Source organism: Nonomuraea sp. NBC_00507 (assembly GCF_036013525.1).
Lineage (GTDB): Bacteria > Actinomycetota > Actinomycetes > Streptosporangiales > Streptosporangiaceae > Nonomuraea.
In genome coordinates, this window is sequence record NZ_CP107853.1 from 12585191 (window position 1) to 12641591 (window position 56401).

Here is a 56401-nt window from a genome sequence, read left to right on the forward strand (position 1 = left end):
CGAGGTGTCCGAAGTGTTCGACACGTTCGTCTACTGGTCCGGCCTGCGTACCGGTGACCTCGGGTACGGGGCGGCGGCCGGGTTGTTCAAGGGCCTGGTCGGGCTGCTGCTGATCGTGGCGGCCAACCGGGTCGCGCACGCGATGGGCGAGCGAGGAGTGTATTCGCGATCATGACAGCTCTGACGTCCAGGAAACCGTCGAAGCTGGCCCCCTGGGAGGAGCGGCGCTCGCCGGTCGGCCAGGCGGGCAAGGGCACGCTGGTGACCGTGATCGTCCTGGCCGTGCTCGGCCCCCTCTACACGATCGTCCTGACCAGCCTCAGCTCGGCCGCCACCGTCAACCGCGCCGGCGGGCTGGTGCTGGTGCCGGAGGAGATCACGTTCGAGGCGTATCGGCAGATCTTCTCCGACACCGTGGTCAGCAGGGCCGTGCTGGTCAGCACCGGGGTGACCCTCGTGGGGACGCTGATCAGCACCGCGGTGAGCATCCTGGGGGCGTACTCGCTGTCGCGTCCCGGCTCGTTCCTGCACCGGCCGCTGCTGTTCAGCGTCCTGCTGATGTTCGTGTTCTTCCCCGGCATCATCCCCGTCTACCTGATGGTCAGCGGCCTCGGGCTGAAGGACAGTTACTGGTCACTGATCCTGCCGACCGCCATCTCCGCGTTCAACGTAGTGGTGCTGCGCTCGTTCTTCATGAACATCCCCGGGGAGGTCCTGGACAGCGCCCGGATCGACGGGGCCGGGGAGTTCCGCATCCTGTGGCGCATCGTGTTGCCCATGTCGAAGGCGGTCACGGCCGTCGTGGCGATGTTCTACGCGGTGGGCTACTGGAACGCTTGGTTCAACGCGATGCTGTACATCGACGACACGCGTAAGTGGCCCCTGGCGCTGATCCTGCGGCAGTACGTGGTGGACTCGAACCCGCTGCCGGCGGCCACGGCGGGGGTGACGGGCGACGCACCCCCGACCTTGGCGATCAAGATGGCGATCGTCGTGATCGCCGTCATACCCGCCTTGATCATCTACCCCTTCGTCCAACGCCACTTCACCAAGGGCGTGATCGTGGGGGCGATCAAGGGCTAACTGCAAGGCCTTCCACCGGGGGGCGCTTCGCGCATGGGATTCCAGACAGCGCCTCCCAGGGGGCTCCGCCCCCTTCGACCCCCGAAAAGCACCCACCCCTTGCCCTATTACCAAGTGGGCTGGCGGGAGCCCACCCTGAGCGGTCCTCGCTGACGCTCGGGCGTATTCATCGGGGCTCGGGGCTTCGCCCCCATCCCCGCGGCGAGAGGGCTTCCCAGCCCTCTCGCGCTCTCCCGGCCTTGACGGCAAAGCCGGGAACCGACCGAACCTTTACCGCAAGAAACCCACGTTTGCACCCTTGCCAACCACCGCAACCGTAACGGCAGTTCGGCAGGGTCCTCAGCAGCCCCCTGAGCCCATGACGTGCCTCGGTGATTGCGAACTTTCGGGCCTGTTCGTAAGCGGCGTTGCTGCGCCAAGGGCTGGGCCGACGATAGTACGCCGCGCCGATCTCCTCTATGGCAACGTCACGGCTCGGCGTGCGAAGCCGGCCGCCCCATGAGTCACGACCGTTGCCGATATGGGCGCTGAATGTCAAAGCTGTCTCGATGTCGGCAGGATCAATGCGGGCTACCTGTACCTGGCGCTCGCGCAAGGCTCTAATAACCATGTTGGCTGTCTCGTCAATCAATGACGTGACAACCAACACGGTTTGTGGCGTTGGCGGCATGTCAGTCGTTGGAATCGTCCGCGACCTGCTGGCCGCTACCGGAGCCGTCCGAGCCGCTGTTTTCATCCGACATGGTTACCGTTCCGCGCTGCATGTCCACGATCGCGCCGCTGGCGTCATAGAACTGCGTGAGCTGCGTCTCGGGGTCGAACTCGATGGTCGCGTACGCTGTCGGGGGCGCTGGGGATGGCTGGGTCATTCGACCCAAACCCCATGGCCGCACGGGCTGATCTTGCGTCAAGGTCATTTGAAGCCTCCACGTAGGGAACTCGTCTCAACCTGACGCTAGATTCACCCGACGGTGAAGGCCATATGTGACCGTTGTTTGTGGCGAAACAAACAGGAACGCAGAAGCAGTAAAGCCCCCGATGTAATGCAACATCGAGGGCTTTGCGACATTCTAGAAGTCGAATTCGCCCTTTTTTGCGCCGTCTACGAAGGCTGCCCACACGGAGCCTCTGACGACGAACGGGGCCTGGTCAGGTGCCTCCGTGTCGCGGATGCCCACACGTCCGTCAGACAGGGAGGCAACCTCCAGGCAGTTGCCGTTGTTCGCGCCCGACGCCTTGGCCTTGCGCCACTCGGCGCGGGCCAGTTCGTCGGACAGGCCCTCACTCATCCTCATACCTCGCTTGCATCTCGCGAATCACGTCCTTGGTCACATGTAGGGGGTGCGCCCATGCGCGGATCGTGTCGTATCTCAGGCTAATGCCCTGAATCTCGTCCAAACGATCGGTTACTCGGCCGTTGCTAGCGGACTCCAGGTAAGCCCAGTCGCGCGCTGCGGGAAGCTGAGCGATGGCGAACCCGCCCAGCAGACCAGTGGTTGCGCCTGCCTCAAGCGGCACCACCTGAAGAGTGATCTTGGGGTGATCCATCAAGGTTACGAGGCGTTCAAGCTGTTCGCGCATGATCTTCTTGCCGCCAATAGGACGATGCAAAACGCCCTCGTCCATCACGGCCGCGAAGATCGGAGACGACGGCCCGTTGAAGATGGTTTGCCTCTGAAGCCGCGCCTCAAGCGCCTGATCTACCTCCTCATCGGTCGCGCCTGGGACACCGCGCAACACGGCGCGAGCGTAGCCGGCAGTCTGGAGCAGACCCGGCACGATGAGCGGTTCCCAGCTACGGATCATGATCGCCGCCGCCTCAATCTTCGGCCACTGGCGGAACCACTTCGGTGCGATCTTCGGGTTGATCTCCTTCCAGAGAGCCACCAACTCGCCGTTGAGCCCTAGAACCTCCTCAGCGCTGGTGACGAACGCTTCTGGCACCGGCCGCTTCGCCCGCTCGAAGTAGCCAACCATCGTCCCCGAATACCCGACCCTGGCCCCGAAAGCGTCCAGCGACCAGCCCTGGGCGTTGCGCAGTCTGCGCAACTCGCGGCCAAAGGCGACCTCTGGGGATAGGGCGGGGGGCAGATCCGACTTGGCTGGCACTTCGGCTCTCCTTTTGGGCGGGTTAGCAGGAGTTGCGAGCAGTAGCAACAGACCTCACAACAGCATTGTTCGGATGAGTTGCTGCTCTCCTGCCCCCGAAGGTAGCCAGTTAAGAGCATTCTTGGAATACCTCTCGGGACACAAACGACGGCAGTCCAGTAGTACAGAACAGGGCAACTCTGACTTTGTTGCGACGCGAGCCGCTGTCCAGAGCGATCAGGGCTGGTGACATGCAAACTTATGAACTGCTGGAGCGGATGGCCGAAACGACAGGTGCCCATGAGCGCATCTCCGACAAGACGGCAGCCGAGCATGACAAGATCCTGGCCAGGCTTCGGGCTCTGCTGGTTAATCGCGGCATGCACGCTCGCGCAGTCGAATGGCTCAAGATCACGCTGCAATCCGGCGGCTATCACCGCCCCTCGGACTGGACGTTGGACCGGTACGCCCCAGAGCTTCTAGTGTTCGGCCCTCAAGACCGGCGAGTCGCCACGATCGGCATATCCGCACGGTCGAAGGCGTACATCGTTGACATCGCACAAGTCGGCGAGGACAACGAAGTGAAGCCAGACAAGCGTTACATAATCCCCTCAGGCCATCCGGCGAGAGCCGCCGCCTTGATTCCCGGCTTCCTTCCGGCTATGCCATGACCACCGTTGACGAGTTGAGCGCCGAGTACGGCCACACGTGGGTGATCGACACGTGGTGTGGTGGCTGCGCTGCCACGCGGCGCGCGAAGTACACCCAGGACCAGTACGACCAAGGCTTGTCCTACGGCCTCCTTGCGTGGACCCTTGACGAGCTGGCGGAAAGGATCGCCGCCGAGGAAGCGTTGCAAGCCTGGCTATCCGAAAGCCGGAAGCCGATCAACCCGGGCTAAACAGGCGTCACCGTTGAGGACGAGCCGGAACCACTCGTTTGGGGGGACTTTCGCGTGTGTTCCATCGCGTACTGGCCAGCCGGCGCTCCGTCAGTGTCAGGAGATCGAAGATGTCCCGTGCGAGGTAGCCCTTGGTGTTTCTCTCCACCTGCTTGGGGTGGAGAATGCCGGCTCCCGCGAGTTCCTCCAATGCCTGGCGCGCGGCTGGATGAGTGACGGAAAGCAGACATTGCACGGTTCGGGCGGTCACGAGCGGTGCGGCAGGGAGGACGTTGAGGAGGCGCGCTACGGCGGAATCCGCTCGCGGAATCGGCCGCAGTCCCTGCGCCTCCCGGTAGTCGCGATGCCGTTGCAGCCATTCATCGTGCAGCTCATGCAACTCGTCAGCGAACTTTTCAGCCTGCTCGGCAGCTGTTGCACTCGCCGAGAGAAAGACGCGCAGCCACTCGTTGACACCCTCGTGTGCCTCCGGCGATCCTCCTTCTCCGACGTGTCGATACGCCGTGAGCCCGGCCACATACTCATCCGAGCGCGTCAGCAGCACCAGGCTGATAGGGAGAATCGCGTTGGGTGTCAGCCCGCGCCGTCCTAGCACCGTGTGGATCAACGCTCGGCCGACTCTGCCGTTGCCATCCGTGAAAGGGTGAATGGTTTCGAACTGTGCATGCACCAGAGCGGCCTGGATGAGCGGTGCGTGCACGGCGCTGTTCGCGTACGACACGAGATCGTCCATCAGCGGGCGGACATGCTCGGGCGGGGGCGGCACGAACTCTGCGTCCAGCGGATGCCAGTCACCGCCTCCCACCCAGTTTTGCACCTCACGCAGCCCGTGGTGCTTCTCCTCGGGAAGCAGCACCCTGTGGAGGCCGACGACGTCCTCCGTGGACAGCACTTCAGCGGCGACGAGTTCTGTGACGGCTCGCCGAAGCGCCGTCACATTGTTGGCGACCAGCGCGGCCGTGGCCGTGAACCCTCTCGTCACCCCGACCTCATGGGCGGCCAGCTCTGCAAGCGCGACTTGCTGAGGGGACGCCTGCAGCCCCTCGATGCGCGATGAGGCGATCGCCTCGGACCTGAGCAGGAATCGAGCCAGTCCGTCGACACCGTCACCCGCCGGATGCCCCGCAAGCCGCCTGACAAGTCCTTCCACCCGGGACGCTTCTGCGGCGACGTCAGGCGCAACGACGTGACTACCGCCGACTAGAGGATCGGGCAGGTAGGTGTGGTATCTGCCGCCGCGCCTGTCCCTCTTGCTAGGAGCATCCCAGGCCGCAGGCCACGTCGCCTCAACGTATCCGGCCACCGGATTATCCTTTCACTCAGGCCCTCTCAATGAAAGGATAGTCCGTATCCTTTCACCGCCTGGGTCTTCGTGAAAGGAAAAAGGTCTGGTGGCGACCCGACCTGCCATCAGCAGTACTCCGTGTCCAAGGCGTCTGTGAAGATCCCGATGGGGTCCTTCCACGGGCCGCCGGCCCAGTCGGCGTTGACGTTGATCGCCACCAGATGCCTGCCGTCACGGCTGCCGTAGGCGTACGACCACGAGCCGAAGATGGCCCCGCCCATCCCCCAGACCGTCCTCCCGCACGACAGCTTCACCGAGGAGACTCCCAGGCCGTAGGCCGCATTGGGGACCCAGTCCTTGGTCGAGACCGTGGTGAACATCTCCCGCTGGACCTTGGGCGGGAGGAGACGGCCGCTCAGGAGGGCGCCGAAGAAGCGGTTGAGGTCTCCGACTGTGGAGATCATGCCGCCGGCGGCCCAGAACGGTGACGGGTTGAGCTCGGTCAGGTCGTAGATCTTGGCGTTGGGGTCGGGCAGGTGGAGCTTGGAGTAGTGCCGTGAGTGCGGTCCCCGGATCTTGGTGTCGGCGCCGCGCGGGAGGTAGGTGCCGGTCAGCCCGAGGGGACGGGTGATCCGCTTGGAGATCTCGTCCGTCAGAGTGCCGCCGGTCGCCCGCTCGATGATCATGCCGATCAGGGCGTAGTTGGTCTGTGAGTACTGCCAGTCCTGGCCAGGCTGGAAGGCGGGCGGGTGGGCCATCGCGACCTCGACCAGTTGCCGCGGAGTGGGTGCGGGGTGACGGTTGACCGCTTCCTGGTCCTGCAGGTAATCGAAGATGCCGCTGGTGTGGTTGAGCAGTTGCCGGATGCTGATCGCGGCTCCGTCGTGGCCGTTGCTGCGGACCAGGCCGGGCAGCCACTTGTCGACGGGGTCGGCGAGGTCCATCTTGCCTTCGGCCACGAGTTGGAGCATCACGGTGGCCACGAATGCCTTGGTGGCGCTGCCGATCCGGAACCGGTGCCCAGCCTGGCGCTTTCGCCCGGTCTCGGTGTCGGCCACGCCGGCGGTGTGGAACCAGCGACGCCCGCCCTGGCGTATCTCGGCGAGGATGCCTGGGATGCCTCCTGCCGTGACGGCCTGGTCCAGCACACGTCGGGTCTGTGGGTCGGTGGCGGTGGCGGCCGCGGGGCTCGCGGTAAGCGTTCCCGCGGCGATGAGCAGGCCGAGGGCTACACGGGTGGTGATGGCCCGCATGAGAACGAATCCTTTCGGGTGGCGTACGGAATTCATGGCGACGGCGCGCGCCCGAGCCGTAAGCAACCATAGTTGACTAATTTCGACTTAGTCAACTCAAGTTGCTACAGGACCTGAGTTCTGTGGGCCCCAGTTCCCCGACGGCTTGCGGACCCGGTCCCGGGCTTGACAGGCGGGATCGGCGGGATCGGCGGGATCGGCGGGCAGAGCGTGACGCTCACACGTGTCACGCAAGGGGTCGCCATGGCCGTACACGAGATCCGCATCAACCCCGCCCTCCCCCTCCGCGACGAGCCCGGCACTGGGCACAACCGCTGGCATCCGGACATCCCGCCGATCGTGCGGTGCGAGCCGGGCGATGAAGTGATCATGCAGACGCGGGACGCGTTCGACGGCCAGATGGGGCCGGACGCGACGCTGAAGACTGTCGAGGCGCCGGACCTCGACGTCGTCCACCCGCTCACTGGCCCCGTCCACGTCGAGGGCGCTCAGCCGGGCGACCTGCTGGAGATCGAGATCCTGGAGATCGTCCCCGATTCCTACGGCTACACCGTGCAGGTGCCGGGCTTCGGGTTCCTGCGGGACGTCTTCCCCGAGCCGTTCATGGTGCGATGGCAGCTCGCTGACGGGTGGGCGGTGTCCGACGACCTGCCCGGCGTGCGCATCCCGGCGGCGCCGTTCATGGGCACGATTGGCCTGTCGCCCGGTCATGCGTCACTGGCCCGGATCATGGCCCGCGAACAGGCGGCGCTGGAGCGGGGCGGGTTCGTGCTACCGCCGTCGCCCGGCGGTGCGGTGCCCGCGGAGGCCGGCGCCACGGGGCTGCGGACGATCCCGCCGCGGGAGCAGGCTGGGAACGTGGACATCAAGCAGCTCGGGGCGGGCACCCGGCTGTACGTGCCGGTGGACACGCCGGGGGCGATGTTCTCGGCGGGGGACGCGCACTTCGCGCAGGGCGACTGCGAGGCCTGTGGGACCGCCATCGAGATGAACGCCACGCTGCGGGTTCGGTTCGCGGTGCACGCCGGGGAGGCGGCCGAGAAGGGGATCAGAGGACCGCGGTTCGCCCGTACCGACTACTGGGTGGGTGCCGAGTACGCGGCGCCCCGCAGGTTCTATGCCACCACCGGAATGTCGGTGAGCCAGGACGGGCAGGTGGCGGCCGAGGACGCGACGCTGGCGGCACGCAACGCGCTGCTCGAGATGATCGACCATCTCGGCGAGCGGGGGTGGAGCGCGCAGCAGGCGTACGCGCTCTGCAGCGTCGCCGTCGACCTCAAGATCAGCCAACTGGTCGACGTGCCGAGTTTCTTGGTGTCGGCGTTCCTGCCCGAGGACATCTTCGCCGACTAGCTGGGCTCGTCGGCCAGGTATGGGGGCGCGGGGTCGTACTGGAGGTGGCGGCGCACCGCGCGGGCGTGTTCGCGCCCGTGCAGCCGTCCGATCAGCCACAACGCGCTGTCGATCCCGGCCGACACGCCCTGGCTGCTGACGAGGTTCCCGTCGATGACGTAGCGGGCGTCGCGGACGACCGTGACCTCCCCCCGCGCCTCCAGCGCGCCCTCGAAGGCCCAGTGCGTGGCCATGCGGCGCCCGCGCCCCGGCCCTGCGGCGTGCACGAGCAGCGCGCCGGTGCACACGCTGCTGACCCACGTGGCATGCGTGGCGGTCTTGGCGAGCCAGCCCTTCACCACCTCGTTGTGCACCTGGACCTCGCGTGCGCCCCGGCCGCCCGGCACCAGCAGCACGTCCAGCGGCGGGTGGTCGTCAAGGGTGTGATCGGGCAGGACCCGCATGCCCTTGGCGCAGCGCACCGGATCGGGCCGTTCGGCAACGAGGACCGCTGTGTCGGCGCCGCCCCGCACCTGCGACGAGCAGGTGAACACCTCCCAGGGACCCACGAAGTCCAGCTCCTCTGCCTCATCGAAGATCAACAGTCCATAGGTGGTCACGGGTAATTCTCACTTTCTGACGGTGGAACGGAAACGGTCGCGATAGTCGGATGGCGCGACCCCCAGGTGCCGGTGGAAGGTCTTGCGCAGCGTCTCGGCGGTGCCGAAACCGCACCGGCGGGCGACGGCCTCGACGGGGTCGTCGCCGGCGACCAGCGCGCGCTGCGCCGCCTCCATCCGTACGCGCTCGACGTAGGCGCCGGGCGGCACGCCCAGTTCGGCGGTGAAGCGGCGCTGCAGGTGACGCGGGCTCAGCCCGGCCTGCGCCGCCAGGTCGGCGATGCCGTGCCGGCCGCCTGGATCGGCGTGGACGGCGGCCACCGCCGCGCGGATGGGGTCGCTGGACGGCTGCGCCGACCACAACGCCACGCTGAACTGGGATTGGTCCCCGGGCCTGCGGAGGAACAACACCATGTAGCGGGCCACCCGCAGCGCGACGTCCTGGCCCAGGTCGTCCTCCACCAGGGCGAGTGCCAGATCCATGCCGGCGGTCACCCCGGCCGACGACCACACGTTCCCGTCCCTGATGAAGATCGGGTCGGTGTCGACCCGCACGCCGGGATGCTCCTCGGCGAGCTGGCGCGCGCGAGCCCAGTGGGTCGTGACCCGCCGCCCGCCGACCAGACCTGCGGCGGCCAGCAGGAACACGCCACTGCACACCGAGGTGACGCGGCGGGCCCCGGCGGCGGCCGCCCTGATCCAGGCGATCAGCATGGGATCGTGCCGGGCCTGATCGACTCCGGTCCCGCCGGCCACCACGAGGGTGTCGACGCCCGTGGGGTCGAGATCCGTGACGCCATGTTCTGCGTGCACCGGGAGGCCGCTCCAGGCCCGCACCGGGCCCGGGCGGGGGGCCACGATCTGGCAGAGGTAGCCGCCCGCGTGCTGGAACACCTCGAGCGGGCCCACTAGGTCGAGGGACTGGAACCCGTCGAAGATCACGAAGACGATGCGGCGCTGTTGCACACCTCCACCCTCCGGCCGCCCGAGCGATGGCGTCAACGACCACTAGCCCACGGATCGTGCCATCGGAAGCGTGGGAGTGCAGGCCGGCGTGGGTCACCCTCTGGGAGGACATGGCGGCGCCGCATCCCGTCCGACGGTGATGGTGAACGTCGTACCCATTGCCCGGGCCAGCCGATCCAGCATGGCAAGCGTCGGCACACCACCACCGCCCTCGATCCGGGACAGAGCGGGCCGGCTGATCTGCGCACGCTGCGCCACCTCAGCCTGAGTCAGGCCCAACTCGATCCGCCGCGCCCGCACCATGTCGCCCAGCCGCAGATCCAGCCCCGCCTGCGCATACTCGGGATGTTGGACCACGTCTTCGCACAGCCGAGCTGCCCTAATCGACTTCCACCTGTTGTGTGCCGACATCAGCCGTTCCTCTCGAACATGTGGGTCGCGCGGTGGAGGTGGGCCTCTTCACAGATGCGCTGCTGATCCGCCCCGCCAACAGGACGATCGAGCGTGACGCCGAGCCTGCCCGGACAACGCGCCTGCGCTACAAAAAGGGCCGGTGATGACGTTCGCGCCCGGTTGACTTGGAGCGCGCTCTAACCCCTAGCGTCTGGGCGGACGGTTCCGAGACCAGGAGGCAGCAGCATGACCGACGTCCCCATCCGGCACCTAGGCGAACTGGCGGTCTCCGCGCAGGGCCTGGGGTGTATGGGCATGAGCCACGCCTACGGCGCCGCCGACGACGCGCAGTCGATCGCCACGCTGCGCCACGCCCTCGACCTCGGCGTGAACTTTCTGGACACCTCCGACTTCTACGGCGCCGGGCACAACGAGCAACTGATCGGACGGGCCATCGCTGGGCGCCGCGACGAGGTGGTGCTGGCCACGAAGTTCGGGTTCGCCAACCGCCTGGGTGAGCCCACCCGGATCCGCGGCGACGCCGCCTACGTGCGGCAGGCGTGCGAGGCGTCGCTGCGCCGGCTCGGGGTCGACCACATCGACCTCTACTACCAGCACCGGGTCGATCCGCAGGTCCCGATCGAGGAGACCGTCGGCGCCATGGCCGAGCTGGTGCGGGCCGGGAAGGTGCGCCACCTCGGGCTGTCCGAGGCCGGGGCGCGAACCATCCGGCGGGCGCACGCGGTGCACCCGATCGCCGCGCTGCAGAGCGAGTGGTCGCTGTGGACCCGCGACCTGGAGGCGGAGATCGCCCCGGTCTGTCGCGATCTTGGCATCGGCCTGGTCCCATTCTCCCCGCTCGGGCGCGGCTTCCTGACCGGCCGGTACAGCTCGGTCGAGGGGCTGGCGGAGACCGACGTGCGGCGCAGCCAGCCGCGTTTCGCCGACGGCAACCTCGAACGGAACCTGGCGATCGTCGCGAAGTTGAACGAGCTGGCCGCGGCGAAGGGCGTCACCGCGGGCCAGCTCGCCCTGGCCTGGGTCCAGCACCGGGGCGAGGACGTGGTGCCGATCCCCGGCACCCGGCGGCAGCGGTACCTGGAGGAGAACCTCGCGGCCCTGGACGTTGAGCTGTCCACCGAAGACCTCGCCGCCATCGAGGCCGCCGCCCCGCCCGAGCAGGTCGCGGGCACCCGCTACGACGCGACCAGCCTCACCTTCGTCAACGGCTGAGCCGGCCGCGGCGCTCGGCGCCCTGAGAGGAGCCCATCATGGTGAGCGAGCATGTTCTGCCGCAGCGCGAGCCGATCATCGCGCCCGTCGCCGCGCCGATCACCGCGACCAAACCTCGTCCCGTGCCGGCCTGGAGCATGACGGTGATGCTGCTCGGCGTCATGCTCATCTCTTATCTGGACAAGGCGATCCTCGGGCTCGTCGCCCAGCCGGCCATGGCCGATCTCGGGCTCTCGGCAGCCGAGTTCGGCGCCATCAGCAGCGCCGCGGGCCTGCTCGCTCCGCTCTCAGCACTCCTGTACGCCCTGGTAGCCGACCGGCTGCCCGTCAAAGTCACCCTCTTCACGGTCGTCGTCATCTGGTCGCTGCTCCAGTTGCCGATCGTCTTCGCCGCCTCCGGCACGCTGCTCCTGGCGACGAGGTTCATGCTCGGCGCGGCCGAGGGCCCTGCGGCACCGGCGGCGTACGCCACCGCCTACACCTGGTGGCCTAACGAGCGGCGCGGCTTGCCCACGGCAGTGCTCACGACTGGAGCTTCCTTCGGCAAACTACTCTTCGCCCCGCCTCTGGCCTTCGTCATCGCCGCATTCAGCTGGGAGGCCGGATTCCTCGCCGTCGCCCTCCTGGGCTTCGCCTGGGGCGTGGGCTGGCTGTTGATCGGGCGAGAGGGGCCACATGGCCAGGCGGAGGCCGCCGAGACCGTCGCGGAAACCGGATCGCGTGCGCCGCTTCGCTCCATCCTGCTGACTGGCACGTTCGCCGGTTTCGTGGCCGCGTACACCTCGGTGGCGATGCTCGCGATCGTCGTCCTCACCTGGCTGCCGTCCTACTTCCAGGTCAGCCTGGGCTTCTCTGCGCTGGCCGCGGGCTCGCTGTTCGGCGTGCCGAGTATCACCGCCATGGTGTTCCTGTACGCGTACGGCGCATGGAGCGACCGGATGCTCAGGAGGGGGATGTCGGCCCGCCGCGCCCGCGGGCTGTGGGGCGGTGTGCTGCTCGCGCTGGGCGGCGCCTTTCTCGCCGCCCTGCCGCTCGTCTCCGGGCCGGTGGTGCCGTTCGCCCTGCTGATGCTGGGCTATGGACTGGCCATCAGCGTCAGCGCCGTGCTCAACCCGGCTCTCGTGCTGATAGCGCCACCGGGACAGCAAAGGAGCGTGCTGTCGGCCGGACTGGCCGTGGCCGGTCTCCTCGCTGCCACCGGGCCATTGATCACGGGTCACGTCCTCGACACGGCGCGAGCGGCGGGCACGCTTGCCGAGGGCTACGCCACCGTGTTCATGCTGGCCGGTGGTGTCGCCATCGTGGGAGGAGCGCTGTTCGCCTTGCTGGTCGACCCCGAACGCGACGCGGCGAAGGTTGAGGCGGCAGCCAGGCTTGCCCAGTCGACTCGGCAAAGCGCGTAGGCGGCAGAACGGCCGTGCCGGGCGATCGCCGAGGCTGCTGAGGCGCCCCCGCACGCGTGCGGGGGCGCCTCTCCCGGTCGTTACACCGGTGCGCAGGCGACGGTGGGCGAGGTGGCGGCGCCGCTGGCGGTGAAGCCGAACGACGTGGACGCGTTCGCCGCCAGGTTGCCGTTGTAGCTCGCGTTGGTCACGCTCACGTTGGCGCCCGTCTGGGTCGGGGTGCCGTTCCACAGTTGGGTGATCTTCTGGTCACCCGGCCAGGTCCAGGTGACCTTCCAGCCGGTGATCGCCGAGGAGCCGGTGTTCTGGACCGACACCTCCGCCTGGAAACCGCCCTGCCACTGGTTGCCGGGCTTGTAGGTGGCGGTGCAGCCTGTGCCCGTCGTCGGGGTCACGGTCGGAGTGACGGTGGGGGTGACCGTGGGCGACACCGTGACGGTGGGGGTGACGGTCGGGGTGACCGTGACCGGCGGGCCGGTGCGGTCGCCGTAGATGATGCCGCGGCCGTTGGTGCCCAGGTAGACGCGGCCGTACACGCGCGGGTCGCCGGTGAGCGCCTCGCCCATGTTGCCCCACTGGTGCTTGTCGTCGTTGATGCGCACCCAGCTCCCGCCGGCGTCGTCCGAGCGGTACAGGCCGGTGACGCCGTCGATCGTGGCCACCGTGAAGATCGCCATGTAGTTCCCGCCGGGCGCGGCCTTGCCGAAGCCGACGTTCACGGACTTGGTGATCCCGGACACCTTCGTGAAGGAGGCGCCGCTGTTGGTGGAGTGCCACAGGCCGCCGTCGCCGGCCAGCCAGAGGTCGCCCTCGATGCCGGGCACGGCCTTGAACTTGCCGCTGGTGGGCAGGCCGGTGGCGGCGGTGGCGGTGAAGGTGGCGCCGCCGTTGGTGCTGACGTACAGGCGTCCGCCGCTGAGGCCGTAGAACTTCATCGGGTTGACCCGGTCCGACTCCACGACGGCGTCGGTGGGCAGGCCCGACGCCTGCTGCCATGAGTTGCCGTAGCCGACCGAGTAGACGGGGGTCACCCCGCGAGGCGCCCACACGAAGCGGGAGCCGTCGGCGGCGGAGGCCACCGTGCCACCCTCGTTGACGCCACCCGGCTCCGAGCCCTGGAACCAGTTCGCGCCGCCGTCGGTGGAGAAGGCCACGTGGCTGTCGTTCGGGCGGTCGGCGTCGGTGAAGTTGCCGGCCCGCACCATGATGGACGGCGACTTCTCGGCGTAGTCGAGGCTGGTGGTGGAGGTGAAGTTCGGCTGGGTGAACAGCATCGGCGGTACGGCGTCCAGGTTCGTGTGGCGGAAGCCGCCGATGTCACCGAGGCCGCTGACCAGGGGTGCGCCGCTGGGCGGGCTGATCAGGTCGAGGACGGCCGTCTCCTCCAGGCCCTTCGCCATGGGCTTGATGGTGAACTGGCCGCCTGACACGTCCCATTGCGTGAGGTTCTCGGTGCCGTAGATCGTGGCGCCGGTGCCGTACATCATCCTGTTGGAGTCGAACGGGTCGATCTCCAGCGACTCGGTCATCCAGCCGAGCTTCGGCGTGACCTCGGGCGGCTGCGGGTTCGTGCCGAACGTCAGCCACGGGTTCTCCGTGATGTCCATCTTGTAGCGGAAGCTGCGGTTCGGGTACGAGGTCCAGTCCCACACGCGGGTCCACGTGGCGCCGGAGTCGGTGGAGCGGAAGAAGATCACGTCAGGCCACCACGAGATCTGCGTGGCCACCATGATCGTGCCCGGGTTCTGCCTGTCGATGGTCAGGCCGCTGTAGCCGAAGTAGTCGTCGCTGCTGGAGGACGGGACGGGGCTGATCTGGGTCCAGGTGCCGGTCGCGGTGGCGTAGCGCCAGACGTCGCCCTTGGCGCCGTCGTACGGGCCGCCGGTGTCGCTCGTGGCGATGTAGAGGTAGCCGTTCTCGGTGTCGAGCACCCCCTTGTGCGCCAGGTAGCCGGTGGGCTGCCCGGCCAGCCGCGACCAGGTGGCACCCCCGTCCGTGGTGCGGTAGACGGTGTTCTCCTTGTCGGCGACGCCGACATAGATGGTCTTGGTGGGTGAGCCCTGAGTGGACGAGCGCGGGTCGTAGGTCACCCAGACCACGCCCGGCTTGTGGCTCAGGTAGCCGTTGGGGTCGTTCGGGTCCTGGGCGTAGTTGCCGGGGTTGGGGAAGCTCGCCACCTTGGCCCAGGTCGCGCCGTAGTCGGTGCTGCGCCACAGGCCGTTGCCGTTGGGGGCGCCGAAGTAGAGCACCCGGTTGTCGTTCGGGTCGACGGACAGCGCCTCGCCCATGCCGCGGCCGGGCATGTTGCCGCCAAGCTTGAAGGGCAGCGCCGTGGCCTGCCAGGTGTCGCCCTTGTCGGTGGAGCGCAGGATCGCGCCGTTGTTCGGGTCCCAGCTGTTGGTGTACATGCCGACGGCGGCGTACACGCGGTTGGTCTGCACGGGGTCGGTGGCGAGGCTGATCACGCCGTTGTAGCCCCACTTGTCCCAGCCAACCCAGTCGAGCAAGGGGGTCCAGGACTTGGTGGACTGGTTCCAGCGGTAGGCCCCGCCGATGTCGGTGCGGGCGTAGATGAGGTTTCGCTCCGTCGGGTTGAAGATGATCCCCGGTACGAAGCCGCCACCGTCGATCCTGACGTTCTTGTACGCGTACGGATCCGAGGTGACGGCCGAGACCGGCGACATCCTCACGACAGCCGCCACCAGCAGGACGGCGGCGGTCGTCAGCATGACGAATAATCTTCTTCGCATGCGCGGCTCTCCCTTTCCAGGCACGCCGACAGGCGCCCCAAAGGCGTCAGATGACCGCCATGCACGATCAGATTGCAGGACCCTGACCGTCACCGCGCCTTCGCGCATGAGCTCATCAAAAAGGCTCACACATGGGTGAGGCGAAGGTCAATAGTTTGGATAGACAACGAATTAAGGGGTGAAGGCAAGTGTTTCCCGAGTTTCGGGTCGACGGAAAGGTCGCGCTGGTCACAGGTGCGGCACGGGGCCTCGGGCGGGCCATCTCGCTGGCGCTGGCCCATGCCGGGGCAGACGTCGCCATCGGTCTGCGGGACGCCGGCGACGACGGCGGGCTGGCCGGCGAGATCACCGGCATGGGGCGCGCAACGCTGCCTCTCCAGATGGACATGACCGCCCCGGAGCAGATCGCCCAGGCGGTGCAGGACGTCGTGGACCGGTTCGGCAGGGTCGACATCCTGGTCAACAACGCCGGCATCGCCCCGGGCAACCCGGCGGAGGACGTCACCGAGGAGGACTTCGACCGCACGCTCGCGGTCAACCTCAAGGGCACCTTCCTGGCCACCCAGGCGGCGGGCCGGGTCATGATCCGGCAGCGGCACGGCAGGATCGTCAACGTCGGCTCTCAGGCCGGAGAGGTCGCCCTGCCCGGCGAATCCATCTATTGCATGACGAAGGCGGCGATCGCCCACCTCACCCGCTGCCTCGCGGTCGAGTGGGGGCCGCACGGGATCACGGTCAACAACGTCGCGCCGACGTTCATCCGTACGCCGGGCACCGCCGAGGCGCTGTCCGACCCGGCGTTCGAGGCGGACGTGATCGAGCGGATCGCGGCGCTGCACCGCATCGGCGAACCCATGGACGTGGCCGGGGCCGTGCTCTACCTGGTCTCCCCCGCCGCGTCCCTCGTGACCGGGCACACGTTGGTCGTGGACGGAGGGTGGACGGTTCGGTGAGCGACTTCGAGGACACCTTCGAGGGCGACCGCCTCGACGAGACGAAGTGGATCCCCTACTACCTGCCGCAGTGGACCACCCGCGCCGCCGCGGCGGCCCGCTACCGGCTCGGGGACGGCCATCTGACCCTGCTGATCGAGGAGGACCAGCCGCCGTGGTCCCCCGAACGGGAGGGCGACCTACGGGTGTCCTCTCTCCAGACAGGTCTCTTCTCAGGTCCCGTCGGCAGCCGGGTCGGACAGCACGGCCGCGGCGCGGTGGTCCGCGAGGAACACCCCGAGGTCAGGCTCTACACCGCCCAGTACGGCCGGATCGAGATGCGCGCGAAGGCGATCGACGACCCGAACTGCATGGTGGCGCTGTGGTTGATCGGCTTCGAGGACGTGCCCGAGCGCTCCGCCGAGATCTGCGTCGCGGAGATCTTCGGCCGCGACGTCACGCCGAACGGGGCGCGGATCGGCATGGGCGTGCACCCCTTCGGCGATCCGGCGATCACCGACGACTTCACGGTCGAGACGCTGCCCATCGACGCCCGCGAGTTCCACGTGTACGCCGCCGACTGGACGCTCGGCCACGTCTCCTTCTCCGTGGACGGGCGACACATCAGGACGGTGAACCAGTCGCCGGCGTACCCGATGCAGCTCATGCTCAACATCTACGAGTTCCAGCCGGGCGGCTCCTACCCGAAGGAGTTCACGGTCGACCGGGTACGCGTCCGGGCGGCCCACAACGCGATCCCGATGTAGAGCACCTGCTCCGGGACGCGCTGCCACAGCGGGGTCACGTCCAGCCCGGCGAGCGCGGCGTACACGTTCGCCGGGAGCAGGACCACGAAGAGCAGCGCCAGGCAAATCCCGGCGGCCCTGCGGGTCCCTTCGAGCACGAGCCCCACGGCGCCGGCCAACTCCAGCACGCCCGTCAGGTACACCATCAAGGCGGGGAACGGCACGAACGGCGGCACCATGGCTGCCAGGTCGGCGTGGTTGGGCATGAAGGTCACGCCCGCCGGGACGAAATGCGCGCTGGCCGTCATGACGAGCATGACGGCCAGCCCGTGGGCGGCGCTGACCCGCCAGGTGGCGAAGCGGGCCACGCCCAGCGCGCCGAGAAGCCGGAACACCAGCGTGGCGACCAACAGAACGATCAGGATCATCGACATCTCCTTGGATAGTGGAACTATCTAGATATTAGATAACTCCACTATCCAAAGGCAAGAGGGTTTCGTGGCGGCCACGACCATGCTCATGGCCGCCACGAAACGTCATCGGGCGAGAGCGAAGTCCTTGATCCGCAGGTCGCCCTTGAACACCAGGTAGAGGCTCCCGGTGCCTGCCTTCCCGGTCGCGCTCGCCGTGCCGTACTGGTAGATCCCGCCGGTGGCGGGCGCCTGGAGGGTGCCCAGCAGCGTGCCCGTCGGCGAGCCGCTGCGCACCTCGACCGAGCCGCCGCTCACCGAGGCCACCGAGGCCGTGAGACGGGAGCCCCAGGAAGCGCCGGTGAAGGAGATCCAGTCACCCGCCGAGCCCTCGACGACCTCGCCGCTCACCTTGGTCTCGTCGGCGAAGAAGATCCCCGAGTAGTCGTCGAAGTCCATCGCCCTGGTCGTCTTGGCCAGGTCGCGGACCGGGACGCTCTCGCCGGACACGCGCAGGGTGGTCGTCTGGCGGATCCGGTCGGAGGCGGAGCCGACGAGGACGTCGTGAGTGGCGTTCTCGACGACCCACTTGTTCCGGGTGTGGTCCCAGACGGCCAGGTCCGGCTTCTTCAGGGTGAAGGAGACGGTACGGGTCTCGCCCGGGTTCAGCGTGATCCGCTCGAAGCCGCGCAGCTGCTTGACCGGCTGCTTGAAGCGGGACTCGCGCTGGTGGGTGTAGAGCTGGACGACCTCGTCGCCCTTGACCTTGCCGGTGTTGGTGACCTTCACGCTCACCTTGTCACCCCGGACCTCCAGGCCCTGGTAGCCGAACGTGGTGTAGCTCAGCCCGTGGCCGAAGGAATAGAGCGGCTTGCCCTTCCCGTACAGGTAGGTCATGCCGGTCTTGGTCAGGTCGTAGTCCAGCTTGTCCGGCAGGTTGTCCGACGCGGGCCAGGTCTGGGTGAGCCGGCCGGCCGGGTTGACGTCGCCGAACAGCACGTCGGCGACCGCGCGGCCGGTCTCGGCGCCCGCGTGCGTGGTCCACAGCAGGTTCGGCGCATCCACGATCACCGGGTAGCTGGTCTCCAGGACCACGACGGTCTTCGGGTTGGCCTTGCGCACGGCCTCGATGAGCCGCTTCTGCCCGTCGCCGAGCTGCAGGTTGTCGCGGTCGTGGTTCTCGCGCCCGGCCACGAACGGGTGGCTGCCCACCACCACGACCGCGACCTCGGCCTTGGCGGCCTGCGCGGCGGCCGCGGCGATGCCGTCGGCGACGACCTCCTTGCCGAACTTCGCCGCCTCGGCCTTCGGGGCCAGGGCGAGCGCGCCGTCGGCGGTCACCGTGACGTACGGGTCGGGCAGGCCGTACCAGCCCTCGGCGTTCTCGTAGCCGGCGTACCTGATCAGGTAGCTGCCGTCGGACTGGCGCTCCAGCGCGAACTGCTGCTGCACGAACCAGCCGTCAGGCTCGGCGTCGTCGGTGTCGAGCGAGCGCCAGTCGCCGCCGAGCAGCTTGCCGTTGCCCGCGTTGCGCAGCGTGGACACGCCGCTGGTCCAGTCGGTCAGGTCCCACTGGGAGGCGGCCGTAGGCGCGGTGTCGGTGAGCGCCGCGTTGTCGTCGGCGCCCGTGCCGGTGGCGGTGATGTACTTGCCGGTGGCCAGGTGCTTGAGCGCGATCCGCTCCAGGCCGTCACCGGTGCTGACGTCGCTCACCCGCTCCTTGATCCCGTCGAGCGGGGTCACCTGGTAGGGCATCTGACCGGAGTACCAGTCGCGGTAGAGCCTGGCCGACAGCGGGCCGACCACGGCCGCGGACTTGGGCTTGGCCAGCGGCAGCACGCCGGAGTTCTTGAGCAGCACCGCGGCCTTGGCCGCGGTCTCGCGGTTGAGCTTCTGGTGCTCCTGGCTGTTGATCACATCCTTGGTGATCTTCTTGTACGGCCCGCCGTCCGGGTCGAAGTGCCCCAGCCGGGTCCGGATCGACAGGGCGTGGCGCACCGCGTTGTCCACGTCGGCCTCGGTGATCCGGCCCTGGTCGAGGGCGGCCTTGAGGTTCGTGACCAGCGGCCCGCTGTTGCTGTCGTCGATGGTGAAGCTGTCCTGCCCGCTCTTCAGCACGCCTGCGAACGCCTCGGGCTTGTTGTCGAAGTACTTCTGCAGGTCGGTGAGCGCGTGCGGGCCCCACGCGTCGCTGACGTTGTAGAGCGTCTTGTCCGTCCACGACCTGACCACGGTGTTCAGGTCGGGGTTGACGTGCGCGGGCCGCCCGTTGACCAGGTTGTACGAGGCCATGACGCCGGTGGCGGCGTCCGCCGAGATCGGCGCCTTGAACCCCTGCTCGTAGTACTCGCGCTTGAGCTTCGGCGTCAGGTTGGAGGAGGTGAGGCTGCGGTTGGCCTCGTTGTTGTAGCCCATGTAGTGCTTCAGCACGGGCGCGGCCTTCAGATAGAAGGGATCGTCGCCCTGCAGGCCCTTGCCGTAGGCAGTCGCCATGGCTCCGGTGAGGAGCGGGTCCTCCGAATATCCTTCCTCGTTGCGGCCCGCCCGCGGGTCACGCAGCGGGTCCACCACAGGCGCCCATACCTGGAGACCCCACAGGATCGGGTCGACGTCGTTGAAGCCGCGCACCTCGTCGCCGACCGCGGAGCCGACCTGTTTCATCAGCTTCGGGTCCCAGGTGCTGGCCAGGCCCACGGCCTGCGGGAACACCGTGCCGTTGGCGAACTTCTGCCTCCAGCCGTCGTTGAGGTGGTTCGACCAGGCGACACCGTGCAGCGCCTCGGTGCCGTTCTTGTGGTAGGCGATGCCCAGCCGGGGGATCGCCGCCTGCGACTGGTGCAGCAGGCTCAGCTTCTCATCCAGCGTGAGCCGGCCGAGCAGGTCGTTCACCCGCTGCTCCAGCGGCAGGCTCGGGTTCTGGAAGGGGTAGTCCACCGCCTGGGCGGGCGGCACGGCGAGCAACGAGGCCGCCAGGGTGAGGGTCGCTAACAACGGGATTCTTGAACGCATAAAGGGTCTCCATCATTTGATGGCGCCGACCGTCACACCTCGGGTCAGCGTGCGCTGGAAGATCAGGAAGAAGGCGATCGCCGGCACGACGCCGAGCAGGGCCGAAGCGCTGGACATGGTGGCGTCCATGAACTTCTCGCCCTGCAGGACGGCGAGCGCGACGGGCACTGTCTGGGTGTCGTTCGAGATCAGGAAGATCAGCGGGAGGAAGAACTCGTTCCAGGTCCAGATGAAGAAGAAGATCAGCAGGACGTTGATGGTGGGCCTGCTGATCGGCACCACGATCCGCAGCAGCGACCGCAGCCGCCCCGCGCCGTCGATCGCCGCGGCCTCGAGGATCTCCTTCGGGAACTGCCCCAGGACCGCGCTCAGCAGGTACGTGCCGAACGCCGCCTGGATCACGGTCATGACGATGATCACGGCCAGTTGGGTGTCGTAGAGCCCGACCGCCTTGGACAGGTAGTAGAGCGGGTAGGCCAGCGCCTCCTGCGGCAGCGTGTTGGCCACCAGGAACAGCACGAGGATGGACAACCGGCCCTTCACCCTGCCGATGCCCAGCGCGTACGCGTTGAGCACCGACAGCACGACGGCCAGCACCGCCACGGAGGCGCTGATGATGAAGCTGTTCCAGAGCTTCGTGCCGAAGTCGACCCGGTTCCAGAAGTCGATGATGCCCTGGAGATAGAGCCCGTCAGGCAGGCTCAGCGGCCCTTGCGTGCTGTACTCGGCCGGCGACTTGACCGCGTTCATCGCCACGATCGCGAACGGGAACACCATCACGACCGCCAGCACGACCAGCGCGAACAGCACCGCCCACCGTCCTGGGCCCCTCATTGCTCCCGCTCCTGGACTCGCAGGAACAGGAACGTCACCACGATGATGATCAACGCCAGCACCGTGGCGATCGCGGAGCCGTACCCGACGTTGCTCTTCTGGAAGAAATTCAGGTACGAGAAGTACGAAGGGACCATGGTGGCGTTCCCCGGCCCGCCCCGCGTCAGCACGAAGATCGGCCCGAACACCTTCAGCGCGGCGATCGTGCACGTCAGCAGCACCACGAAGATCTCCGGCCGGATCTGCGGGATCGTGATGTGCCAGAACTTGCGCCACCACGAGGCCCCGTCGATCTCGGCCGCCTCGTAGTAGGCCGGGTCCACCCGCTGCAGCCCGGCCATGAAGATCACGACCGGGTAGCCGAGCTGGAACCAGACCATGACCGCCATGACCGTGGCGAGGGCCAGGTCAGGATCGCCGAGCCAGTCGAGCTCCAGCCCGAAGATCTGGTTGACCGCGCCGTACGACGGGTGCAGCATCCAGCCCCACACCACGCCGGCCACCGCCACCGGCAGGACCTGCGGCAGGTAGTACATCGCGCGCAGCGCCGAGGCCGTTCGGGTCCCGAAGCGTTTGCCGATGTAGTCGAACAACGCGGCCGCCAGCACGAGGCCGATCGCGGTCGGCACGATGGCCATGGCCACGATCAGCGCCACGTTGTGCTGGAACGACTGCCAGAACCGCTCGTCCTGCAGCAGCCTGGTGTAGTTGTCGAACCCGATCCACCTGGGCGTCCCCACCCCGGACCAGCGGGTGAAGCTCGCGCCCACGTTCATGAGGAACGGGACGACGATCACGCCCAGGAAGAGCAGCAGGCTGGGGGCGAGGTAGAGCCAGTACCCCCTCGTACGCACTCTCATCTAGTTACCAATGTCGGCGAGGTTGTCCTCGTACGGCTTGGCGATCTCGTCCAGCACCGCGGAGGGGGCCTTGCTGCCGTTGATGAGCTCCTGGACCCCGGCCACCAGCACGTCGTAGTAGCCGGGCGCCGGCCAGTCGGGGTAGAAGGCCAGGCCGTCGGCGGTCGTCAGCTTGTTGAAGGACTCGATGAGCTCCTTGCTCTTGGCGTCGGTGATCGCGGCCGGGTCGGCGGCCACGGGAACACCGCCGGAGTTGCCCAGCAGGTTCTGGATCTCCTTGCTCATCGTGATGTCGATGAAGTCGTAGGCCAGGTCCTTGTTCTTCGACTTCTCGGGGACGACCCACAGGTTCCCGCTCGAACCCGGCGACATGGTGGCGCCGGGGAACAGGAAGTGACCCCACTCGAAGTCCTTGATCGTGGAGGCCACGCGGCCGTACCACCAACTGCCGCTGATCATGATGGGGAACTTGCCGTTCATGAACGCCACGCCCATGTCCTCGGCCTTGAGCCCGGCCGAGTTCTTGGCGATGTAGCCCTTCTTCACCCAGTCGGTGAACGTGTCCGCGCCGTAGGTGAACTCGGGACCGTGGAAGTCGACCTTGCCCTTGTAGGACTGGAACGCATCGAGCCACGGCTTCTGCGCCTTGGTGAGCGCGAGCTGGTAGAGGATCTGCTGCGCCGGATATTCGGCGCCGGCGTTCGAGATGGGCGTCACGCCGGCCTTGACGAACGTGTCCAGCCCGGCGGTGAACTCCTCGAACGTGGTAGGGACCTTGACCTTGTGCTTGTCGAACAGGTCCTTGTTGTAATAGACCATCACGAACTCGCCGTAGTTCGGCACGCCGAACCAGTTGCCGGCGCCCATGACGCCGCGGTCGTCGTATTTGGCGGTGGTCTGCAGGCCGCCGGGCAGCAGCTTGTCCCAGCCGCGCTTGGTGGCCTCCTCGGTCAGGTTGGTGAGCAGGCCCTGCTTGGACAGCAGGCCGGCGGTGGCGTTGCCCTTGTTGTACTCCATGATGTCGGGCGCCTCATCGGAGTTGAGCACCATGCTCGCCGTCTTCTGGATCTGCTCGAAGCCCTTCTCCTCGAACTTGACGGTCACGTTCGGGTGCGACGCCTCGAACTTCTTGATGGCCTCCGCCCACGCCTTGGCCATGGCGCTGTCTTTCGACTCGTAGTGCCAGAGCTTCAGCACGCGGGGCTCGGTGCCCTGCGCCGTCGGGGGACTCTCGGTGCCGCCGGAGCCGCAGGCCGTCAGGACCAGGACCGCAGCGGCCAGCGCCGCCGCGCCTCTGAGTTTGCGCATGATCCCTCCAGGGGGTGTTACGAAAGGACGGCCCGCGCGGGAGCTCCGGCCACCGGGGCGATCTCCACCGCGGTGACACGCTTCGGGCCGGTGACGGCGACACGCAGTTCATCGCCGTCCCTGGTGGCGACGGCGACCGTCACGCCGTCTTCGTCGTGGATCTCGGTGGTGCTGTCGCCGCCCCCGAAGGCGACGAGGGTGATCTCTTGCGGCACGTCGATCGTGTCTCCTTGCTCGGAGACCGGTATCAACGCGCCATGGCGGACGTACAGGGGGATCTGGTCGAGCGGCTTGCTGACCTGGACGTAACGGGTGCCTTCCAGCACCTCGCCTGTCCAGTAGTCGACCCACAGGCCGTGCGGCAGGTACACCTGCCTGACGCCTTCGGGCGCGACCATAGGCGCGACCAGCAGGTCGCGACCGAACAGGTACTCCAGGTCGGCCTGCCAGGCCACGGGGTCGTCCGGGTAGTCCACGCAGAGCGCCCGCATCATGGGCGCGCCGGTGCGCGCGGCCTCGACGGCCGCCGAGTAGAGGTACGGCATCAGCCGGTAGCGCAGCTTCAGCGCCTGCACGGCCAGGTCCTCGACAGCCGGGAACTCCCACGGCTCGCGAGTGGTCGTGCCGTGCAGCCGCACCAGCGGCGACAGGGCGCCGAACTGGGTCCAGCGGACATACAGATCGTCCGACGGCCGGCCGGTGAACCCGCCCGCGTCGTGGCTCCAGAACGGCACCCCGGACAGGCCGTGCGCGAGCCCGCCTCTGATCGTGCTGCCCATGGCGGCGTAGCTGGTGTAGGTGTCGCCGTTCCACTGGGCGCTGTGCCGCTGCCCGCCCAGGTACGACGAGCGCGCCCACACCAGCCCGTGCCCGTTGACCTCACGTGTGACGTCGGCGACCACGTCGTTGAACAGCAGCGTGTAGACGTTGTGCAGGTCGGTCCCGCTCATCCCGTTGTAGGCGACGGCGTCCGCGGGCACGCCCTCGGCGAAGTCCGTCTTGAACGCGTCCACGCCCTGCCGCAGCAGATCTCTCAGCAGCCCCTTGAACCAGCCGGCCGCCGCCGGATTGGTGAAGTCGACGATCCCGCAGGCGGGAAACGACCCATGCCAGCAGTCAGCGACGTACGCCTCCCCATCGTCCTTCTTCAGGAAATATCCGGCGCGGGCCGCCTCCTCGAAGGCCGGGCTGAGATGGGAAATATAGGGATTCATCCACAGACAGACCTTGAACCCCATCCCATGAAGCTCGTCCAGCATCTGCTCCGGCTGCGGGAAGTTGACGGGATCCCACTGCAGGTCCGACCAGTGCCCGTCGGTCTGCCAGTAGGTGTCCAGGTGCAGCACGTCGCACGGGATGCCGCGCTCCCTGATCGTGCGCGCCCTGGCCAGCACCCGCTCCTGGCTGTCCACGCAGAACCCGGAGGAGATCCACGTCCCGAACGCCCACTTCGGAGGCAACGACGGGCGGCACGTCAGCCGGTCGTAACGGTCCAGAACGTCGGGCGGGGTCGGCCCCGCGATCACGTAGTAGTCCATGACGTCGTCGGGCACCAGGATCTGCACGACGCTGTGCGTGGACTGGCACACGTCGAACTCGGTAGGCGCGCCGCTGTCGACCAGCACGCCGTAGCCGCGGCTCGACACGTACAGGGGGACGTTCTTGTAGGCCCGCTGCGACTCGGCGCCGAAGGCGTCGAAGTTCCACATGAGCGGCCGCTGGCCGCGCTTGTCCAGCCGCGTGAACGACTCCCCGAACCCGGCGAACGCCTCGTCGGGCGCGGCGGCGAAGCTCTCGTGGAACGCCACGGACGCCCCGCCGGCGCTCGATCGGCCGAACGGGAGCGTACGCAGCCGTCCGCTGATGTCGGTGTGCCCGCGGTCCTGCTCCAGCAACGTGGCCCCGGAGGCGTCGGTGAAGCGCAGATGCCACGGCGCGAGGCTGATCTCGGCCTTCAGGGATCCCGCATCGATCACGATCGGCTCACCTGGAGTGATCCCGGCACGGGCCCCTGAGTACGTGCCGGGGGTCACCAGCGAGATGGCCCCTTCCGACCGCGGCCTGGCGGCCGCGTCCTCCGACAACCGCACCCGGATCACACCCTCGCCGGCCACACCAACCTGCACGACCAGCGTCTCCTCCGCCGTCGTGACCGCCTTCAGCATCACCTCGGCGCCATCGGCAGCGACCAGCTCGGCCGCGGCCACCGCCGACAGGCCACCCTCGCCGCGTGCGCGAACCGGCAGTTCGGGCGGGTCCGCGACGAAGTACTCGTGCGCGACCAATGGGGGGCGATAGGGCATGGAAGCTCCTTATGGACGGCTGCGCCAACTCAGTGAATTAGTTTGCTGTCCATACCAACAAACGTCAACGGCTATCGCCTGCCCGTTTGGGTTCTGCCCCAGCCCGACCAGCCCAGCCACGCCCCGGCGAACCCCGTGCCGCCCCTGCCTCAAAGGGCGGTTAGGGTGATCGCCATGCAGGACGACGTCTACCGCTACAACAAGGACCGCTGGGAAGCCCTTGTGGAGGCGGACGCCTTATTCACCCGTCCCATGCTCGACCTCGACACGGAGAAGGCCCGGGCTTATCTGGGCCTGGAGAGGCTGGGCCTTCCTGGCGACCTGGCCGGCCGGAAGGTGCTCTGCCTGGCAGGAGGGGGCGGGCAGCAGTCTGCGGCCTTCGCTCTGCTCGGAGCCGACGTGACGGTTCTCGACATCTCGTCCGGGCAGTTGGAGCGTGACCGCTCGGCCGCCGAGCACTACGGCGTCGGCATCCGCACCATCCAAGGAGACATGCGGGATCTGTCGGCCCTCGACGAGTCCTCGTTCGACCTGGTCTGGCATCCGTACTCGTTGACGTTCGTCCCGGACTCCCGGATCGTTTTCCGCGAGGTCGCGAGAGTCGTCGCACGAGGCGGCCACTACTACCTGATGTGCGCCAACCCGTTCTTCGCCGGACTCACACACGACTCGTGGAACGGCGAGGGCTACACGCTCAAGCTGCCCTACACGGACGAAGCCGAGGCCAGTTATCCCGACCAGGACTGGGTCTACGACCGGAAGGCGCCCGGCCGCGTGATCAGCGAACCGAGGGAGTACACGCAGACGCTGAGCCGGATTGTCAACAGCCTGACCGGGGAGGGCTTCGTGCTGACGCTTCTGTCTGAAGTCCGAGGCGACTACCCCGGTGCGGAACCGGGCAGTTGGTCACACTTCACGGGGGTGGCCCCGCCGTGGCTGGAATTCGTCTGGCAGTATCGCCCCGGCATTGTCGGAGGGTGAGGGAATCCGGCTAGATGCCGCTCGCCGTCTGAGGCTGCATGAGACGGCGGGCGGCCTCGGTGATCGAGCCGGACAGTGACGGGTAGACCGCGAACGTGTGCGCCAGCTGATCGACCGTCAGCCGCTGCTGGACGGCCACCGACACCGCCAGGATCAGCTCCGACGCCCGCGGAGCCACCACGACCCCGCCCAGCACGATCCCCGTGTGCGGCCGGCAGAACAGCTTGACGAAGCCGTCGTTGAAGCCCTGCATCTTGGCCCGCGCGTTCGTGGCGAGCGGCAGCTTGACGACGTTCGCCTCGATCTCGCCCGCCTCGATGGCCCGCTGCGCGACCCCCACCGCCGCGATCTCCGGGTCGGTGAAGATGTTGGAGGCGACCGTGGCCAGCCGCAGCGGCTGCACGGCCTCCCCGAGCGCGTGCCAGACGGCGATCCGCCCCTGCATGGCCGCCACGGAGGCCAGCATGAGCACACCGGTGCAGTCCCCAGCCGCGTAGACGCCCGGCGCGGACGTGCGCGAGACCTTGTCGACCTTGATGAACCCGCCCCGGTCCAGCTGGACCCCGGCCTCCTCCAGCCCGATCCCGGCCGTGTTGGGGACCATGCCGACCGTCATCAGCGCGTGGGATCCCTCGGCCGTGCGCCCGTCCTCCAGGGTCACCACCACTCCGTCGGCGGTGCGCTTGACGGAGGACGCGCGCGAGCGCCCCATGACGTTCATGCCACGCCGCCGGTAGACCTCTTCGAGCACCTCGGCGCCGTCGGCGTCCTCGTTGGGCATCATCCGGTCCCGGCTGGAGACCAGCGTGACCTCGGCGCCGAGGGAACGATAGGCGCCGGCGAACTCCGCTCCGGTCACACCCGACCCCACCACGATCAGGTGCTCGGGCAGCTCCTCCAGGTCGTAAAGCTGACGCCAGTTGAGGATGCGTTCGCCGTCGGGCTCTGCCCCGCGCAACACGCGCGGCGTCGCGCCCGTGGCCACGAGCACGACGTCGGCCCGGATCGTGCGATCCCCCGCCCGCACGACCTGCGGATCCACCAACCGCCCACGAGCCTTGATGATCTCGACACCCTCGGCCTCGACCCGGGTCGCGATGTCCGCGGACTGGGCCTGCGCCAGCTCTTTCACCCGCTTGTTGACCAGCGGCAGGTCGACCCCGACCGTGCCCGGCTCGCCGTCGGGCCCGCCGTCGAACGAGATGCCCAGCCCCGGCGCGTCGAGCAGCGCCTGCTTGCGCACGGAGGTCGCGATCAGCGTCTTGGACGGCACGCAGTCGGTCAGCACGCACGCACCGCCCGGCCCGTCCTGCTCGACCATGGTGACCTGCGCGCCTAGCTGGGCGGCCACCAGCGCCGCCTCGTAGCCGCCGGGTCCGCCACCAATGATCACGATCCTCGTCACGTGTCCCATTCTCCCGTACGAGCTCGGCCGAGCTGCAACCGGGCTGCGTCCCATCCAGCTCGGCGACGAAGGATGACGGATCCTTCTGCCGCACCTGGTCTCCTGATGGATCGCCTCGGCTCTTCGGCATGGCAGGATGTCGCGGTAGCTGGACGACGAGCAACACCCAGCGAGAGGGGTGGATCGTGGCGTGGCCCTCAGATTCGGAGAAGCCGAATGAGCTCAGGCTTTATGCCGCGTATGGCTCCAACATGGATCCTGAGCAGATGGCCATGCGCGCCCCGCACTCCCCCATCCGGGGCGTCGGCTGGCTGACCGGCTGGCGCCTGACGTTCGGCGGGCACGACCCGGCCTGGGGCGGCGCGCTCGCCACGATCGTCGAGGATCCGGACGAGCACGTGTTCGTCGTGCTCTACGACGTGCCCGACTGGGAGGAGACCTCGCTCGACCAGTGGGAGGGCGCGGTCCGCGGCGCCTACCACAAGGTGCGGCTGCGGGTGCAGACCCTCGAGGGCGAGGTCGTGGCCTGGTTCTACGTGCTCGACGGCTACGAGGGCGGCCTGCCGTCGGCCCGCTATCTGGGCAGCCTGGCCGAGGCGGCCGAGCGGGCGGGCGCCCCCGACGACTACGTCAAGGAGCTGCGGGAGCGCCCCTGCACCTCGTTCGGCTAGCTGAGCGGCTGATCCTTGGTCTCGCGCAGCACGAAGATGTAGACCAGGGTGGAGATCAGCGCGAGCGCCGACATGTACCACGGGAACAACCCCGGGTTCTTGGCCTCCTGCAGCGCGGTGCCGATCAGCGGGGCGGTGCCGCCGAAGAGCGCCACGGTCAGCGAATACGGGAATCCGGCCCCCGCCGCCCGCACCCGCGTGGGGAAGAGCTCGGAGTTCACCGCGGCCGAGATCGAGGTGAAGCAGCCGAGGAAGACCATGCCGACGAGCTGCACGAACAGCAGGCTGCCGTACGCGTCGGTGAGGGTGCCGAGCAGCGGCACAGGCAGGATCAGGAACCCGAGGCCGAAGGTGATCAGCATCGGCCTGCGCCCGATCCGGTCCGACAACATGCCCAGCAGCGGCTGCAGGATCATGAAGAAGACCAGCGAGATCGTGCCGATCTGCAGCGAGTCCGCCTTGTCGAACCCCACGGTGATCTGCGCGTAGGTGGGCAGGAAGCTGGTCCAGGTGTAGTACGCGACGGTGCCGGCGATGGTGATGCCGACGATCGTGAGGGCGGACCTCGGGTGGTGCTTGAGGAAGTCGAACAGCTTCGGCCGCGCGGCCTCGCCCCGCTGGATCTCCTCCGCCACGGCCGAGGTCTCGTCGGCGCCCTTCCGGATCCACAGCCCCACGAGGCTGAGCACGGCGCCCACGATGAACGGGATACGCCAGCCGTAGGAGCTCATGTCGGCCTCGACCAGCACCGTGGCCAGCAGCGCGGCCAGGCCGGAGGCCAGCAGCTGGCCGATGGTGGTGCTGACGTACTGGAAGCTCGAGAACAGGCCGCGGCGGCCGGGCGGGGCCGACTCCACCAGGAACGTGGTGGCGGCGGCGAACTCACCGCCCACCGACAGGCCCTGGATCAGGCGGGCGAGAGTCAAGATGACCGGTGCCAGGACACCCACGGCCGCGTAGGTGGGGGTCAGGCCGACGAGCAGCGATCCCGCGCCCATCAGCACGATCGTGAACGTCATCGCGGCCTTGCGCCCATAACGGTCGGCGAACGCGCCGACCAGCAGGCCGCCCAGCGGGCGCATGAAGAAACCCACCGCGAAGACCGCGAATGAGCTCAGCAGCGGCACCAGGCTGTTGCCCGCGCTCTCCGGGAAGACCTGCTTGGAGAAGTAGATGGCCAGGAACGTGTAGGCGTACCAGTCGTACCACTCGACGACATTGCCGATGCTGGCCGCCATGAGCTGGCGGGATCGGCTTTTGGGGATGCCGAGGGGGGATTGGGTCACGGGGGAGGTCGCCACGGAGGCTCCTTTGCTGACATGTGCGGTATGCCTTACTCTGCAATTGAAAGACCGAAACAGTCAAATTCGCGGGTCCGGATTTACATTCCCGACACAGAAATGGTTGCAGGTGGACGTTCTCGACCGGCGCCTGGTCGCCGCGCTGCAAGTCAGCCCCCGCGCCTCGTGGGGCGAGATCGGCCGGGCCGTGGGCGAGCACGAACGCACCGTGGCCCGCCGCCTCCAGCGGCTGATCGCGGAGGGAATCGTCCGGGTCACGGCGATCTACGACGACCTGCGCACCGGGCACGGCCGCCCCGTCCACCTGGACGTCCGGGTGCAGCCCGGCGCCACGGCCCAGGTGGCCAAGGCTCTGGCCGACCGGCCGGACACGCGCTCGGTCTACGCGCTGACCGGCGCCGCCGACCTGGGCTGCGAGCTGGTGTCGCCGTCCCGCGAGGCGCTGCACCGCATCCTGTCCGCCGAGATCAGCGCGATCGACGGGGTGTTGCGGACGCAGACCCAGGTCGTGCTCCACACGTTCAGGACCGTCGCCGAGTGGCACGCTCCGTTCCTCACCGAGCAGGAGGTCGCCGAGTTGCGCCCCGCGCCGCCTCCTGAGGGCCTGCCCGACGAGGAGGGCCTGTCACCGCTGGAGCAGGAGATCGCCGAACTGCTGGCCGCCGACGGCAGGATCGCCTTCACCGCGGTCGCCGAGCGCCTCAGCATCTCCCTGCCGACCGCGCGCCGCCGGGTGACCTCGCTGATCGAGCGGCGGCTGCTGCTGCCGCGTGCGGAGGTGGAGCCCGCGCTGCTGGGCCTGGAGGTGGAGGCCATGTTGTGGTTGAAGGTCCGCCCGTACGGGCTGGACCAGGTCGGACAGCGGCTGGCCGGGCATCCGAACGTGCGTTACTGCGCGGCCACCTCGGGCACCCATTCCCTCATCGTCCAGGTGGTGGCCGCTCACGAGGCGGACCTCTACCGTTTCATGACCGGCGTCGTCGGCTCCCTCGACGAGGTCACCGACAGCGACCTCACCCTCATCACCCGCGCTTACAAGCGCGGGCACCTACACAAGTCCGGACTGCTCACACTGGAGAAAACGCCATGACACCAGCCGAGAAGGAAGTCGCCGACCTCTGCGTGGAGCTGATCCGCGTCGACAGCAGCAACTACGGGGACGGCAGCGGCCCGGGCGAGCGGGCGGCTGCCGAGGTCGTCCTGGCCCGGCTGGCCGAGGTCGGGATCGAGGCCACGTACGTCGAGAGCGAGCCGGGCCGCGGCAATGTGATCACCCGCGTCGAGGGCACGGACCCGTCCCTGCCCGCGCTGCTCGTCCACGGGCACCTGGACGTGGTGCCGGCCAACGCCGCCGACTGGTCGGTGGACCCCTTCGGCGGCGAGGTGCGCGACGGCTACATCTGGGGCCGCGGCGCCGTGGACATGAAGGACATGGACGCGATGATGCTGGCGGTGCTGCGCCAGATGAAGCGCGAGGGCCGCCGGCCACGCCGCGACATCGTGTTCGCGTGGGTGGCCGACGAGGAGGCCGGCGGCGTGTACGGCGCCAAATACCTCACCGCCCATCACCCCGAGTTGTTCGAGGGCGTCACCGAGTCGATCAGCGAGGTCGGCGGCTACTCGCTGGAGGTGGACCCGTCGCTGCGGCTCTACCTGATCGAGACCGCCCAGAAGGGCCTGGCCTGGATGAAGCTGATCGCCGACGGCACGGCGGGGCACGGCTCGATGCTCAACTCCGACAACGCCGTCACCGAGATCGCCAAGGCGGTGGCCAGGATCGGCGAGCACGACTGGCCGCTGACGTACACGCCGACCGTGCGGCAGTTCCTCACCGAGGTCGCCGACGCGTTCGGCATCCCCTTCGACGAGTCGGACCCGCAGCCGATCCTCGACAAGATCGGGCCGCTGGTGCGCTTCGTGGGCGCGACCCTGCGTCACACCACCAACCCGACCCAGCTCGGCGCCGGCTACAAGTCCAACGTGATCCCCGGCCAGGCCACGGCCGTGGTGGACGGGCGGTTCCTGCCAGGGTTCGAGGAGGAGTTCTTCAAGACCGTCGACTCGCTGATCGGGCCGCGCGTGCGGCGGGAGTTCGTGCACCACGACATCGCGCTGGAGACGACCTTCGACGGTGCGCTGGTGGAATCGATGATCGGGGCGCTGAAGGCGGAGGACCCGACGGCGCGGGCGATCCCCTACTGCATGTCCGGCGGCACCGACAACAAGACGTTCTTCGCCGACCTTGGGGTGCGCGGGTTCGGGTTCGTGCCGCTGCGGCTGCCTGCGGACATGGACTTCGCGTCGATGTTCCACGGCGTGGACGAGCGGGTGCCGGTGGAGGCGTTGCAGTTCGGCGTGCGGGTGCTGGACCGGCTCCTCCTAAACTACTGAGATGTGACCAACGACGCATACACCCTGGCCAGTGAGGCCGCCGCGGCACTGCACCGCGCCGCCGGCCTCGACACCTTCGACGTGGCGCTCGTCATGGGGTCGGGGTGGGTGCCCGCCGCCGACGCGATAGGCGAGACGGTGTGCGAGATCCCGTTCATCGAGCTGCCCGGCTTCCAGGCCCCCGCCGTTGCCGGGCACGGCGGCAAGATCCGCGTCATCCGCACCTCGAGCGGGCGGCAGGCGCTGGTGTTCCTCGGACGCACGCACCTCTACGAAGGGCTCGGGGTGGACGCGGTCGTGCACGGCGTGCGCACGGCGGCCGCGGCCGGCGTCCGTACGCTCGTGCTCACCAACGCGGCCGGCGGCCTGCGGCCCGAGACCCAGAGCGTCGGCGACCCGGTCCTGATCAACGACCACATCAACCTGACCGGCGCCAACCCGATCACCGGGACCACCTTCATCGACCTCACCGAGGTCTACTCGCGCCGCCTGCGCGCGCTGGTGAGGGAGATCGACCCGACCCTCGCCGAGGGGGTCTACGTGGCCTTCCGCGGGCCGACGTACGAGACGCCGGCCGAGATCCGCATGCTCCGCACGCTGGGCGGGGACATGGTCGGCATGTCCACTGTCCTGGAGGCCATCGCCGCCCGCGAGGCGAACCTGGAGGTGCTCGGGGTCTCCCTGGTCACCAACCCCGGCGCGGGCCTGTCGGGCGAGCCGCTCAATCACGAGGAGGTCCTGGAGGTCGGCCGCGCCACGGCGGCCCGCATGGGCGTGCTGCTCGCCAAGGTGGTGGACCGCCTGTGAGCGCGGCAAACGAGCCTCACGCGCCGGCCCGCGACGAGACACCACCAACCGGCCTGATGGCGGCTGCCCGCCTATGGCTCGCCCAGGACCCCGACCCGGACACCCGCGCTGAGCTGACCGCTTTGATAGAGCGCGAGGACTTGGCCGCGCTGCGGGACCGGTTCGGCACGAAACTCGAGTTCGGCACCGCGGGCCTGCGCGGCGAGCTCGGAGCCGGCCCCAACCGGATGAACCGCGTCACCGTCATGCGCGCCGCCGCCGGCCTGGCCAAGGTCCTCGGCCCCGGCAAGCACGTGGTCATCGGGTACGACGCCAGGCACAAGTCCGACGTCTTCGCCCGCGACACCGCGGCCGTCCTGACCGGCGCCGGCCTGCACGCCTCGCTCCTGCCGTGCCCCCTGCCCACCCCGATCCTCGCCTTCGCGGTCCGCCACCTGGGCGCGGACGCCGGGGTGACCGTCACCGCCAGCCACAACCCTCCCCGCGACAACGGCTACAAGGTCTACTGGGGCGACGGCTCCCAAATCGTGCCCCCCATCGACCGCGAGATCTCGGCCGCCATCGACACGGTCGGCCGCGTGGACGAGCTACCCCTCCGCAGCCCCGGCACGCTGACGGAGCTGGGCGAGGGCATCATCGACGATTACCTCGAGGCCGTCACGTCCCTGCCGCTGGGCGACGCCCGCGACCTCAAAGTCGCGTACACGCCCCTCCACGGGGTCGGCGCGGCCACGTTGACCGGCGCCTTCCTGGCCGCCGGCTTCGAAAGCCCCATGGCGGTCGAGGAACAGCGCGACCCCGACCCGGACTTCCCCACGGTGTCCTTCCCCAACCCGGAGGAGCCGGGAGCGATGGACCTGGCCATCGCCCTGGCCGCCAAGGAGGGCGCCGGCCTGGTCCTCGCCAACGACCCGGACGCCGACCGCTGCGCGGTGGGCGTGCCGCTGCCCGACGGCACGTGCCGCATGCTGACCGGCGACGAGGTCGGCGGTCTGCTGGCCGAGCACGTGATCACGCACACCACGGGCGACCGCATGGTGGCCACCACCATCGTCTCCTCCACCCTCCTCAGCAAGATCGCTCAACGGCATGGCGTCCGCTACGGCGAGACCTTGACCGGCTTCAAATGGATCATCAAGGCGGGCCCGGGCCTGGTCTTCGGCTACGAGGAGGCCATCGGCTACAGCGTCGGCTCGGACGCCGGCCTCCCGGTCAGGGACAAGGACGGAATCGGCGCCGCCCTGACGGTGGCGGCCATCGCCGCCGCTGCCAAACGCGCCGGCCGCACCCTGCTGGACCTCCTGGACGACCAGGCCCGCCGCTACGGCCTGCACGCCACGTCCCAGCTGTCGTTCCGCGTGGCCGACCTGTCTCTGATCGCGGACGCCATGTCCCGCCTCCGCGCGTGCCCTCCGACAGTCCTCGGTGGCCGCGCTGTGGAACACATCGACGACCTGAACAAGGGCGAGGGCGACCTCCCGCCGACCGACGGCCTGCGCTACCGCCTGTCGGGAAACGCCCGCGTGGTGGTCCGCCCTTCGGGCACGGAACCCAAGCTGAAGTGCTACCTGGAAGTGGTAGTACCGGTGACCGGCGAGGTGTCGGACGCCCACACCCTCGCCGCCCACGACCTCGCCGCCCTGAAAGCCGACCTCTCGACTTCCCTCAGCCTGTAACCGGGTCCCGGGCGCAAAAGCATGGTCCTCCGGATGGGGCGCCGGCGTCGGTCGATCCCGCCCCGAACACCGAGTTCTGGACCAGGTTCCAGCCGGTGTGGATGCCGGTGGGCAGCCACAACGAACCGGTCAGCAGAAAGCCGCCGCCGAGCACGAGCCCGCCCGCCACGGTGATGCCGAGCAGCGTCATGGACGAACAGGGCGAGCACCGTCATGGTGACAAGCGAACCGACGTCCAGCGTGACCGCCGAGACGGTGTACCAGCCCGCCATGGCCATGATCCCGAACACCGACGCCTGAACGCCCGCGCCGACCGCCACACCACTCACCAGGTGGCGGACCGCGTTCGTGGCCGGGAAGCCGAGGCCGGCGAGCGACTCGCCCTCCATCCGCCGGGCCAGCGGAACGGTCACGAGCGCTGCCACCACTCCCGGCAGGCCCAGCAGCAGACCCAAAGCCGGGGTGAGGTTCTCAGAGCCGATCTGTAAGGCCACGGCCAGGACGGCTTGCAGCACGAAGAAGACGGCCAGCACCACGAACAGCAGGGCGAACCCCTGAAACAGCGGATGGCCGAAGAGCTTGCGCATGAGGGAACTCCGGTTGGTAGGGGGCGGCTCGATACTCCGGCACGCTCCGCCAACCGTTCAAGATCCGTATTTTCCTCGAGGGATAACCCTGGGGACGGGTTCCGCGCCCTTCTCAGCCCACTGCCCGCGCCGAACCGTCCGCCCGTGGCGCGTGCCGGCAACGCCGGCCAGCCGCCGGAAATGCGGACGCAGTGTGGCGGCCGCCTGGTCAGGAATGGACCTGACGGCGGACGATCTCAAGTCTCATCCATGAGACCAACTCGGAGATCAGGGCCATGAAACCCATCTCATGAGACCAACTCGTAAGTTAGTCTCATCTCTGAGACTTCCGGAGGAGTTGAATGGAACCGTTCATCGGCAGGCGTCGAGAGCTCGCCGTTCTCAAGGGAGCCCTTGAGAAGACGGATCGTCATCGGCTCGACCGACCGGGGCGCGCGCTCCTCATCCGGGGACGTCGCCGCATCGGAAAGTCACGGTTGGCAGAGGAGTTCATCCGGCAAGCACAGGTGCCCCACGTCTACTACGCGGCCACGGGCCAGGCACTCGGCGACGAACTCCGCATCTTTACCGAGGAGGTGCGCACGTCGAACCTCCCCGCCGCGTCCGTCTTTGACGACGAGCAACCCGCGTCATGGCACGACGCGCTCTCCCTCCTGGCCCAGGCCCTGCCAGAGCACTCTCCCAGCATCGTGGTCATCGACGAGCTTCCGTATCTGATCAAAGAGGACTCCACGTTGGAGCGTGTGCTCCAGAAACTCTTCGATAGGGAGTTCTCCAGAAGGCCCGTCCTGTTGCTCCTCATCGGCTCAGATCTGTCCATGATGGAGGCGATCAACACCTACAACCGCCCCTTCTACCGGCGTGCCGCCGATTTCGTGGTCAAGCCGCTCACGCCACATGACGTGGGGCACGCGCTCGACCTCCCCCCAGCGGAGGCGTTCGACGCGCACCTGGTTTCCGGCGGACTGCCGATGATCTGCGAAGAGTGGCCCAGAGGTAGTTCAATGTGGACATACCTGGAGCAGGCACTCGAGGACCCGCTCTCGGCCCTGATAGTCAGCGGAGACCACGCCTTGACCGCCGAGTTCCCGCCCGAAGCGCACGCTCGTAGAGTCCTCAACGCCATCGGATCGGGACAGCGCACCCACTCCAAGATCGCGGCCGCCACCCAGGCCGTCCCGCGCGCGACGATGAATCGCGCACTCCAACTGCTCCTGGAAAAGGGCATCATCGCCTTGGACAGACCGCTGTCGACGCGCCCATCCCGGGACTCACGCTACCGCGTGATCGACTCGCACCTGCGGTTCTGGATTCCCTTCATTGGACCCCGCATGACCGACATCGAACGTGACCGGGGAGACAAGGTCCTGGAGCGCATCCGCCGTTCATGGACATCATGGCGAGGCACAGCCATCGAGCCTCTGATTCAGGAGTCTCTCCGCCGCATGGACGGCCTACCCGAGCAGACTGGGGCGATCGGCGGATACTGGACCAGGACCAACGATCCCGAGATCGACATCGTCGGAGCAGATCGAGAGCCTATCGCGAAGGCGATCACAATGGTGGGCTCCGTGAAGTGGCTTGAGGACCGGCCATTCGACCATCACGATCTGAGCGAGCTCATCGTGCACCGCTCCAAAATGCCCGGGGCGGACACGTCCACGCCCCTTTACGCGATCTCCCGCAGCGGGTGCAGCGTGGAAGGCATCACTCACATCACTCCAGAGGAACTGATCGACGTCTGGAGATAGGCGCACTGTTGGTCTCATCAATGAGACCGACGTAAAGACTAGGTCCGCGAGAGGCAGCGATTGAGACCAACTCCCACAATTAGTCTCAACGATGAGACCTATTGCGGGGTCCCCCGGCAGGTGGGAGGAGAACCGCAGCAGGCCAATCAGGCGACGGTCATGTGAACCAGTGTGCCCAGCTCATAGCAGGTGGCGGATCGGCCGCAGGTCTTATGTACATGGGCGTGCCGCAAACGGATCAGATCCAGGGCGTGCCGGGTCCCCGGCGCCTGTCTCGCGACCTCAGTCGGCCGGGCGGAACTGCACGTCGGTATGGCCGGCGGGGAGGGTGGCGGCGCGAACAACCTCAAGTCTGTACTGATCTCAGTCCAGCGCTGCCACGACCTCGGCGGTCGTGCAGACAGTAGCGATACGCGGGAAGATGTAGTCGAAGGCGAACTCATGGGCGCGCGCGTCGAGTGCGGTGACCGCGTCCTCAGGCAAGATCACCTTGAAGCCGAACTCGTCGGCGAAACGCGCGGTCTGCTCGACGCCGAAGTTCGTGGCGATCCCGGTGATGATCAGGGTGTCGATGGCGTGCTTACGCAACGCCTCCTCCAGCCCGGTGTTGTGGAATGCACCCCAGGTGCGCTTCACGATCTCCAGGTCGCCGAGTACCCCTTCCACCAGCTCGCTGCCCGGTGGCTGCTCCGCAACGCCTGGCCGCTCGACCCGCACGGAGACGACGAGACCGCCCGCCTTTCGCACTGCGTCGGCCAGAGCGAGGGAGCGGGCGACCACGGCACGTCCGGAATGTGGTGCCGTGGGCTGCTCGACAATGCGCGTCATCAGGTCGATAAGGAGCAATGCGGTGCGGCGGGGATCCAGTTTGTCCATGATCGGCATGGTAGCGATCCAAATCGGCCTCCGTGGACCTGGACCGCGATCGCCATCGCCCGATGGAGTGCATGACGATCAGCCGGACCGGGCGCACGCGGCCGTTGTGGTGGTAGCGGGCCTGGATCTTCTGCAGCATCGCTCCCCGTGGGCGGGTCGGTGGTCGATCGCCGGGGAGGATGCCGGGTTATGGCCTTAACGTCGCGCCGGGCCGGTGGCCGCCTGCGCCGGGGTGACGCCCGCGGCGAAGAACATACCGGCGACATACCAGCAGTAAACCGGCTCAACGTAGCGTAGTCCGCGCCCGTCTTGCGGCACCGGCGGCCGGTGTACATGCATCGCGCGTTCCTGGCCACTTACACGTCGGCCAGGTACGGCTGCGCCGTCCCTTACGTGCTCGAAACGCTTGGAGGCGAATGGATGTTCTCGTTGCTGGGGCCGTTGCGGGTGGTGGACTCCGCGAGAGAGATCCCTGTTCAGGCTGCCAAGCAGCGGGCCATCTTGGCCATGCTTCTGCTGAGATCGAACCGGGTGGTCACCTTCGACCTTCTCACGTCGGAATTGTGGGCAGCCGGTCCACCGGCCACGGCGAAGACGAGCCTGCAGACATATGTCTATCGCCTACGGCGGACGATCGCCCCGCTCGCCACGTGTGGCGTGGAGCTCCGAACCCAAGGTTCCGGATACCTGTTGGCCGTGCCGGACGGCGTCGTTGACCTTGGGATATTCGAGAAACTGACCACCGCCGGCGCCGAAGCCTTGAACACGGGAGACCCCGGCCTGGCAGCCGAGTGCCTGCGAGATGCGCTCGGGATGTGGCGCGGGCCGTTGCTGGCCGATGTGGATGTCGAGGTCGTCCGCCAGGAACGCCGCCGAATGGAAGAGATCCGCCTGAACGCCCATGAGATGCGCCTTGAGGCGGAGCTGCAGCTCGGCCTCAACATCCACGTCGTCCCCGAACTGGAGCAGTTCATCGCCGCCCAGCCGTTCAGGGAGACCTTGTGGGCCACGCTGATGCGTGCCCTGAACGCCGGAGGCCGTCGCATGGAAGCCCTCGACGCGTATCGGAGGCTTTACCGGGTCCTCGATCAGGAACTCGGCATTCAGCCGAACGCCGAAATGCAGCGGCTTTACCAGGACATCCTTCACGGGCACCCTGGCAGCCTGATCCTCTCGGGCGGCCGGCGTCAGAGCTGATCAGCTCTTTGAGAAGATGCACGTGCCGCAGTTGCGCAGGCTGGGCGGCCGTTCCGGCAGCTGCCGTCTCAGATCTGGCCGGCGCAGGGGTCGGGCATTTCCCGCGCTGCGGCAATTGCCCGACCCCTGGATGGTCGCTACGCGGCTAGCAACACCGGCGGCCGAGAATGCTCCGCACGCCATAGGTGCTTCCTGGCCCCCAGTTGCACGCGTACTTCGTCTGCTCTGACCTGCTGCTGCAGCCGGGGTTGTAATAACACCGCCCCCACCAATAGCCTCCGATGGGCTTGTTGTAGCACTTGACGACGGCATCGGCAGAGTCCTCTGGAAGGACCCATGCCACGGCGCGGTCCGCGAGTCTGGTTATGATCTTCACGCTGTCAATCCATTTCTTCGTTGCGGTCTCAGCCTGAATCCACGGCTTGACTTATTGTGATCATTTCTGATTAGTGTGAAGTGCCCCTTGGAGCGGGCGGATGGAAGCGTCAAGAACTCCCATCCTCCCAGCTCAAAGGGCACCTCGCTTGCCTATCAGACCCTGGCTCCCATGTTCATGCCGTGGATCCAGGCTGAGGGCCAGGCGCCCTGCAGACATGCCTGCGCGCACGTCTCCAGGTGCTCCAAGAGCCCTGCCGGCAATCAGATGTAGCAGCAATAATTTGTGTTCCGCCACGGCTGTGTACCGGACACCCGGCAGACAGTTCTGACCTGCTTCCTGACCATGTGATCCATGTTCGAGGTACAGGCGTACGGGCCGCAGCGAGTCTGGTTGTAGCACTCGTCCGCCGCGGCGCGGTGTTCTGGCACGACCAGCGCGAGAAGACGATCGCCGATATTTTCGATGAACCGCATCACTTCGTTTGTTCCCTTTCTTTGTTTCCGATTAGATTTCTGGCACAAATTCTCTTACTGGCTCGCTCTCCGTTCTGCTGGGGCCTCTGGCAGGGGTTAGCTTTCGAATGGTGATGGCGTGGATATCGGCGATGGGGAAGTAACCGTGGTCGCGAGAGTCGAAGCTCACGTCGGTGTTGTCGCCGATCAGAATGAGTTGTCCGTCGGGTACACGGGCATCGGGGACGAGCGGCCGCACCGGTTCGGGGATGGAATCGCCGGGTAGCGCGGCGATACGCTTGATGAGGAACGGGCCGCCCATCGTCAGCGGGCTGAGCACCACGGCGATATGGCCGCTCCGCAGAGCCGCCGGGGCCACTCGCCGGGCCAGGAGCCGGTCGCCGTCGATCAGTGTGGGGGCCATGCTGTTGCCGTCGACACGGATCACGGAATACGTCGTGCGCAGCCGCAAGATCAACAAGACTGAAGTCGCGATCGCGCAGATCACGATGAGGAGCACCCACGTCACAGGGCCACCGCCTCCTCCGGCTCGCGGTACCCGCTCGCCTGGAGGTTGAAGAGCCGTGCGTAGGGGCCGCGGGCGGACATGAGGGCGTCGTGCGTTCCGGCTTCCCGGATGGCGCCGTGCTCCAGAACGATGATGATGTCGGCATCGCGCACGGTGTTGAGCCGGTGAGAGATGAGCAGGCTGGTAGCGCCGTGGCGCCGGCGTCGGGTCCGGGCGTGCACGTCGGCCTCGGCCTCCGGGTCCAGCCCGGCGGAGGGCTCGTCGAGGATCACGAGGTCGCGGTGGCCGCGGAACATGGCGCGGGCCAAGGCCGTGCGCTGCCACTGCCCACCGCTGAGCACGACACCCGTGTCGGGGTCGTCCTTGTCCTCCTCACTGAAGAACGTCCGCGTGAGCAGGGTGTCGTATCCGCGAGGAAGGGAGGAGAGCTTGTCGTCGATCCCAGCCTCGTGCGCAGCGCCACGGATTCGGGTTTCGTCCTCACGGGCGGGGACGAAGCCGATGGAGACGTTGTCGGCTGCGGACATGTCGTAGGCCATGTGGTCCTGGAACACCCCGGTGATGCGGTGCCGCAGATCATCGGGGTGCACGTCACGGATGTCGACGCCATCCCACGTGATGCTCCCGTGCTGCGGGTCGTAGAACCGGCACAGGAGCTTGACGAGCGTGGACTTGCCGGCACCGTTCAGACCGACGACGGCGACTGACGAGGCAGCCGGGATGAACAGGTTCAGGCCACGCAAGATCCACGGGTGATCCTCGCTGTAGCGGAACCACACGTTGGTCAACTGGATGCCGTGCTTCAGCCGGGGCAGTGGCGCAGGCTCGGCGGGAATGGGGAGGTCGGGCTCGGCCGAGGTCACAGCCACGTAATGGCCGAACATGAGCAGATCCTGGTGGAGAGCGGCGATGCCGACGATCAGACCGCTGAGGGCGGCCTGGACCGCGCCGATGGCGGCGATCAGCAGGGTCACGTCGCCGACGCTCAACGCACCGGAGCCGGCGGAGATGACGGCCCAGATCAGCCCACCGCCCGCGACCACCGCGCCCAGCAGCGTCAGCAGGCTCTCGACGGACAGTTCCTTGACGTCCATCCGGCGGCGTGCGGCGTTGGACGTGCGTAACTCGGTCATCATGCGGCCTTGCAGGAAACGGCCGCTGTTGAACAGGCGGATCTCCTTTGCCGCCGCAACCGTGGTGAGCAGATCGCCGTAGAACATCTGACGTCGTTCGGCCGGGCCGATGTCCCACATCATCGAGGCGCGACGATGCGACAGTCGCAACTGCGCCACCAGCGCAGGAACCCCGGTTGCCAGGACGATCCCGGTGAGAACCGGACTGATCACCAGAAGGGAGCCGATCATCCCGGTCAGCGTGATCACCGCGCTCACCACCCCAAGGGATCCGGTGACGACTTCCTGCCCCGTCGACAGGCTGTTCCTTGCCAACCGCAGCCGGTCGTGGAAGTTGGGGTCCTCGAACCGTCGTAACCCGGCGAACCGCAGCGTCGCGGAGAACAGTTGTGCAGTGGTCCGAGCGGTGAACAACCTGCCCATCTCGCTGTTGAGGTACTGCACGAGCTGGGGCAGTACCGTCATCAGGACGCCCGCGGCGGCCAGCCCCACCGCGAGGGTGCTCAGCTCGGCCGCCGATTCCTGTCCCGCCAGGGAGTCGACCACGAGTTTGGTCAGCCACGCCACCGCGATCGGCGCGATCGCCTCAGCCAGCATCACCAGGACGTAGACCGCCATCAATCCCGGGGCCGCGCGAAGGGCGACCCCCACGGCCACCTTTGCCGTTCCGATCATGCGCTGACCGTGGTGGGCAACGTGGGATCGTTGTCGGTGACCTTGCCGTCCGCACCGATCATGAAGAGGGTCGGATAGCCGGCGACCTTGAAGGCGCTCTGAATGGCGGCCTGAGGTTCCTCGACCACTACACGTGCCACCTCGGCGAGGCGTTCGACGTCGGCGGTGGCCTCCTCGTCGCTGCCGGCGACGACGACGGCGAGCACCGCGTCCGAGGTTTGGCGGGCATGGTCGATAAAGCGCGGCATCAGTTCCCTGCAGGGCTGGCAGGACGGAGAGAAGAAGCCGATGAGGGCGGGCCCATCGAGCAGCTCATCGGAGATCGGCTCGCCATCGGTGGTGGTGGCGGCGAACTCCGGCATCTTCTCCCCGATGGCGAGCCCTTCCGCCATGGGCGACAGGAATGCCGCTGACGCGGCCTGCTTCCGCAGTCGGCGGATCACTCCCACCGTCAGCAAGAGATTCAGCATGCACAGCACGCCGACCAGGACGACGGCCACGATCAGATACGGCATCACGAACTCCCCGAGACTTCCATGAACAGATCGGCGATATCGTCAAAGACGATCAAGAGGATGGCGCCGACCAGCCCGACCGGCACTGCCAGGGCGAGACCGGCCACGGTGACCGGGCCGCCGGGGAGCGTCAGCGTCACCCAACCCAGCACGACGACGACCAGCAGAAGCACGTTGCGGATCAGATGCACCCGGCCGAGCGGGGTCGCGGACACGCCGAAGCACTGGCATGGCTCGCGCTGCCCCCAGCGCAGGGAAACGGCGATCCACAGGGAGAACGCGATCAACAGCAGCCCGCTGGCGGCCAGCCCCGTGCGTGGAAGCACGATCAAGGTGGCCGCAGCAACAACTTCCATGGCCACCGTTGCCATGGCAGCCGGGAACCGGGTCGGGCCGGGCAGCAATCGCAAGGTGGCGGCGAAAGACCGTAGTGCGGCACGGCTCCGCAGCTTCGAGTACGCGGAGACAACGAAGACCGTGGTGAGCAGGACTTGACTCGCCACCAGCACGTGCGACATGGCCTACATGCTCTTCCGGCCCGCTAGCCCAGTGCTAGCGCGCCGGTAGCGCGGTGGCGGCGTGGACGGCGTCCCGCATCTCACTCCAAAGAAACTGCTTGCCTTCTGGCGATGAGACGCGCACCGGGCGCAGATCCTAGGTCCACGGGCGTGCCGGGAACCGGTGCGGTCCCCGGCACGTCCCAAGGTCAGTCAGCGAGGCGGAACTGCAGGTCGGTGTCCCAGTTGTTCATGTCGGGCTCTTCGGCGGGATTGGTGTTGTAGAGCTCCAGGCGGGAGCTCCAGTGCTCCGTCCCGTCGTCGTCGGCCGTCTTGTCCCAGGTCAGTCCCTGTCCGGCGGCCCATTTCAGCAGTTTGTCGGTGACGTCGATGAGCTGGTCAGGGTGGCCGTGGTGGGAGACGGTGGCGTAGCGGCCGGCGGGAAGGGTGGCGGCGAAGATGTCGCCCTCGCCCTCGACCGGCGTGGCCACCGGCACCCCCGCCGCCACCACCAGCCGGTCGGCGGCCATGTTGATGCTGTCGTATTTGAAGAACGGCGCCCCGGCTGGATAAGCGCCGCGCTCGATCAGCCAGCCGATGATCTCGCCGATGCGGTCTCCGACCAGGTTGAAACTGGTCATGGTGATGGTCTTGCGCACCCCGACGTACGGGCGCTCCGGAAGTTCGATGATCTCTGGCATGGTTCTGTGTTCCTCCTTCACTTCTCAGTACGGAGTGCGGGCTCGAAACTCATCGGCAGGCCGAAGTACGGGAACAGGCCGGGGTCCAAATACGTGGTGTCGCCGATGATCCTGCCGCCGGCGACGTCCAGGATGACCAGGGCGAAGGGCTCGCCGTTCAGGTATTGGCCGAAGGCCGGGGATCCGTTGGCCCGGGTCGGCAGGAGCCGGGAGCCGGCGCACGGGGCGTCGGCGGCGAGCAGGACGGTGCGGATGTGCTCGCGCCCGCGCAGCCACCAGGTGAACGGCGGCATGGACGACGTCGCGTCCTCGTGGAGCAGGGACACCAGCGTCTCCACGTCGTAGCGCTCGAACGCCGACACGTAGCGGGAGAGAAGCTCCTCGTCCACGTCCTCGCCGGCCGCCTCGGCCGGCGGGAGTTTGGCGCGGGCGCGCTGCAGGGCGCTGTTGACAGACGTGACCGTGGTGCCCAGCAACTGCGCCGTCTCGGCGGCGGACCATTTCAGCACGTCGCGGAGGATGAGCACGCCGCGCTGGCGGGGTGGCAGGTGCTGCAGGGCCGCCACGAACGCCAGCCGGATCGTCTCCCGCGTCACCGACAGGTCTGCCGGGTCGAGGGCGCGGCTGTCCGGGATGGGCTGGATCCAGCGGTCCGGAGGGAGCGGTGCTCCCAAGTCGGCGCCGGGGATCGCGTCAGGGACCAGGTCCATGGCGCGGGCGCGGCGCTGCGGGCCGCGGAGCATGTCCAGGCAGATGTTCGTGGCCAGGTGGAACAGCCACGGCCGCAGCGGGCCCCTGACCGGATCGTACGTGCGCCACGCCCGCACGAACGTCTCCTGCACCGCGTCCTCGGCCTCGAATCCGGAGCCCAGCATGCGGTAGCAGTAGCCGGTCAACTCGATCCGGTGCCGCTCGAAATCCGCCGCGCCCACTAGGTCGCGGTCACCTCGATCTGCAGCTCCGTCACCCATTCGCTCTCGTCCTCCGGGCAGTGCAGGGAGATCTCTCTGGCCAGGCCGAGCGAGCGGTAGCCGTTCTCCTCGATCCAGTGAGCCAGCATCTGGAACGTCGACCCCACCGCCTCCATCGACCCCTGGTGGATGATCGTGGCCGCCAGCTCGATGGGAGGCAGGTCGACGACTTCGAAATCATAGGAGCTGGGCGGCACAGAGACCGGCAGGCAGGTGTGCACCATGACCGAGCCGTCCTCCTCCTGGACGTAATAGGCCAGCCCGGGACCCACGACGGACACGCCGGCCGCCTCCACCCGCCGGCAGATCTCCGCGAACAGCGGCTGGATCACCGGCCCGATGTCCTCGCCGTCGTAGCTCGCCGCCCTGGCGCTGAGCTCGGCCACCCGCGCGGAAGGCACCCTCTTCAACAGGACCTCAGCAGTACGCATGTATCCCTCCGTCTCGATCGTGCGGAGCCTCGCCTCGACACTGCGCAACCTGGCCAGGTCGGCGCTGATCTGGGCCTCGAGCTGGGCGCGGCGCATCCGTACCATGCCGTGCAGCTCCTCGGTGCTCACCTTCTCGTCGAGGATCGCCCTGACCTGCTCCAGCGTGAAGCCGAGGTCCTTGATCGCGACGATGCGGTTGAGCCTGGACAACTGCGCGGCCTGGTACGACCGATAGCCGGTAACCGGGTCCACGTGGGCCGGGCGCAGCAGGCCGATGGCGTCGTAGTGGCGCAGCATGCGGACCGACACGAGCCCCAGCCTGGCGAAGTCTCCAATGCTGAACATGGCCTCTCCAGGTCTAGGGGCTGACACGGTGTCAGGGTCAACCTATGGCGATTTCCGGGGAATCAGGTTAATTTGAGTGCTACCGAACGTTCGGTAGGAGGATCATGGACCTCAAGGACCGGGACGCGGACGCGAGCCGGCGGATCAGGACAGCGGCGGTGCTGCTGTTCGCCCAGCGGGGCTACGCGGCGACGAGCATTCGCGATCTGGCCAAAGAGGTCAACATGACCAATGCCGGTATCTATCACCACGTGTCGAGCAAGGAAGCCCTGCTGGCCGACCTCATGCGGGTCGCCCAGCGAGGACTGATCGACGCCGCCGAGCGCATGCTGCGCGACGTCCAGAGCCCCGCCGACCGCCTCGCCCTGCTGATCAGCTCGCTCACCGCGAGCCATGCGAGCGCCCCCATGACGACCCGGGTCATGGACGCCGAGCTCCGTTCCCTGACCCCCGGCTCCGCCGCCCTCGACGAGATCATCGCACTCCGCGACGCCTACGAGGACCACTGGAAGCGCGCCATCGCCGACGGCGTCTCAGCAGGCGCCTTCCGCATCGCCGACCAGAAGCTGACCCGCCTCGCCCTCATGTCCATGTGCACCGGCACCAGCGAGTGGTACCGCCCCGACGGGGACTCCACGCTGGAGCAGGTGTGCGCGGAGTTCGTGGCGATCGGCCTGGCCGCCGTACGCGCTCCCGTCCAGGTCGTCGCGGCCCTCGACCCCTCCCTGCTGCCCGACTTCCCTTGGGAGCCGCCGGATGCCAGAAACGATCCCCGACCTGTTGAGGCACGCCGCTAGACAGTACGGCCGCCGTGAGTTCCTCCGTTTCCCCGACACCTCGCTGACCTTCGAAGACGCCGACGCCCAGTCGGATCGGCTGGCCGGCGCCCTGATCGACAAGGGCGTACGACCCGGCGATCGGGTCGCGGTCATGATGGACAACGTGCCCAGCTGGCCGCTCAGCTGGCTGGCGATACTCAAGGCAGGCGCGATCACGGTGCCGGTCAACGTCCGCTACCGGGCCGCCGACCTGGAGCACGTCCTGCGTGACTCGGGCGCCGTCGCCACGCTGACCACCGCCGAGCACGCCCCGCACATCCCGGGCACGGTCTACGCCCTCGACTCCATGCCCGGGTCACCACCCACCCGGCCCGTTCCCAGCACTCCCCACGATGTCGCGAATTTTCAGTACACGTCGGGAACGACCGGCTTTCCCAAGGCCTGCATGCTCACCCACGACTACTGGCTCAGAACCGCCCAGATCGCTGCCGACCAGGCGCGGCTCCGCGACGACGACGTCATGCTGATCGCCCAGGCGTACTCGTACATGGATCCCCAGTGGGCCACCCTCCTCTGCCTCATCGGCGGTATCCCGCTGGTGGTGCTCCCCCGCTTCTCCGCGTCCGGCTTCTGGCCCGCGGTCAGGGAGCACGGCGCGACGCTCACGTACGTGCTCGGCACGATGCCGCTCCTGCTGCACAAGCAGCCGCCCCACCCCCTTGACCGCGAGAACCGGATGCGGCTCGTGCTCTGCTCCGGCATCCGCCCCGACCTGCACCGGGAGTTCGAGGAGCGCTGGGGCGCGCCGTGGCGCGAGCTGTACGGCTCCACCGAGAGCGGCCCCGACCTGGTGGTGCCCATCGACGCCGAGGAGACGGTGGGCACCGGCGCGATGGGCCTCGCGCCGCCCGGCAAGGAGGTTGTGCTCGACGAGGAGACCGGGGAGATCCTCGTCAGAGGCGTGCCCATGATGAACGGCTACTGGAACCATCCGGAGGCGACCGCCAGGGCGTTCAGAGACGGCTGGTACCACACCGGCGACCTGGGCTTCCGCGACGCCCACGGCTACATCCACCACGCCGGGCGGATCAAGGACATGGTCCGCAGGGGCGGCGAGAACATCTCGTGCGCCGAGGTCGAGAGCGTGCTCACCCAGCACCCCGCGGTGCTGCAGGCAGCTCTGGTGCCCATCCCCGACGACCTGTGGGGCGAGCTGCCGAAGGCGTTCATCCAGCTCCACCCCGGTCACCCGGCCGGCGTAGAGACCGCCATGAGCGTGATCGAGCATGCCAGGCAGCGCCTGGCCCGCTTCAAGATTCCGGCGTACGTGGAGTTCGTCGAAGGTTTCTCACTGACCCCGTCGGCCCGCATCGAGAAACGCCACCTGCTGCAACCCGAACGCGACCAACGCGCCGCACCCGCCATCCCCGTGGAGAAGGAGAGAGCATGATCGAGATAACGGAACGCGACGAGGTCGCGCTGATCACGCTGGCCCGTCCCGAGAAGCTCAACGCCCTCACCGCGCAGATGCGCAGGGACCTGGCGGCGGCCGTGCGCGGGCACGGGGACGGCAAGAGCGTCAAAGGCATCGTGGTCACCGGCACGGGCCGGGCGTTCTCCGCCGGGGAGGACCTGCGGGAGGCCGCGGGCAAATCCCTCCTGGAGGAGGTGGAGCTCTTCCACGACATGACCAGGGCCGTGCTGGAGACCCGTGTCCCGGTGGTGGCCGCGGTCAACGGCATGGCCGTGGGCGGGGCCGCTGAGTGGACGCTGTGCTTCGACAGCCGCATCGGCACCCCGGCAGCCGAATACTTCTTCCCCGAGAACCACATCGGCCTGTCGATCTCGAACGCCTCCAGCTACCTGCTGCCCCGCCTGACCGGCGCCAGGGCACTGCGGCTGGTGCTCGACTCGGCCCGCCTGAGCGCCGAGGAGGCCCTGGCCGCGGGCCTCCTGGACGAGATCGCCGAGCAGGAGGCGTTGGTGGAGACGGCGATCGCCCGGGTGCGCCACTGGTCACGGCCGGGCACCGCCACAGACGTGCACCTCTCGCTGCTGCGCCCCGCGCTGACCGAGGTGGAGCGGGCCTTCGCCGTCGAGACGGAGGCCGCCAAACATGTGGAGGAAACCGGAATCGCCGAGGCGGGCATGCGGCGCTTCGTCGAAGCAAGGCCATGACGCCCCGACACGAGCCGAGCGATGACGACGCGACCACCAGCCGAGCGACGGCGACGACCATCAGCTGAGCGACAGCGACGCGATCACCGGCTGAGCGACGGCGATCGCCGGCTCGCTAGGGGATGACGATCGCCACGATCATCAGGACGACCGCGGCCGCCAGCACCGCGATCGCGTCGTAGGCCCAGACGACCCGGACCGGCGCCGCCTCCTCGTGACGGTGCCGGGCCGACTCGGCGCGCTCGCGGATCTGCTCGCCCACCCAGTCGGCGTGCGTCTTGCCCGCGAACGCCTCCGCCGCCGCCTGCTCGCCCTTGCTCAGCGTCGGCTCGGTGCGGAAGCGTCCTCGCTGCTGCCCGGACATGCCGCGGCGCTGCGCCTTGGCCCGCTCCCGCGCGCTGGCCATCGGCGTCCACAACCGCAGCACCTGCTCATCGCCGTGGTGCACGCTGATGGCGTGCGACACGCTCACGTCATCGATGGCCGCCCACGGCACGTGCGTCGTGCGCATCGGGTTGCGGCCCACCAGCTCGGACTCCGTGAACACGGTCGCGGGCCGCAGCGCGACGAGGTAGACCAGCGCGGTCAGCACGCCGAGCACGGCCAGTGCCACCAGCGACGGCTTGCCGTTGTACTTGCTGATCAGGTCCCAGACGTTGAACGCGACGAACGCCAACCAAACCCACGCCAGTACGAACGCGGCCCTGGAGCGGTAAGTCTGTTTCACGGCCGCCACTTCAGCTGCGCGAACCCGGGCTTGATCACTCCGTTGATGAGCGCCAGCCGCTCGTCGAACGGGATGAACGCCGACTTCATCGCGTTGACCGTGAACCACTGCAGGTCATCCCAGCCGTAGCCGAACGCCTCGACCAGCTTGGCGAACTCCAGCGACAGGCTCGTCCTGCTCATCAGCCGGTTGTCGGTGTTGACCGTGACCCGGAAATACAGCCGCCGCAGCAGCCCGATGGGATGATCGGCGATCGACGCGGCGGCCCCGGTCTGCAGGTTGGACGTGGGGCACATCTCCAGCGGGATGCGCTTGTCGCGGACATAGGCGGCCAGGCGGCCCAGCTTGGCCGTGCCGTCACCGGCCACCGTGATGTCATCGATGATCCGCACGCCGTGCCCGAGCCGGTCGGCGCCGCACCATTGGATGGCCTGCCAGATCGACGGCAGCCCGAACGCCTCGCCCGCGTGGATGGTGAAGTGGGAGTTTTCCCGCTGCAGGTATTCGAACGCGTCGAGATGCCTGGTGGGCGGGTATCCCGCCTCCGCCCCCGCGATGTCGAACCCCACCACGCCCACGTCGCGGTAGCGGACGGCGAGCTCGGCGATCTCCATGGAGCGCGCCTGGTGCCGCATGGCCGTGAGCAGCGTGCCGACGCGGACGCCGCGGCCCTGCGAGCCCTGCTTGAAGCCCTCGAGCACCGCCTCGACGACCTGGTCCAGGGTCAGCCCTGTGGTGGTGTGCTGTTCGGGGGCGAAGCGCACCTCGGCGTAGACCACGCCGTCCGCGGCCAGGTCCTCGGCGCACTCGGCCGCCACGCGGACGAGCGACTCGCGCGTCTGCATGACGCCGACGGTGTGGTCGAACGTCTCCAGGTAACGCTCGAGCGATCCGGAATCCGACGCCTCCTCGAACCACTGGCGGAGATTGTCGGGATCGTTGGTGGGCAGCCGATCGTAACCGCTCTCCCGGGCGAGCTCGACGATCGTCTCGGCGCGCAGCCCGCCGTCGAGGTGATCGTGCAACAACACCTTGGGAGCCCGGCGGATCTCGTCAAACGTGGGGCTCATCCGCCCATGATATGACCAGCGGTCTCAGTCGCGGCCCGCGCTCTCCGGGGAGAAGGCAGGCAGGCACACGGCCACGTATTCAGCCCCCTCGGGACCCACGCTGTAGCGGACCTTCTCGCCCGGCGACGTCACCACCGACTGCCCGGCCGCGACCTCCGTCCGCCCGCCGTCGTGCTCAACGATCATCGTGCCGCGCAGGACCACGGTGTATTCGGCGAACGACGGCGTCTGCGCGGGCTCCTCCCAGCCCGGCGGTGCGGTCATGTGCGCGATGGAGATCTCCTCGTCGCCACTGTTGACGCGGCCGATGTGCTCGTCGATGAGCTTGCCGCCGGGTACGGGGATGCGGGCCGGGCCCTCGATCTTTCTCACCACGGGATCAGTGTGCCACGTCGAGTACGAGCCGGTTGGGCGAGGACGCCTCGGTGAGCTGGAACGCCGCCTGCCTGGCCAGCACCAGGCCGATGCCGACGCGGCTCTCGAAGTCACCGGTGCGCACGACCTCGGTGAGGTTGCGCAGGTCGGCCTGGTAGACCGGGCCGCCCTTCCAGGTGAGCTCGCCGTCCTCCTCGTGTGCGTTCGCGGGGAAGAGCGTGAGCTGCAGGTAAGCGCCGCCGCGCACCTCGAGGGGCTTTCCGGAGCCGGCCTCCACGAACTCGTCCACCCATCTCACGCTGTATCCGGGGATATCGCCTTCGAGGTCGATGACCAGGCGGTCGTACGTTTCGTGGGACGCATACCGTACAGCCCTCACGACCGCGGGCCCCACGCCCGGCCGTGCGACGTCCACTTCCGCCGTGCTGGTCGGCGCGCCCGACTCGGGAACCAGCGCCGCCGATTCGGTCGCGGACGGGCTTTCGGGCAGGGCGGTCTGGGTGGCCGGGCCGCACGCCGTACCGCCGGCCGTGAGCAGGGCCAGGCAGGCGAGCGGGGCGGCGAGGCGGCTGCGCGCCCACCGGCCACCGGCCCGGGATGACGGTCGCATGCCTCGGTAGATGCCCAGCACGCGAGTCGGCAAGCCGCGTTTCGAGCGACCGGCGCGATCTTTCCTGGCCCTTTCGTGGAACGGGACCGACCCTCTACCCTGATCAGCTCACAAGGAGTCACACATGTGACTACGAGGTCATTCAGGAATGAGAAAGGGCCCCGCCAGGACGGCGGGGCCCTTCGATCGTGATCAGACGGTCTCGTAGACCTTGTCGCCGTCCGGCTCCACGGCCACGGCCTTGCGGCCGCGCAGCCCGGTCAGCGAGATCGCCAGCCCGACGAGGGCCAGCACCAGCGACACCACGATGGCCGCGCGCAGCGTGCCGATCGAGAGCGTCTCGCCACCCCCCGAGGTCAGCACGGCGGTGACCGCGGCCAGCACGATGGCGCCGCCCACCTGCCCGGAGGTGTTGAGCAGCCCGGAGGCCAGCCCCTGCTCGTCGTCGTGCACGCCGCTGACGGCCTGGATGTTGAGCGCGGGGAAGGACAGCGCGAACGCGACGCCCAGCAGCAGCATCCCGGGGATGACCATGCCGGCCAGGCTCGGCGTGCTGTCGATGCCCAGGAAGATCGCGTAACCACCGGCCAACGCGGCCGCGCCGATGACGATCAGCTTGCCGGTGCCGAACCTGTCGGCGAAGTCGCCCATCTTGGTCGAGGTGAGCGCGACGAGCAGGCCCGCGGGCAGGAAGGCGAGCGCCGTGCCGAGTGCCGACCAGCCCAGCAGGATCTGGAAGTACTGCATGGCGACGAACTGGAAGGCGACGTACGAGCCGAAGAGGATCATCAGGCCCAGGTTGGCCCGCACGATGTGGCCGGAACGCAGGATGCCGAGCCGCACCAGCGGGTGCTTCATCCGCAGCTCGGTGAAGACGAACAGCCCGAGCAGCGCCGCCACGGCCACCAGCGAGCCGATGGTCCGGACGGAGGTCCAGCCGACCTCGGGCGCCTGGACGACGGTGAAGACCAGCAGCAGCATCGAGGCGGTGATCAGCACGGCGCCGAGCAGGTCGTGGCCGCCCTCGGCCCGCTCCTCGGCGCCCCGCGGCAGCACCCTGAGCGCGGCGACCAGCGCGATGATCGCTACGGGCACCGGCATCAGCAGCGTCGCCCGCCAGTCGAGCTCCGTCAGCAGGCCGGAGAGCACGAGGCCCAGCGAGTAGCCGCTGGCGCCGCAGGCGGTGAAGATGCTCAATGCCCTGTTGCGCTCCGGGCCCTCAGGAAAGGTCGTCGTAATGATCGACAATGCCGCGGGCGCGGTGAAGGCGGCCGACACACCCTTGATGAACCTGGCCGCGATCAGCAGCGCTCCGTCATCCACGATGCCACCGAGCAGCGACGCGACGGCGAAGACACCCAGAGCGACCAGGAACACCCTGCGCCGCCCGAGCAGGTCGGCGGTCCTGCCCCCGAGCAACAGAAGACCGCCGTAGCCGAGCACGTAACCGCTGACCACCCACTGCAAAGACGACGTGCTCAACCCCAGGTCGTGCTGGATTGCGGGGAGAGCCACACCGACCATCGAGACGTCCAGAGCGTCAAGGAAGATCACCGCGCACAGCACGGCGAGCAAGCCCCAGAGAGAAGAAAGAGATGCCGAAGTTGAAGAAGAGGAAGACGACATGGATCAGAACAATACATGCATCAGCATCTAATGCAAGCGCATTTAATTCCGTTGCATAAGGTTTAGCGGAGTGGTAACCTCCGCGACATGGACGAGGAGTTCGTGGTCGAGACCTGGCATTACGTCCTGGCCAAGCACGCCAAAGCCATGTGCGCGCTGGAGCGGGAGCTCGGCGATCGGCACGGGCTGGGGCCCAGTGAGTTCGAGGTGCTGGACCGGATCGTCCACCACGACAGGAAGTTGCGCCTGCAGGAGCTCTGCGACGAGGTTCACCTGAGCCAGAGCGCGCTGTCCAGGGTGGTGGCGCGGTTGGAGAAGGCCTCGCTCGTGTCACGGGGCGCGTGCGATTCGGACCGGCGTGGTGTCTTCGTGTGCATCACCGATGAGGGCCGCGCCCGCCACGCCGAAGCCCTCCCCACCCAGCGGGCCGTCCTGTCCGGCATCTTCACCGACACCCCGGCGGCTCTGATCTCCTGACCCCGCCGCGCGCTACTCGGCGGTGATGCGGTCGATGACCAGAGGGAGTTGCTCCTCGCTGGCATCCCCCACCGCGTAGCCGCCTTCCAACGCCTCCAGCGCCCGCGCGAACCGCTCCGTCTCATCGGCGTGCAACGTCATCAACGGCTGCCCGGCCCGCACCAGATCCCCGGGCTTGGCGTGCAGCGTCACGCCGGCCCCGAACGACACCGGGTCCTCCTTGCGCGCCCGCCCGGCCCCCAGCCGCCAGGCCGCCAGCCCCACCGCGTACGCGTCCAGCCGGGTCAACACCCCCGACGCGGGCGCCTCGACGACCATCGTCTCGGCCGCGCGCGGCAACACGGCGTCCGGATCGCCGCCCTGAGCGACGATCATCCGCCGCCAGGCGTCCATGGCCGACCCGTCCTGCAGCGCCTTGGCCGGGTCCTTGCCGGAGGCGACCCCGGCCGCCTCCAGCATCTCCCTCGCCAGCCGTACGGTCAGCTCCACCACGTCGGAGGGCCCGCCGCCGGCCAGGACCTCGACGGACTCCTCGACCTCCAGAGCGTTGCCCACGGCCCGCCCCAGGGGCCGGTCCATCGCGGTGAGCAGCGCGACCGTGCGCACTCCCGCGTCCGTGCCGAGCGCCACCATCGTCTCGGCCAGCTCACGCGCCGTCTCGACGGACTTCATGAACGCCCCTGAGCCCACCTTGACGTCGAGCACCAGGGAGCCGGTGCCCTCGGCGATCTTCTTCGACATGATCGACGAGGCGATCAGCGGGATGGACTCGACGGTGCCGGTGACGTCGCGCAAGGCGTAGAGCTTCTTGTCGGCGGGGGCGAGACCGGAGCCCGCCGCGCAGACGACGGCGCCGGCCGAGCGCAGGACGTGCAGCATCTCGTCGTTGGACAGCGAGGCACGCCAGCCGGGAATGGACTCCAGCTTGTCCAAGGTGCCACCGGTGTGGCCGAGGCCGCGTCCGGACAGCTGCGGCACGTACGCGCCGCACGCCGCCACCAGCGGGGCCAACGGGAGCGTGATCTTGTCACCGACGCCGCCGGTCGAGTGTTTGTCGGCAGTCGGCCGATCCAGCATCGACCAGTCCATACGCTCACCGGAGCGGATCATGGCCTGGGTCCAGTCGGCGATCTCGCGCCGGTTCATGCCGTTCAGCAGAATGGCCATGGCCAGGGCTGACATCTGCTCGTCGGCCACGTCGCCGCGGGTGTAGGCGGCGATCACCCAGTCGATCTGGGCGGTGGTCAGCTCGCCGCCGTCCCGCTTGGCGCGGATGACCTCGATGGCATCCACTACGCGCTCCTGCTCAGGTCTTCCGGGCCGAACGCGTACGGCAGGATCTCGGACATCGGCTTCGGCCCGTCGACGGTCTCGACCAGCAGGTCGCCACCACCGAACTCATACAGCAGCTGCCGACAGCGCCCGCACGGCATCAGCAGCTCGCCGTGGCCGTCCACGCAGGTGAAGGCCACCAGCCGGCCGCCGCCGGACAGTTGCAGCGCCGACACCAGCCCGCACTCGGCACACAGGCCGAGCCCGTAGGAGGCGTTCTCGACGTTGCAGCCGGTGACGATCCTGCCGTCATCGACGAGCGCCGCCGCCCCCACAGGAAATTTCGAGTACGGCGCGTACGCGTGCCGCATGGCCTCAGCGGCCTCGTCCCGCAGGCCGTCCCAGTCGATGCTCAATGCTGTTCCCCCCGGCGATAGCGTACGCCGTCGGCCTTGGGCATCCGCAGACGCTGCGAAGCCACCAAGAGCACGAGCAGCGTGAGCACGTGTGGTGTGATGAAGACGAACTCGTTCGGCAGTTGATCGACGGTCATCCAGAGCCAGAACAACACGACCATGCCCGCCGCCGCGGCGGCCATCAGCGTGTAGTCCCTGGGGCTCCTGGCCGCCAGCTCGGCCGGCTGGTCGGGCGCCAGCATCCGGCGGACCCTGATCACCAAATAGGCCAGCAGCAGCACCGCGCCGAACAGGAAGAACGACGTGACCGCCCCCGAGCTGCGCAGTTGCAAGCCGTCGGCGTAGCCGAACAACGACGCGCCGGCCGCGAGCCCGCCGGGACGCCAGTTGCCGAAGATCATGGCGGCCAGGCCGATGAAGCCGCGCCCGGCCGTCTGGCCCTCGACGTACTTGGTGGAGACGAAGACCAGGAACACGCCGCCGAGCCCGGCGAACGCGCCGGAGATGACGACCGCGAGGTACTTGATCAGGTAGACGTTCACGCCCAGCGACTCGGCCGCCCACGGGTTCTCGCCGGCCGAGCGTAGCCGCAGGCCGAAGGCCGTGCGCCAGAGCACGAAGAACGTCAGCGGCAGCAGCAGGACCGCGAGGACCACCAGAACGTTCACGTTGTGCGTCAGGCCGCGCAGGATGCCGGCGAGGTCGGAGAGCAGGAACCAGTGGGTGCTCTCGAGCTTTCCGAGCAGGTCAGGACCGTCAGAAAGCAGCGGCAGGCTGATCTGCCACGAATCCCCAGTGATCGCGGGCGAGGTGGTGATGCCCGCGCCGGCGTCGGCTGCCGGGGTGCCCTCCTTGAAGAGCACCTCGGACAGGAAGCGGGTAACACCGGGG

The 56401-nt window shown here is 68.0% G+C and carries 56 protein-coding genes (2 of these 56 cut by a window edge); 21 read left to right on the forward strand and 35 right to left on the reverse strand.

Annotated elements, in window-relative coordinates; all coding sequences use genetic code 11:
* On the forward strand, positions 1-175 hold the end of the coding sequence (locus OHA25_RS59330; protein ID WP_327585521.1) for an ABC transporter permease. The gene continues 800 nt to the left of window position 1, outside the view; 175 of the gene's 975 nt are visible here — the last part of the coding sequence; its start codon lies beyond the left edge, outside the window; the stop codon is at positions 173-175.
* A complete protein-coding gene (locus OHA25_RS59335) occupies positions 172-1083 on the forward strand; it encodes a carbohydrate ABC transporter permease (RefSeq protein WP_327585522.1) in 912 nt (303 codons plus the stop codon). The genes OHA25_RS59330 and OHA25_RS59335 overlap by 4 nt, the downstream gene beginning before the upstream one ends.
* A 166-nt stretch (positions 1084-1249) precedes the next feature.
* On the opposite strand, the gene OHA25_RS61760 is transcribed toward OHA25_RS59335, so the two are convergent.
* The 4 genes from OHA25_RS61760 to OHA25_RS59350 form a co-directional block, all read right to left on the reverse strand.
* The gene (locus OHA25_RS61760; protein ID WP_442942028.1) at positions 1250-1819 is read right to left on the reverse strand and encodes an MvdC/MvdD family ATP grasp protein; all 570 of its coding nucleotides are present in this window, start codon (positions 1817-1819) and stop codon (positions 1250-1252) included.
* Positions 1755-2000, reverse strand: a complete 246-nt coding sequence (gene tgmA, locus OHA25_RS59340; protein WP_327585523.1) for a putative ATP-grasp-modified RiPP — start codon at positions 1998-2000, stop codon at positions 1755-1757. Before tgmA ends, OHA25_RS61760 begins: the two co-directional genes overlap by 65 nt.
* A gap of 153 nt (positions 2001-2153) precedes the next feature.
* On the reverse strand, positions 2154-2372 hold the full coding sequence (locus tag OHA25_RS59345; RefSeq protein WP_327585524.1) for a DUF397 domain-containing protein: 219 nt from the start codon (positions 2370-2372) through the stop codon (positions 2154-2156).
* The gene (locus OHA25_RS59350) at positions 2365-3192 is read right to left on the reverse strand and encodes a helix-turn-helix domain-containing protein (RefSeq protein ID WP_327585525.1); all 828 of its coding nucleotides are present in this window, start codon (positions 3190-3192) and stop codon (positions 2365-2367) included. Before OHA25_RS59350 ends, OHA25_RS59345 begins: the two co-directional genes overlap by 8 nt.
* A gap of 230 nt (positions 3193-3422) precedes the next feature.
* On the opposite strand from OHA25_RS59350, the gene OHA25_RS59355 reads away from it, so the two are divergent.
* Together OHA25_RS59355 and OHA25_RS59360 are read left to right on the forward strand one after the other, a co-directional pair.
* Positions 3423-3842 (forward strand): hypothetical protein, encoded by a 420-nt coding sequence (locus tag OHA25_RS59355; protein ID WP_327585526.1) that lies wholly within the window; start codon positions 3423-3425, stop codon positions 3840-3842.
* Positions 3839-4072 carry a hypothetical protein gene (locus tag OHA25_RS59360; protein ID WP_327585527.1) on the forward strand — a complete coding sequence of 78 codons (234 nt, stop codon included), beginning with the start codon at positions 3839-3841 and terminating at the stop codon, positions 4070-4072. The genes OHA25_RS59355 and OHA25_RS59360 overlap by 4 nt, the downstream gene beginning before the upstream one ends.
* 7 nt (positions 4073-4079) lie before the next feature.
* Here the strand turns inward: OHA25_RS59360 and OHA25_RS59365 are convergent, their stop codons facing one another.
* Positions 4080-5222: a Fic family protein gene (locus OHA25_RS59365; protein WP_327585528.1), complete on the reverse strand. Its 1143-nt coding sequence runs from the start codon at positions 5220-5222 to the stop codon at positions 4080-4082.
* A 260-nt stretch (positions 5223-5482) separates the two neighbouring features.
* Positions 5483-6610 carry a serine hydrolase domain-containing protein gene (locus OHA25_RS59370; RefSeq protein ID WP_327585529.1) on the reverse strand — a complete coding sequence of 376 codons (1128 nt, stop codon included), beginning with the start codon at positions 6608-6610 and terminating at the stop codon, positions 5483-5485.
* A gap of 165 nt (positions 6611-6775) precedes the next feature.
* Here OHA25_RS59370 and OHA25_RS59375 point away from each other — a divergent pair, with 165 nt between their 5' ends.
* Complete coding sequence (locus tag OHA25_RS59375; RefSeq protein WP_327585530.1) at positions 6776-7963, forward strand: acetamidase/formamidase family protein; 1188 nt, start codon at positions 6776-6778, stop codon at positions 7961-7963.
* On the opposite strand, the gene OHA25_RS59380 is transcribed toward OHA25_RS59375, so the two are convergent.
* From OHA25_RS59380 to OHA25_RS59390, 3 genes are all read right to left on the reverse strand, one after another.
* Positions 7960-8562, reverse strand: a complete 603-nt coding sequence (locus OHA25_RS59380) for a DJ-1/PfpI family protein (protein ID WP_327585531.1) — start codon at positions 8560-8562, stop codon at positions 7960-7962. The genes OHA25_RS59375 and OHA25_RS59380 overlap by 4 nt on opposite strands.
* A gap of 9 nt (positions 8563-8571) precedes the next feature.
* Positions 8572-9528: a GlxA family transcriptional regulator gene (locus tag OHA25_RS59385; protein WP_327585532.1), complete on the reverse strand. Its 957-nt coding sequence runs from the start codon at positions 9526-9528 to the stop codon at positions 8572-8574.
* Between the two features lie 93 nt (positions 9529-9621).
* On the reverse strand, positions 9622-9939 hold the full coding sequence (locus OHA25_RS59390) for a helix-turn-helix domain-containing protein (protein ID WP_327585533.1): 318 nt from the start codon (positions 9937-9939) through the stop codon (positions 9622-9624).
* Positions 9940-10167: 228 nt separating this feature from the next.
* Between OHA25_RS59390 and OHA25_RS59395 the strand changes: the two genes are divergently transcribed.
* Positions 10168-11154, forward strand: coding sequence for an aldo/keto reductase (locus OHA25_RS59395; protein ID WP_327585534.1), 987 nt, complete (start codon positions 10168-10170; stop codon positions 11152-11154).
* Positions 11155-11192: 38 nt separating this feature from the next.
* Complete coding sequence (locus OHA25_RS59400; RefSeq protein WP_327585535.1) at positions 11193-12557, forward strand: MFS transporter; 1365 nt, start codon at positions 11193-11195, stop codon at positions 12555-12557.
* Between the two features lie 80 nt (positions 12558-12637).
* Here the strand turns inward: OHA25_RS59400 and OHA25_RS59405 are convergent, their stop codons facing one another.
* Positions 12638-15307, reverse strand: a complete 2670-nt coding sequence (locus OHA25_RS59405) for a cellulose binding domain-containing protein (RefSeq protein ID WP_327585536.1) — start codon at positions 15305-15307, stop codon at positions 12638-12640.
* 188 nt (positions 15308-15495) lie between these two features.
* Here OHA25_RS59405 and OHA25_RS59410 point away from each other — a divergent pair, with 188 nt between their 5' ends.
* Entirely contained in the window at positions 15496-16260 is a 765-nt protein-coding gene (locus OHA25_RS59410) for an SDR family NAD(P)-dependent oxidoreductase (protein WP_327585537.1), read from the forward strand.
* A complete protein-coding gene (locus tag OHA25_RS59415) occupies positions 16257-17006 on the forward strand; it encodes a glycoside hydrolase family 16 protein (protein ID WP_327585538.1) in 750 nt (249 codons plus the stop codon). The genes OHA25_RS59410 and OHA25_RS59415 overlap by 4 nt, the downstream gene beginning before the upstream one ends.
* On the opposite strand, the gene OHA25_RS59420 is transcribed toward OHA25_RS59415, so the two are convergent.
* From OHA25_RS59420 to OHA25_RS59445, 6 genes are all read right to left on the reverse strand, one after another.
* Positions 16940-17413 carry a DoxX family protein gene (locus tag OHA25_RS59420; RefSeq protein WP_327585539.1) on the reverse strand — a complete coding sequence of 158 codons (474 nt, stop codon included), beginning with the start codon at positions 17411-17413 and terminating at the stop codon, positions 16940-16942. The two genes, OHA25_RS59415 and OHA25_RS59420, sit on opposite strands and share 67 nt — an antisense overlap.
* Positions 17414-17521: 108 nt before the next feature.
* Positions 17522-20404, reverse strand: coding sequence for a glycoside hydrolase family 3 protein (locus OHA25_RS59425; protein ID WP_327585540.1), 2883 nt, complete (start codon positions 20402-20404; stop codon positions 17522-17524).
* Between the two features lie 12 nt (positions 20405-20416).
* Positions 20417-21238 carry a carbohydrate ABC transporter permease gene (locus tag OHA25_RS59430; RefSeq protein WP_305920202.1) on the reverse strand — a complete coding sequence of 274 codons (822 nt, stop codon included), beginning with the start codon at positions 21236-21238 and terminating at the stop codon, positions 20417-20419.
* Positions 21235-22098: a carbohydrate ABC transporter permease gene (locus OHA25_RS59435; RefSeq protein WP_327585541.1), complete on the reverse strand. Its 864-nt coding sequence runs from the start codon at positions 22096-22098 to the stop codon at positions 21235-21237. Before OHA25_RS59435 ends, OHA25_RS59430 begins: the two co-directional genes overlap by 4 nt.
* The gene (locus tag OHA25_RS59440) at positions 22099-23406 is read right to left on the reverse strand and encodes an ABC transporter substrate-binding protein (protein WP_327585542.1); all 1308 of its coding nucleotides are present in this window, start codon (positions 23404-23406) and stop codon (positions 22099-22101) included.
* A 17-nt stretch (positions 23407-23423) separates the two neighbouring features.
* Positions 23424-25709, reverse strand: a complete 2286-nt coding sequence (locus OHA25_RS59445; RefSeq protein WP_327585543.1) for a TIM-barrel domain-containing protein — start codon at positions 25707-25709, stop codon at positions 23424-23426.
* Between the two features lie 174 nt (positions 25710-25883).
* On the opposite strand from OHA25_RS59445, the gene OHA25_RS59450 reads away from it, so the two are divergent.
* Positions 25884-26690 carry a class I SAM-dependent methyltransferase gene (locus OHA25_RS59450; protein WP_327585544.1) on the forward strand — a complete coding sequence of 269 codons (807 nt, stop codon included), beginning with the start codon at positions 25884-25886 and terminating at the stop codon, positions 26688-26690.
* 10 nt (positions 26691-26700) lie between these two features.
* Here the strand turns inward: OHA25_RS59450 and OHA25_RS59455 are convergent, their stop codons facing one another.
* On the reverse strand, positions 26701-28095 hold the full coding sequence (locus OHA25_RS59455) for an NAD(P)H-quinone dehydrogenase (RefSeq protein ID WP_305920197.1): 1395 nt from the start codon (positions 28093-28095) through the stop codon (positions 26701-26703).
* A 185-nt stretch (positions 28096-28280) separates the two neighbouring features.
* Here OHA25_RS59455 and OHA25_RS59460 point away from each other — a divergent pair, with 185 nt between their 5' ends.
* A complete protein-coding gene (locus OHA25_RS59460) occupies positions 28281-28766 on the forward strand; it encodes a gamma-glutamylcyclotransferase (protein ID WP_305920196.1) in 486 nt (161 codons plus the stop codon).
* On the opposite strand, the gene OHA25_RS59465 is transcribed toward OHA25_RS59460, so the two are convergent.
* Complete coding sequence (locus tag OHA25_RS59465) at positions 28763-30067, reverse strand: MFS transporter (protein WP_327585545.1); 1305 nt, start codon at positions 30065-30067, stop codon at positions 28763-28765. The genes OHA25_RS59460 and OHA25_RS59465 overlap by 4 nt on opposite strands.
* Positions 30068-30176: 109 nt before the next feature.
* Here OHA25_RS59465 and OHA25_RS59470 point away from each other — a divergent pair, with 109 nt between their 5' ends.
* The 4 genes from OHA25_RS59470 to OHA25_RS59485 are packed head-to-tail and all read left to right on the forward strand — an operon-like array spanning position 30177 to position 34941.
* A complete protein-coding gene (locus OHA25_RS59470; RefSeq protein ID WP_327585546.1) occupies positions 30177-31157 on the forward strand; it encodes an Lrp/AsnC family transcriptional regulator in 981 nt (326 codons plus the stop codon).
* Positions 31154-32458 carry a M20/M25/M40 family metallo-hydrolase gene (locus OHA25_RS59475; protein WP_327585547.1) on the forward strand — a complete coding sequence of 435 codons (1305 nt, stop codon included), beginning with the start codon at positions 31154-31156 and terminating at the stop codon, positions 32456-32458. The genes OHA25_RS59470 and OHA25_RS59475 overlap by 4 nt, the downstream gene beginning before the upstream one ends.
* 3 nt (positions 32459-32461) lie before the next feature.
* Positions 32462-33265: a purine-nucleoside phosphorylase gene (locus OHA25_RS59480; protein ID WP_327585548.1), complete on the forward strand. Its 804-nt coding sequence runs from the start codon at positions 32462-32464 to the stop codon at positions 33263-33265.
* Between the two features lie 56 nt (positions 33266-33321).
* Complete coding sequence (locus OHA25_RS59485; RefSeq protein ID WP_327591212.1) at positions 33322-34941, forward strand: phospho-sugar mutase; 1620 nt, start codon at positions 33322-33324, stop codon at positions 34939-34941.
* Here the strand turns inward: OHA25_RS59485 and OHA25_RS61765 are convergent.
* On the reverse strand, positions 34931-35131 hold the full coding sequence (locus OHA25_RS61765) for a hypothetical protein (protein ID WP_442942031.1): 201 nt from the start codon (positions 35129-35131) through the stop codon (positions 34931-34933). The genes OHA25_RS59485 and OHA25_RS61765 overlap by 11 nt on opposite strands.
* A gap of 738 nt (positions 35132-35869) precedes the next feature.
* Between OHA25_RS61765 and OHA25_RS59495 the strand changes: the two genes are divergently transcribed.
* Positions 35870-37279 (forward strand): ATP-binding protein, encoded by a 1410-nt coding sequence (locus tag OHA25_RS59495; RefSeq protein ID WP_327585550.1) that lies wholly within the window; start codon positions 35870-35872, stop codon positions 37277-37279.
* Positions 37280-37642: 363 nt separating this feature from the next.
* Here the strand turns inward: OHA25_RS59495 and OHA25_RS59500 are convergent, their stop codons facing one another.
* Positions 37643-38155 (reverse strand): isochorismatase family protein, encoded by a 513-nt coding sequence (locus OHA25_RS59500; protein WP_327585551.1) that lies wholly within the window; start codon positions 38153-38155, stop codon positions 37643-37645.
* Positions 38156-38575: 420 nt separating this feature from the next.
* On the opposite strand from OHA25_RS59500, the gene OHA25_RS59505 reads away from it, so the two are divergent.
* Positions 38576-39352, forward strand: coding sequence for an AfsR/SARP family transcriptional regulator (locus OHA25_RS59505; RefSeq protein WP_327585552.1), 777 nt, complete (start codon positions 38576-38578; stop codon positions 39350-39352).
* Between the two features lie 883 nt (positions 39353-40235).
* Here the strand turns inward: OHA25_RS59505 and OHA25_RS59510 are convergent.
* The 7 genes from OHA25_RS59510 to OHA25_RS59540 form a co-directional block, all read right to left on the reverse strand.
* Positions 40236-40712, reverse strand: a complete 477-nt coding sequence (locus OHA25_RS59510) for a S26 family signal peptidase (RefSeq protein ID WP_327585553.1) — start codon at positions 40710-40712, stop codon at positions 40236-40238.
* Positions 40709-42520 (reverse strand): ABC transporter ATP-binding protein, encoded by a 1812-nt coding sequence (locus OHA25_RS59515; RefSeq protein ID WP_327585554.1) that lies wholly within the window; start codon positions 42518-42520, stop codon positions 40709-40711. The genes OHA25_RS59510 and OHA25_RS59515 overlap by 4 nt, the downstream gene beginning before the upstream one ends.
* Positions 42517-43020: a TlpA family protein disulfide reductase gene (locus tag OHA25_RS59520; protein WP_327585555.1), complete on the reverse strand. Its 504-nt coding sequence runs from the start codon at positions 43018-43020 to the stop codon at positions 42517-42519. Before OHA25_RS59520 ends, OHA25_RS59515 begins: the two co-directional genes overlap by 4 nt.
* 14 nt (positions 43021-43034) lie before the next feature.
* A complete protein-coding gene (locus OHA25_RS59525) occupies positions 43035-43553 on the reverse strand; it encodes a MauE/DoxX family redox-associated membrane protein (protein WP_327585556.1) in 519 nt (172 codons plus the stop codon).
* 188 nt (positions 43554-43741) lie between these two features.
* Complete coding sequence (locus OHA25_RS59530; RefSeq protein ID WP_327585557.1) at positions 43742-44233, reverse strand: GyrI-like domain-containing protein; 492 nt, start codon at positions 44231-44233, stop codon at positions 43742-43744.
* Positions 44234-44250: 17 nt separating this feature from the next.
* A complete protein-coding gene (locus OHA25_RS59535) occupies positions 44251-45165 on the reverse strand; it encodes a sigma-70 family RNA polymerase sigma factor (RefSeq protein ID WP_327585558.1) in 915 nt (304 codons plus the stop codon).
* On the reverse strand, positions 45165-45980 hold the full coding sequence (locus tag OHA25_RS59540) for a MerR family transcriptional regulator (protein ID WP_327585559.1): 816 nt from the start codon (positions 45978-45980) through the stop codon (positions 45165-45167). Before OHA25_RS59540 ends, OHA25_RS59535 begins: the two co-directional genes overlap by 1 nt.
* Before the next feature lie 104 nt (positions 45981-46084).
* Here OHA25_RS59540 and OHA25_RS59545 point away from each other — a divergent pair, with 104 nt between their 5' ends.
* From OHA25_RS59545 to OHA25_RS59555, 3 genes are read left to right on the forward strand one after another with little or no spacing between them, the layout of a single operon-like run.
* Entirely contained in the window at positions 46085-46777 is a 693-nt protein-coding gene (locus tag OHA25_RS59545) for a TetR/AcrR family transcriptional regulator (protein ID WP_327585560.1), read from the forward strand.
* A complete protein-coding gene (locus OHA25_RS59550; protein WP_327585561.1) occupies positions 46737-48209 on the forward strand; it encodes an AMP-binding protein in 1473 nt (490 codons plus the stop codon). Before OHA25_RS59545 ends, OHA25_RS59550 begins: the two co-directional genes overlap by 41 nt.
* Complete coding sequence (locus OHA25_RS59555) at positions 48206-48937, forward strand: enoyl-CoA hydratase/isomerase family protein (RefSeq protein ID WP_327585562.1); 732 nt, start codon at positions 48206-48208, stop codon at positions 48935-48937. Before OHA25_RS59550 ends, OHA25_RS59555 begins: the two co-directional genes overlap by 4 nt.
* Positions 48938-49052: 115 nt before the next feature.
* Here OHA25_RS59555 and OHA25_RS59560 read toward each other — a convergent pair whose 3' ends face one another.
* From OHA25_RS59560 to OHA25_RS59580, 5 genes are all read right to left on the reverse strand, one after another.
* Entirely contained in the window at positions 49053-49664 is a 612-nt protein-coding gene (locus OHA25_RS59560) for a hypothetical protein (protein ID WP_327585563.1), read from the reverse strand.
* The gene (locus OHA25_RS59565; protein WP_327585564.1) at positions 49661-50734 is read right to left on the reverse strand and encodes an adenosine deaminase; all 1074 of its coding nucleotides are present in this window, start codon (positions 50732-50734) and stop codon (positions 49661-49663) included. Before OHA25_RS59565 ends, OHA25_RS59560 begins: the two co-directional genes overlap by 4 nt.
* Before the next feature lie 24 nt (positions 50735-50758).
* On the reverse strand, positions 50759-51109 hold the full coding sequence (locus OHA25_RS59570; protein ID WP_327585565.1) for a cupin domain-containing protein: 351 nt from the start codon (positions 51107-51109) through the stop codon (positions 50759-50761).
* A 4-nt stretch (positions 51110-51113) separates the two neighbouring features.
* Positions 51114-51719 carry an AMIN-like domain-containing (lipo)protein gene (locus OHA25_RS59575; protein WP_327585566.1) on the reverse strand — a complete coding sequence of 202 codons (606 nt, stop codon included), beginning with the start codon at positions 51717-51719 and terminating at the stop codon, positions 51114-51116.
* 192 nt (positions 51720-51911) lie between these two features.
* Entirely contained in the window at positions 51912-53285 is a 1374-nt protein-coding gene (locus tag OHA25_RS59580) for an MFS transporter (RefSeq protein WP_327591213.1), read from the reverse strand.
* Between the two features lie 147 nt (positions 53286-53432).
* On the opposite strand from OHA25_RS59580, the gene OHA25_RS59585 reads away from it, so the two are divergent.
* Complete coding sequence (locus OHA25_RS59585; RefSeq protein ID WP_305920177.1) at positions 53433-53822, forward strand: MarR family winged helix-turn-helix transcriptional regulator; 390 nt, start codon at positions 53433-53435, stop codon at positions 53820-53822.
* A gap of 12 nt (positions 53823-53834) precedes the next feature.
* Here the strand turns inward: OHA25_RS59585 and OHA25_RS59590 are convergent, their stop codons facing one another.
* The 3 genes in view from OHA25_RS59590 to OHA25_RS59600 are tightly spaced (each overlapping or abutting the next) and all read right to left on the reverse strand, a layout consistent with a single transcriptional unit that may run on beyond the window.
* Complete coding sequence (locus OHA25_RS59590) at positions 53835-55115, reverse strand: thymidine phosphorylase (RefSeq protein ID WP_327585567.1); 1281 nt, start codon at positions 55113-55115, stop codon at positions 53835-53837.
* The gene (locus tag OHA25_RS59595) at positions 55115-55510 is read right to left on the reverse strand and encodes a cytidine deaminase (protein ID WP_327585568.1); all 396 of its coding nucleotides are present in this window, start codon (positions 55508-55510) and stop codon (positions 55115-55117) included. The genes OHA25_RS59590 and OHA25_RS59595 overlap by 1 nt, the downstream gene beginning before the upstream one ends.
* Positions 55507-56401: the 3' portion of an ABC transporter permease gene (locus OHA25_RS59600; RefSeq protein ID WP_327585569.1), read on the reverse strand. 386 nt of this gene lie beyond the right edge of the window; the window shows 895 of its 1281 coding nt (coding positions 387-1281); its start codon lies beyond the right edge, outside the window — the gene reads right to left on this strand; its stop codon occupies positions 55507-55509. Before OHA25_RS59600 ends, OHA25_RS59595 begins: the two co-directional genes overlap by 4 nt.

Excerpts from the sequence above, each read along its gene's own strand:
- OHA25_RS59545 (WP_327585560.1), top strand. The coding sequence starts at position 46,085 with ATGGACCTCAAGGACCGGGACGCGGACGCGAGCCGGCGGATCAGGACA.
- OHA25_RS59445 (WP_327585543.1), bottom strand. The coding sequence starts at position 25,709 with ATGCCCTATCGCCCCCCATTGGTCGCGCACGAGTACTTCGTCGCGGAC.
- OHA25_RS59335 (WP_327585522.1), top strand. The coding sequence starts at position 172 with ATGACAGCTCTGACGTCCAGGAAACCGTCGAAGCTGGCCCCCTGGGAG.
- OHA25_RS59405 (WP_327585536.1), bottom strand. The coding sequence starts at position 15,307 with ATGCGAAGAAGATTATTCGTCATGCTGACGACCGCCGCCGTCCTGCTG.
- OHA25_RS59395 (WP_327585534.1), top strand. The coding sequence starts at position 10,168 with ATGACCGACGTCCCCATCCGGCACCTAGGCGAACTGGCGGTCTCCGCG.
- OHA25_RS59430 (WP_305920202.1), bottom strand. The coding sequence starts at position 21,238 with ATGAGGGGCCCAGGACGGTGGGCGGTGCTGTTCGCGCTGGTCGTGCTG.
- OHA25_RS59525 (WP_327585556.1), bottom strand. The coding sequence starts at position 43,553 with ATGTCGCACGTGCTGGTGGCGAGTCAAGTCCTGCTCACCACGGTCTTC.
- OHA25_RS59440 (WP_327585542.1), bottom strand. The coding sequence starts at position 23,406 with ATGCGCAAACTCAGAGGCGCGGCGGCGCTGGCCGCTGCGGTCCTGGTC.
- OHA25_RS61760 (WP_442942028.1), bottom strand. The coding sequence starts at position 1,819 with ATGAAAACAGCGGCTCGGACGGCTCCGGTAGCGGCCAGCAGGTCGCGG.
- OHA25_RS59360 (WP_327585527.1), top strand. The coding sequence starts at position 3,839 with ATGACCACCGTTGACGAGTTGAGCGCCGAGTACGGCCACACGTGGGTG.
- OHA25_RS59355 (WP_327585526.1), top strand. The coding sequence starts at position 3,423 with ATGCAAACTTATGAACTGCTGGAGCGGATGGCCGAAACGACAGGTGCC.
- OHA25_RS59435 (WP_327585541.1), bottom strand. The coding sequence starts at position 22,098 with ATGAGAGTGCGTACGAGGGGGTACTGGCTCTACCTCGCCCCCAGCCTG.
- OHA25_RS59475 (WP_327585547.1), top strand. The coding sequence starts at position 31,154 with ATGACACCAGCCGAGAAGGAAGTCGCCGACCTCTGCGTGGAGCTGATC.
- OHA25_RS59450 (WP_327585544.1), top strand. The coding sequence starts at position 25,884 with ATGCAGGACGACGTCTACCGCTACAACAAGGACCGCTGGGAAGCCCTT.
- OHA25_RS59575 (WP_327585566.1), bottom strand. The coding sequence starts at position 51,719 with ATGCGACCGTCATCCCGGGCCGGTGGCCGGTGGGCGCGCAGCCGCCTC.
- OHA25_RS59495 (WP_327585550.1), top strand. The coding sequence starts at position 35,870 with ATGGAACCGTTCATCGGCAGGCGTCGAGAGCTCGCCGTTCTCAAGGGA.
- OHA25_RS59515 (WP_327585554.1), bottom strand. The coding sequence starts at position 42,520 with ATGATCGGAACGGCAAAGGTGGCCGTGGGGGTCGCCCTTCGCGCGGCC.
- OHA25_RS59425 (WP_327585540.1), bottom strand. The coding sequence starts at position 20,404 with ATGCGTTCAAGAATCCCGTTGTTAGCGACCCTCACCCTGGCGGCCTCG.
- OHA25_RS59500 (WP_327585551.1), bottom strand. The coding sequence starts at position 38,155 with ATGGACAAACTGGATCCCCGCCGCACCGCATTGCTCCTTATCGACCTG.
- OHA25_RS59555 (WP_327585562.1), top strand. The coding sequence starts at position 48,206 with ATGATCGAGATAACGGAACGCGACGAGGTCGCGCTGATCACGCTGGCC.
- tgmA (WP_327585523.1), bottom strand. The coding sequence starts at position 2,000 with ATGACCTTGACGCAAGATCAGCCCGTGCGGCCATGGGGTTTGGGTCGA.
- OHA25_RS59400 (WP_327585535.1), top strand. The coding sequence starts at position 11,193 with ATGGTGAGCGAGCATGTTCTGCCGCAGCGCGAGCCGATCATCGCGCCC.
- OHA25_RS59370 (WP_327585529.1), bottom strand. The coding sequence starts at position 6,610 with ATGCGGGCCATCACCACCCGTGTAGCCCTCGGCCTGCTCATCGCCGCG.
- OHA25_RS59485 (WP_327591212.1), top strand. The coding sequence starts at position 33,322 with ATGGCGGCTGCCCGCCTATGGCTCGCCCAGGACCCCGACCCGGACACC.
- OHA25_RS59550 (WP_327585561.1), top strand. The coding sequence starts at position 46,737 with ATGCCAGAAACGATCCCCGACCTGTTGAGGCACGCCGCTAGACAGTAC.
- OHA25_RS59505 (WP_327585552.1), top strand. The coding sequence starts at position 38,576 with ATGTTCTCGTTGCTGGGGCCGTTGCGGGTGGTGGACTCCGCGAGAGAG.
- OHA25_RS59390 (WP_327585533.1), bottom strand. The coding sequence starts at position 9,939 with ATGTCGGCACACAACAGGTGGAAGTCGATTAGGGCAGCTCGGCTGTGC.
- OHA25_RS61765 (WP_442942031.1), bottom strand. The coding sequence starts at position 35,131 with ATGACGCTGCTCGGCATCACCGTGGCGGGCGGGCTCGTGCTCGGCGGC.
- OHA25_RS59540 (WP_327585559.1), bottom strand. The coding sequence starts at position 45,980 with ATGTTCAGCATTGGAGACTTCGCCAGGCTGGGGCTCGTGTCGGTCCGC.
- OHA25_RS59420 (WP_327585539.1), bottom strand. The coding sequence starts at position 17,413 with ATGATCCTGATCGTTCTGTTGGTCGCCACGCTGGTGTTCCGGCTTCTC.
- OHA25_RS59585 (WP_305920177.1), top strand. The coding sequence starts at position 53,433 with ATGGACGAGGAGTTCGTGGTCGAGACCTGGCATTACGTCCTGGCCAAG.
- OHA25_RS59345 (WP_327585524.1), bottom strand. The coding sequence starts at position 2,372 with ATGAGTGAGGGCCTGTCCGACGAACTGGCCCGCGCCGAGTGGCGCAAG.
- OHA25_RS59530 (WP_327585557.1), bottom strand. The coding sequence starts at position 44,233 with ATGCCAGAGATCATCGAACTTCCGGAGCGCCCGTACGTCGGGGTGCGC.
- OHA25_RS59565 (WP_327585564.1), bottom strand. The coding sequence starts at position 50,734 with ATGAGCCCCACGTTTGACGAGATCCGCCGGGCTCCCAAGGTGTTGTTG.